The 57,671-nt window shown below is 57.9% G+C and carries 42 protein-coding genes, 5 tRNA genes and 1 pseudogene (1 of these 48 only partly in view); 13 read left to right on the forward strand and 35 right to left on the reverse strand.

Annotated elements, in window-relative coordinates:
• Nucleotides 1-116 precede the first annotated feature (116 nt).
• Nucleotides 117-1,511, forward strand: coding sequence for a DEAD/DEAH box helicase (locus BN4575_RS15160; RefSeq protein ID WP_042023806.1), 1,395 nt, complete (start codon nucleotides 117-119; stop codon nucleotides 1,509-1,511).
• Between the two features lie 284 nt (nucleotides 1,512-1,795).
• Here the strand turns inward: BN4575_RS15160 and kup are convergent, their stop codons facing one another.
• The 3 genes from kup to BN4575_RS15175 form a co-directional block, all read right to left on the reverse strand.
• Complete coding sequence (kup, locus tag BN4575_RS15165) at nucleotides 1,796-3,664, reverse strand: low affinity potassium transporter Kup (RefSeq protein WP_068978816.1); 1,869 nt, start codon at nucleotides 3,662-3,664, stop codon at nucleotides 1,796-1,798.
• A gap of 723 nt (nucleotides 3,665-4,387) precedes the next feature.
• The gene (locus tag BN4575_RS21835; RefSeq protein ID WP_141689821.1) at nucleotides 4,388-5,734 is read right to left on the reverse strand and encodes a hypothetical protein; all 1,347 of its coding nucleotides are present in this window, start codon (nucleotides 5,732-5,734) and stop codon (nucleotides 4,388-4,390) included.
• Nucleotides 5,731-6,930 carry a hypothetical protein gene (locus BN4575_RS15175; RefSeq protein WP_141689822.1) on the reverse strand — a complete coding sequence of 400 codons (1,200 nt, stop codon included), beginning with the start codon at nucleotides 6,928-6,930 and terminating at the stop codon, nucleotides 5,731-5,733. Before BN4575_RS15175 ends, BN4575_RS21835 begins: the two co-directional genes overlap by 4 nt.
• Nucleotides 6,931-7,579: 649 nt before the next feature.
• Here BN4575_RS15175 and BN4575_RS15180 point away from each other — a divergent pair.
• The 6 genes from BN4575_RS15180 (at nucleotide 7,580) to fdhD (ending at nucleotide 14,845) form a co-directional block, all read left to right on the forward strand.
• Nucleotides 7,580-8,194 (forward strand): 4Fe-4S binding protein, encoded by a 615-nt coding sequence (locus BN4575_RS15180; RefSeq protein ID WP_042023801.1) that lies wholly within the window; start codon nucleotides 7,580-7,582, stop codon nucleotides 8,192-8,194.
• A gap of 120 nt (nucleotides 8,195-8,314) precedes the next feature.
• On the forward strand, nucleotides 8,315-10,459 hold the full coding sequence (gene fdhF, locus BN4575_RS15190; protein WP_083221058.1) for a formate dehydrogenase subunit alpha: 2,145 nt from the start codon (nucleotides 8,315-8,317) through the stop codon (nucleotides 10,457-10,459).
• Between the two features lie 82 nt (nucleotides 10,460-10,541).
• On the forward strand, nucleotides 10,542-10,976 hold the full coding sequence (locus BN4575_RS15195) for a hypothetical protein (RefSeq protein ID WP_068978820.1): 435 nt from the start codon (nucleotides 10,542-10,544) through the stop codon (nucleotides 10,974-10,976).
• Nucleotides 10,973-11,395 (forward strand): hypothetical protein, encoded by a 423-nt coding sequence (locus BN4575_RS15200; RefSeq protein ID WP_068978821.1) that lies wholly within the window; start codon nucleotides 10,973-10,975, stop codon nucleotides 11,393-11,395. The genes BN4575_RS15195 and BN4575_RS15200 overlap by 4 nt, the downstream gene beginning before the upstream one ends.
• A 469-nt stretch (nucleotides 11,396-11,864) precedes the next feature.
• Entirely contained in the window at nucleotides 11,865-13,997 is a 2,133-nt protein-coding gene (locus BN4575_RS15205) for a sigma 54-interacting transcriptional regulator (RefSeq protein ID WP_068978822.1), read from the forward strand.
• Nucleotides 13,994-14,845 carry a formate dehydrogenase accessory sulfurtransferase FdhD gene (gene fdhD / locus BN4575_RS15210; protein ID WP_068978823.1) on the forward strand — a complete coding sequence of 284 codons (852 nt, stop codon included), beginning with the start codon at nucleotides 13,994-13,996 and terminating at the stop codon, nucleotides 14,843-14,845. Before BN4575_RS15205 ends, fdhD begins: the two co-directional genes overlap by 4 nt.
• Nucleotides 14,846-14,993: 148 nt before the next feature.
• On the opposite strand, the gene BN4575_RS15215 is transcribed toward fdhD, so the two are convergent.
• From BN4575_RS15215 to BN4575_RS15245, 7 genes are all read right to left on the reverse strand, one after another.
• Nucleotides 14,994-15,070: transfer RNA gene (locus tag BN4575_RS15215), tRNA-Val, on the reverse strand.
• Between the two features lie 53 nt (nucleotides 15,071-15,123).
• A tRNA-Val gene (locus BN4575_RS15220) sits at nucleotides 15,124-15,200 on the reverse strand.
• Nucleotides 15,201-15,234: 34 nt separating this feature from the next.
• Nucleotides 15,235-15,311 (reverse strand) — tRNA-Val (locus BN4575_RS15225).
• Nucleotides 15,312-15,329: 18 nt separating this feature from the next.
• Nucleotides 15,330-15,406 (reverse strand) — tRNA-Val (locus tag BN4575_RS15230).
• A gap of 13 nt (nucleotides 15,407-15,419) precedes the next feature.
• Nucleotides 15,420-15,496: transfer RNA gene (locus BN4575_RS15235), tRNA-Val, on the reverse strand.
• 173 nt (nucleotides 15,497-15,669) lie between these two features.
• Complete coding sequence (locus tag BN4575_RS15240; RefSeq protein ID WP_068978824.1) at nucleotides 15,670-17,049, reverse strand: MATE family efflux transporter; 1,380 nt, start codon at nucleotides 17,047-17,049, stop codon at nucleotides 15,670-15,672.
• A gap of 148 nt (nucleotides 17,050-17,197) precedes the next feature.
• Complete coding sequence (locus BN4575_RS15245; RefSeq protein WP_068978825.1) at nucleotides 17,198-17,404, reverse strand: YaeP family protein; 207 nt, start codon at nucleotides 17,402-17,404, stop codon at nucleotides 17,198-17,200.
• 132 nt (nucleotides 17,405-17,536) lie between these two features.
• On the opposite strand from BN4575_RS15245, the gene BN4575_RS15250 reads away from it, so the two are divergent.
• Nucleotides 17,537-18,154, forward strand: a complete 618-nt coding sequence (locus BN4575_RS15250; protein WP_068978826.1) for a riboflavin synthase — start codon at nucleotides 17,537-17,539, stop codon at nucleotides 18,152-18,154.
• A gap of 153 nt (nucleotides 18,155-18,307) precedes the next feature.
• On the opposite strand, the gene BN4575_RS15255 is transcribed toward BN4575_RS15250, so the two are convergent.
• From BN4575_RS15255 to BN4575_RS15270, 4 genes are all read right to left on the reverse strand, one after another.
• Nucleotides 18,308-18,511: a CPXCG motif-containing cysteine-rich protein gene (locus BN4575_RS15255; RefSeq protein ID WP_042023780.1), complete on the reverse strand. Its 204-nt coding sequence runs from the start codon at nucleotides 18,509-18,511 to the stop codon at nucleotides 18,308-18,310.
• Between the two features lie 272 nt (nucleotides 18,512-18,783).
• Nucleotides 18,784-19,443, reverse strand: a complete 660-nt coding sequence (gene hxpB / locus BN4575_RS15260) for a hexitol phosphatase HxpB (RefSeq protein WP_068978827.1) — start codon at nucleotides 19,441-19,443, stop codon at nucleotides 18,784-18,786.
• Nucleotides 19,444-19,569: 126 nt separating this feature from the next.
• Complete coding sequence (gene purT / locus BN4575_RS15265) at nucleotides 19,570-20,748, reverse strand: formate-dependent phosphoribosylglycinamide formyltransferase (protein WP_068978828.1); 1,179 nt, start codon at nucleotides 20,746-20,748, stop codon at nucleotides 19,570-19,572.
• 97 nt (nucleotides 20,749-20,845) lie between these two features.
• The gene (locus BN4575_RS15270; protein ID WP_042037346.1) at nucleotides 20,846-21,736 is read right to left on the reverse strand and encodes a DMT family transporter; all 891 of its coding nucleotides are present in this window, start codon (nucleotides 21,734-21,736) and stop codon (nucleotides 20,846-20,848) included.
• Nucleotides 21,737-21,962: 226 nt separating this feature from the next.
• Here BN4575_RS15270 and BN4575_RS15275 point away from each other — a divergent pair, with 226 nt between their 5' ends.
• Nucleotides 21,963-22,550, forward strand: a complete 588-nt coding sequence (locus BN4575_RS15275) for an FMN-dependent NADH-azoreductase (RefSeq protein ID WP_068978829.1) — start codon at nucleotides 21,963-21,965, stop codon at nucleotides 22,548-22,550.
• 182 nt (nucleotides 22,551-22,732) lie between these two features.
• Here BN4575_RS15275 and BN4575_RS15280 read toward each other — a convergent pair whose 3' ends face one another.
• The 4 genes from BN4575_RS15280 to BN4575_RS15295 form a co-directional block, all read right to left on the reverse strand.
• A complete protein-coding gene (locus tag BN4575_RS15280; protein ID WP_042023767.1) occupies nucleotides 22,733-22,912 on the reverse strand; it encodes a hypothetical protein in 180 nt (59 codons plus the stop codon).
• A gap of 166 nt (nucleotides 22,913-23,078) precedes the next feature.
• Nucleotides 23,079-23,267 (reverse strand): DUF4250 domain-containing protein, encoded by a 189-nt coding sequence (locus tag BN4575_RS15285; protein WP_068978830.1) that lies wholly within the window; start codon nucleotides 23,265-23,267, stop codon nucleotides 23,079-23,081.
• 2 nt (nucleotides 23,268-23,269) lie between these two features.
• Complete coding sequence (locus BN4575_RS15290) at nucleotides 23,270-23,734, reverse strand: MarR family winged helix-turn-helix transcriptional regulator (protein ID WP_042023762.1); 465 nt, start codon at nucleotides 23,732-23,734, stop codon at nucleotides 23,270-23,272.
• 170 nt (nucleotides 23,735-23,904) lie between these two features.
• A complete protein-coding gene (locus BN4575_RS15295; RefSeq protein ID WP_068978831.1) occupies nucleotides 23,905-25,119 on the reverse strand; it encodes a UPF0149 family protein in 1,215 nt (404 codons plus the stop codon).
• Between the two features lie 214 nt (nucleotides 25,120-25,333).
• Here BN4575_RS15295 and BN4575_RS15300 point away from each other — a divergent pair, with 214 nt between their 5' ends.
• Nucleotides 25,334-26,224: a CvfB family protein gene (locus BN4575_RS15300; protein ID WP_068978832.1), complete on the forward strand. Its 891-nt coding sequence runs from the start codon at nucleotides 25,334-25,336 to the stop codon at nucleotides 26,222-26,224.
• Between the two features lies 1 nt (nucleotide 26,225).
• The gene (locus BN4575_RS15305; RefSeq protein ID WP_068978833.1) at nucleotides 26,226-26,537 is read left to right on the forward strand and encodes a DUF1289 domain-containing protein; all 312 of its coding nucleotides are present in this window, start codon (nucleotides 26,226-26,228) and stop codon (nucleotides 26,535-26,537) included.
• A gap of 47 nt (nucleotides 26,538-26,584) precedes the next feature.
• Here BN4575_RS15305 and BN4575_RS15310 read toward each other — a convergent pair whose 3' ends face one another.
• From BN4575_RS15310 to minC, 6 genes are all read right to left on the reverse strand, one after another.
• The gene (locus tag BN4575_RS15310; RefSeq protein ID WP_042023751.1) at nucleotides 26,585-26,908 is read right to left on the reverse strand and encodes an HI1450 family dsDNA-mimic protein; all 324 of its coding nucleotides are present in this window, start codon (nucleotides 26,906-26,908) and stop codon (nucleotides 26,585-26,587) included.
• Nucleotides 26,909-27,174: 266 nt separating this feature from the next.
• On the reverse strand, nucleotides 27,175-27,966 hold the full coding sequence (gene mtgA / locus BN4575_RS15315; protein ID WP_068978834.1) for a monofunctional biosynthetic peptidoglycan transglycosylase: 792 nt from the start codon (nucleotides 27,964-27,966) through the stop codon (nucleotides 27,175-27,177).
• Nucleotides 27,951-28,277, reverse strand: a complete 327-nt coding sequence (locus BN4575_RS15320; protein WP_068978835.1) for an HI1450 family dsDNA-mimic protein — start codon at nucleotides 28,275-28,277, stop codon at nucleotides 27,951-27,953. The genes mtgA and BN4575_RS15320 overlap by 16 nt, the downstream gene beginning before the upstream one ends.
• A 196-nt stretch (nucleotides 28,278-28,473) precedes the next feature.
• Complete coding sequence (gene minE / locus BN4575_RS15325) at nucleotides 28,474-28,740, reverse strand: cell division topological specificity factor MinE (protein ID WP_042023747.1); 267 nt, start codon at nucleotides 28,738-28,740, stop codon at nucleotides 28,474-28,476.
• Nucleotides 28,741-28,742: 2 nt separating this feature from the next.
• The gene (minD, locus tag BN4575_RS15330) at nucleotides 28,743-29,555 is read right to left on the reverse strand and encodes a septum site-determining protein MinD (protein ID WP_042023745.1); all 813 of its coding nucleotides are present in this window, start codon (nucleotides 29,553-29,555) and stop codon (nucleotides 28,743-28,745) included.
• 18 nt (nucleotides 29,556-29,573) lie between these two features.
• A complete protein-coding gene (gene minC, locus BN4575_RS15335; protein WP_068978836.1) occupies nucleotides 29,574-30,287 on the reverse strand; it encodes a septum site-determining protein MinC in 714 nt (237 codons plus the stop codon).
• Between the two features lie 107 nt (nucleotides 30,288-30,394).
• Between minC and BN4575_RS15340 the strand changes: the two genes are divergently transcribed.
• Nucleotides 30,395-30,673, forward strand: coding sequence for a YcgL domain-containing protein (locus BN4575_RS15340; RefSeq protein WP_042023742.1), 279 nt, complete (start codon nucleotides 30,395-30,397; stop codon nucleotides 30,671-30,673).
• A gap of 475 nt (nucleotides 30,674-31,148) precedes the next feature.
• Here BN4575_RS15340 and nrfF read toward each other — a convergent pair whose 3' ends face one another.
• From nrfF to nrfA, 7 genes are all read right to left on the reverse strand, one after another.
• Nucleotides 31,149-32,354 carry a heme lyase NrfEFG subunit NrfF gene (nrfF, locus tag BN4575_RS15345; protein WP_068978837.1) on the reverse strand — a complete coding sequence of 402 codons (1,206 nt, stop codon included), beginning with the start codon at nucleotides 32,352-32,354 and terminating at the stop codon, nucleotides 31,149-31,151.
• On the reverse strand, nucleotides 32,351-32,965 hold the full coding sequence (locus tag BN4575_RS15350) for a DsbE family thiol:disulfide interchange protein (RefSeq protein WP_068978838.1): 615 nt from the start codon (nucleotides 32,963-32,965) through the stop codon (nucleotides 32,351-32,353). Before BN4575_RS15350 ends, nrfF begins: the two co-directional genes overlap by 4 nt.
• Nucleotides 32,962-34,923, reverse strand: a complete 1,962-nt coding sequence (gene nrfE / locus BN4575_RS15355) for a heme lyase NrfEFG subunit NrfE (RefSeq protein WP_068978839.1) — start codon at nucleotides 34,921-34,923, stop codon at nucleotides 32,962-32,964. The genes BN4575_RS15350 and nrfE overlap by 4 nt, the downstream gene beginning before the upstream one ends.
• A 161-nt stretch (nucleotides 34,924-35,084) precedes the next feature.
• Entirely contained in the window at nucleotides 35,085-36,038 is a 954-nt protein-coding gene (nrfD, locus tag BN4575_RS15360) for a cytochrome c nitrite reductase subunit NrfD (RefSeq protein ID WP_068978848.1), read from the reverse strand.
• Between the two features lie 90 nt (nucleotides 36,039-36,128).
• Nucleotides 36,129-36,821, reverse strand: coding sequence for a cytochrome c nitrite reductase Fe-S protein (gene nrfC / locus BN4575_RS15365; protein WP_068978840.1), 693 nt, complete (start codon nucleotides 36,819-36,821; stop codon nucleotides 36,129-36,131).
• Nucleotides 36,818-37,447, reverse strand: coding sequence for a cytochrome c nitrite reductase pentaheme subunit (nrfB, locus tag BN4575_RS15370; protein ID WP_068978841.1), 630 nt, complete (start codon nucleotides 37,445-37,447; stop codon nucleotides 36,818-36,820). Before nrfB ends, nrfC begins: the two co-directional genes overlap by 4 nt.
• A gap of 53 nt (nucleotides 37,448-37,500) precedes the next feature.
• Nucleotides 37,501-38,943, reverse strand: a complete 1,443-nt coding sequence (gene nrfA / locus BN4575_RS15375) for an ammonia-forming nitrite reductase cytochrome c552 subunit (protein WP_068978849.1) — start codon at nucleotides 38,941-38,943, stop codon at nucleotides 37,501-37,503.
• Nucleotides 38,944-39,644: 701 nt separating this feature from the next.
• Between nrfA and BN4575_RS21300 the strand changes: the two genes are divergently transcribed.
• Entirely contained in the window at nucleotides 39,645-54,995 is a 15,351-nt protein-coding gene (locus BN4575_RS21300; protein WP_083221059.1) for a retention module-containing protein, read from the forward strand.
• 180 nt (nucleotides 54,996-55,175) lie between these two features.
• Here the strand turns inward: BN4575_RS21300 and BN4575_RS21305 are convergent.
• The 4 genes and pseudogenes from BN4575_RS21305 to BN4575_RS15400 form a co-directional block, all read right to left on the reverse strand.
• Nucleotides 55,176-55,437, reverse strand: a pseudogene (locus tag BN4575_RS21305) (cryptochrome/photolyase family protein); the annotation flags it as partial.
• Nucleotides 55,438-55,685: 248 nt separating this feature from the next.
• Nucleotides 55,686-56,570: a cytidine deaminase gene (cdd, locus tag BN4575_RS15390; protein WP_068978842.1), complete on the reverse strand. Its 885-nt coding sequence runs from the start codon at nucleotides 56,568-56,570 to the stop codon at nucleotides 55,686-55,688.
• Between the two features lie 196 nt (nucleotides 56,571-56,766).
• A complete protein-coding gene (locus BN4575_RS15395) occupies nucleotides 56,767-57,453 on the reverse strand; it encodes an LrgB family protein (protein WP_042023703.1) in 687 nt (228 codons plus the stop codon).
• Nucleotides 57,450-57,671 carry the 3' portion of a CidA/LrgA family protein gene (locus BN4575_RS15400; protein ID WP_042023702.1) on the reverse strand. It continues 135 nt past the right edge of the window, so the window shows 222 of its 357 coding nt (coding positions 136-357); the start codon falls outside the window, past its right edge — the gene reads right to left on this strand; the stop codon is at nucleotides 57,450-57,452. The genes BN4575_RS15395 and BN4575_RS15400 overlap by 4 nt, the downstream gene beginning before the upstream one ends.

A 57,671-nucleotide genomic window follows, 5' to 3' on the forward strand; every position in this document is an offset into this window, starting at 1 on the left:
TGCTCCCCGGGGAAATCGTTGTTTTCTCAATAGGCCCAGACTTGTGAGATGGCATCGGCTCAGCAGAGGAGCCCCACCACAACGTTATCCGGCGCCACTATCCCTAGCAGGTATCTATGAGTTTTACTTCCCTCGGTCTGTCCGAACCCTTGTTGCGTGCTGTTGCCGAGCAAGGCTACGACACCCCGTCTCCCATTCAGTTGCAAGCGATCCCCGCCGTTCTGGCTGGTCGTGACCTGATGGCGGCGGCCCAAACCGGGACCGGCAAGACCGCAGGCTTTACCCTGCCGATGCTGCAACGTCTGATGGAGAGCAAGCGCCGGGTTTCGCCCAACCGCATTCGTGCGCTGGTGCTGACCCCGACTCGCGAGCTGGCTGCCCAGGTGGGCGAGAGCGTGCGTAACTACGGCAAACACTTGCCGATGCGCAGCCACGTTGTCTTTGGCGGCGTCAGCATCAACCCGCAGATGATGGCAACTCGCCGTGGTCTGGACGTGCTGGTGGCCTGCCCTGGCCGACTGATGGACCTCTACAACCAGAACGCCGTCAAGTTCGACGAAGTCGAGATCCTGGTACTGGACGAAGCGGACCGCATGCTCGACATGGGCTTTATCCGCGACATCCGCAAGATCCTGGCACTGATGCCGAAACAGCGTCAGAACCTGCTGTTCTCTGCGACCTTTGCCGAAGAGATCCGCGAGCTGGCCACTGGCCTGCTCAACAACCCGGCGGTGATCGAAGTTGCCCCGCGCAACAGCACTGCCGAGCGTATCGAGCAGCTGGTGCACCCGTGCGACAAGGCCAACAAGATCGGCCTGCTGAGCCATCTGGTCACCAGCAACGATTGGCAGCAGGTACTGGTGTTCACCCGTACCAAGCACATGGCCAACCGCGTTGCTGAGACCCTCGACAAGACCGGTGTCAGTGCTGCCGCCATCCACGGCAACAAGAGCCAGGGTGCCCGTACTCGCGCGCTGGCCGGTTTCAAAGATGGTAGCGTCAAGGTACTGGTGGCGACTGACATCGCCGCCCGTGGTCTGGATATCGACAAGTTGCCGCAAGTGGTCAACTTCGAGCTGCCGAACGTGGCAGAAGACTACGTTCACCGTATCGGTCGTACTGGCCGTGCCGGTGCTGCCGGTCACGCCATCTCCCTGGTCGCTGCCGATGAAGGCAAGCTGATCAAGGCGATCGAGCGTCTGACCAAGCAGAACATCCCGTGTGAGCAGGTAGCTGGTTTTGAAGCCTCCCGCGAGACCCTGGACAACATCGCCCGTGGTATCGGCGCGCCGCTGCGCAAAGAGCCTCGTGATCCCAGTGAAGAGCGTCGTGCGCCCCGTCCGCAAGGTCAGCGTCAAGGTGCCGGTCGTACCTCTTCCGGTGCTAACGCCGGTGGCGCGCGTACCGGTAACGGTGGCAAGCCCAAGCCGCAAGGTGGCCAGCGTCCGGCTGATGGTGCTGGTAAACCGGCCCAAGCCCGTCGCCCCCGTCGCTCCACTCACAACCAGTAAGCGGCTCGGGAGCCTGGCTCCACCGCTGTTCGGTTGATGTAAAAAGCCCTGCCAATCTGGCAGGGCTTTTTGTTTTTGTCGCACATCAGCTGTTGGTCAGTGGTATCCGCCCTGCATATGGCAGCAGCCTTGCTACACCTGCGGTACGGGCCCTGTTCTGCTCGCGGGAGCAGGGGGGGGATGAGGGGAGGGGGAAGCACCCCCGTGCTTAACCGCAAAGAGAGAGGGAGGCCAAAGCCTCCCTCTCTCTTTTGCTGGCGTTCTTTAGGCCAGCAAAAATGCCATCAGATATCCACCTGCGAGCCCAGCTCAATCACTCGATTCGGCGGGATCTGAAACTGATCCGGGGCGCGCAGGGCGTTGCGTTGCAGCAGCATAAAGAGCTTGCCACGCAGGTAGAGGTACCAGGGGCGCTCCTTCATGATCAGCGACTCGTGGGCCATAAAGAACGAGGTCTCCAGCATCCGGCAGCTCAGCCCCTCGGCGTTGCAGCGCAGGAAGATATCCTCCACGTTGGGGGTCTCGCACCAGCCGTAGCTCGCCACCACCCGCCAGAAGGTGGGGGAGAGCTGCTCGATGCAGACCCGCCGCACATTGTGGACGTAAGGCACCTCTTCCACCCGCAGGGTGAGCAGGATGATCCGCTCGTGCAGCACCTTGTTGTGCTTGAGGTTGTGGAGCAGCGCATGGGGGATCACATTGACCACCCGCGACATATAGACCGCAGTGCCCGCCACCCGGGTCGGCGGGGATTTTTCCAGCGAGGCGATCATCGGCTCCAGCGAGTTGCCGTGCTCGTTCAAGCGGCGAATAAGCTGAAAACGCTCGCTCTTCCAGCTGGTCATCAGGGTGAACATCACCGCGCCCAGGGTGAGCGGTAGCCAGCCACCGGACCAGATCTTCGCCACGTTGGCGGCAAACAGCGGCACATCGATGGCCAGCAGCGCGGCGAGCAGGGCAGCGACCAGATAGCCGTTCCAGCCCCAGCTGTTTTTGGCCACCGAGCAGAACAGGATCGAGGTGAGCACCATGGTGCCGGTCACCGCGATGCCATAAGCGGCCGCCAGATTGCTGGATTGCTCGAAGCTCATGATCACAATCACCACCGAGATATAGAGCAGCCAGTTGATCACCGGAATATAGATCTGGCCAGATTCCAGTTCGGAGGTGTGAACGATGCGAATGGGTGAGAGATAACCGAGCCGCACCGCCTGTCGGGTGAGGGAAAATACCCCGGAGATCACCGCCTGCGAAGCAATCACCGTCGCCATGGTCGCCAGCACCAGCAGCGGCAGCAGCGCCCATTTCGGCGCGAGCAGGAAGAAGGGGTTGGCAATGGCGGCGGGGTTATCCAGCAGCAGCGCCCCTTGCCCGAAGTAGTTGAGCACCAGTGAGGGCAGCACCACCATAAACCAGGCGAGCCGGATCGGTTTTTTGCCAAAGTGACCCATATCGGCGTAGAGCGCCTCCACCCCGGTGATGGCCAGCACCACGGCGCCGAGGGCAAAGAAGGAGGCGCCCTGATAGGTCATAAAGAAGCGCACCGCCCAGACCGGGTTGAGTGCCGCCAGCACCTCGGGGTTGTGAAGGATGCTGCGCAGCCCAAGCAGCGCCAGCGTGGCAAACCAGATCAGCATGATGGGGGCAAACAGCTTGCCCACCATGGCGGTGCCATGTTTTTGAATGGCAAACAGCAGGGTCAGCACCAAGACCGAGAGAGGCACGATATAAGGGTCGAGGGAGGGGGCGACCAGCCGCAGCCCCTCGATGGCCGACATCACCGACATCGCCGGGGTGATCACCACCTCCCCATAGAAGAAGCTGCCGCCAATCAGCCCGAGGATGATCAGCAAGGGGACCAGCTTCTCTGGCGTATTGCGGGTGGCCAGCGACATCAGGGTGAGAATGCCCCCTTCACCGGCGTTGTCGGCCCGCATCACAAAAGAGAGGTACTTGACCGACACCACCAGGATCAGCAGCCAGAAGATCAGCGAAAGAAAACCGAGAATGGAGGCGGGTTCAACGCCAAACCCGAATTGCCCTGACAGGCACTCGCGCAGGGTGTAGAGCGGGCTGGTGCCGATATCGCCATAGACCACGCCAATCGCCGCCAGCATTACGCCGGACATGGCTTGTTGTTTATCACAGTTCATGAGTTCATCTTGTCAGTTTGATGTTTACACGTTTGCCAACGCACAGGGGCCCGAGATATCAGCAAAACAGTGATATTTAATCGGGATAGAATTAATGGCTTGCGATGGGAAAGGGGACTAACCGAATGGTGATCTGCTTGTCATGGAACACAGTCTGTTCATCTGTTGTTAAGCTTATAATGACACACACTCTGCGGGACTATGCTCAGTTATAAATAATCAAAAGTTCAATTTGAGTAAGAGAATTAATTATCCGGCGATTGAAACAGACCATGGTAAAGTGGATAACCGTTTGCTTTATCTGCAGATCTTTTTTGGCCGCTATTTTTTATCGAAGTGGCTGAAAAACAGACGATAAAATGCTGACCAATAAATGGATAGTACTGTGGGTAAATAGGCCGACATTGGGTGGCAATAGAGTCTTTATTTGATATGTGAGAGGGAAGGGATGACGGGAACGTAAAGTGGCCGCCACAACAGCAGCCACTATCAAGTAAAGCGAGAGTGGATATATAGGTAGGGTGCAATGAACGAAGTGAATTGCACCATTGATAAACAACAACGATAGAGGTGCAATGCGCTACGCTTATTGCACCGCTACAACTAATTAATTACTGGCAAGATGGCGATGAGGTTGGATAGCTAAGCGTGAGAAGTTTAATGTAAAAGTGGCCATAAATTAAATGGCCACTCAAGCTAACTATGCTCATATATTAAAAGGAGTTATGCATTTTCTTCCCATAAATATATAGAATTTGAAGAGTACCATACTAGAGTGTTTTCTTTACATATCAGCAAAAATATCATTTCCTCCAGAAAAGATAGAAGATAATCTTCTAGTAAAAGTTTACATCCGTAGGGGTATTTTTCACTTGATATGTGCAGCTCTGTTTCCTTGTTGTGAACTATTGAACATCTAATAAAATACACTAATCTAGCGATAAAATCGTAATAGTTGCCTAGGTTAACCTTGTCAAGATCATTAATTGATAATGATTGCAAAAAACTATTGATGTTTGCAATGTCGTCGGCTTGTTTGGTTTGTACGAACTGCTGCCACCCATTAAAGGCAAAGTTTTTAAACTCCTGGCCATTGAAATTAAGAGAAAATGTTTTTTTGAATAAATTGCTTAAAGCCTTTTTTTCATCCATGTCTATAGATTTATAAAGCCTTTTAAAGTCTCTAATTGAAAACATTGCGCCTGTAGATGCTCTTTCTAAGCCGACAATAGGTTCTCTATACATAAAGTTTTCAATTATATGAAACATGGAAAGATATTTCGACAAAATATCTTTCCGATTATTATACTCACCTAATATACCTATTACATCTTGAAATTGTAAATATGATTGGCTAGGGCAAAAATTATTTATAGATGAATTTGATGGTTTTTTAGTATATTCCAGAGGCTGAACTGTAATTAATCCAGATGATGCCATATGCATTTTTAATAATGCGGAAACATTATTTTTTCTCACTCCTGCATCATGGTGTATTTTGGAATAAAATATTAATTGCTGATCGTTTGAGAAATCAATTTCTGTTGCAGCTTGCAACAATGCATACCAGCACTCAATGTTTGTTCTATATTGAACTAATCGAGTTATAGATTCGGTGGCGGTAGGTGTAAACCATATCACCACCTTCTCTAAATCGGTATTTTGAGTTATATATGCCGGTTCATTAAATGAAAAGTCAACATCACTATGATATAGTTCCAAGGCTACATCATCGTTTTGTATTTGAATTGCATTTTGTGAAATGACTTTTGAGATGCTGATAATGTAGACTATTTTAGATATAGAAAAGCCAGGAAAATCTTGAAATTCCGTTGAAAAACTATTCATTATGGCAAGTAAAGCATCATAGCCTTGATAAGGCTCTAAAGTTCTTTTATTCTGTAATAGCGTAACCTTTTCCGAACCAAGTGAGCGGATAAAATCATCAAGCATATTCTGCTTTGACTCGGATAATGTATCATAATAAGCTTCTAATATTCCATTGGGATCGTCACAAATATTTGATATAGAATCAATTAAAGGTTTAAATAAAGCATCTAATTTTCTCATTTGTTTTCTCCTGAGAAAATCTGACTCCAGTTGATATTTTGTTCCATCTCCGATGAGATCAGGTTTAAAACGCCTTGATATATATTTCTTTTGTTTATATTTCCTATATTAACCTTTGCAAGGTCAACACTGTTCCTGCTGACTTCATAGTCCGTTAACTGCATTTTTTCAAAGTTATCGGATAATCTTTCTACAATTTCGGCAAGCTCACTAGAGTCTTTCGCATAACTTCCAATGGCAGAAAATAGTGATACTAATGATACTTCTCTTCCAATCCACTGAATACCTATGTCACCAAATTCTCGTTCAGCAGCAAGGTCCATTTTGTATATAGATTGAATAAAACACTCTAGAAAAGAATAAGAAAAAAGTTCTGACATTTCATTGAGTCTTTTATCATCGTCTTGGAACTTTGATATGAAATCGGTGTTTGTTGATATTGGTTTGCCCTCAATGAATGAAATGAGAGAGGAAATCAAATGAGAAAAGTGATATGACCCTACAGTTCTATGCTTACTAAAAGTAGCACTAGACGATTCTTTCTCTCGTATAATAGAGATATTCCCACGCTTTACATGTTCAAATATTGGAAGCAGATTTTGAAAAAGAAGTTCCAATTGGTGTTTTATGTTTACAGGTTTGTGGCCAGCATTTAAAACCAACATCTTTTTTACTTCATCGTCTGGAGATAAGTTATTCCAGAGTTCAAACCACTGATAGTTTTGAGAAAAGCATTTATTTAATTCTTCTTCTCCAAATGAGTCATAGTATTTTTTTATAGCCATAAAAATATAGCCAGACGAACCGATAGCAGATAATTCATATTGAAATTTTCGTTTTAATTTGAAATCACTTATATCATGTTCAATATCGTGAAGTTTACTTAGAAAGAGATTCTTTGTGTCGAATATAACTTTCAATCTATGAGAACGTTGTAAACCATCCAGAATTTTAAAGTTTCCAATAACACCTGACTCAATAGCCTCATCAGTGATTAATGTTATAGATGGAATATGACCTTTTCTAAGAACCGTATGCACAAGTCTATCTAAATATGAATTATTTACAATAGCTCGTTGTATTTCATAGTTATCGTAATCTGAGGGTATGTTCTTAATGTACTCATCAAGTGAGGTGCTAATAAGGAAACAGTTGCACCGCTCCTCAGTTTTTTTATCTAAAATATTAAATTTCATATTTCCCCCGAGACTGTAATTTTAAAAAAATGCTGTTAATTTAAGCGTGAGGTGAAAACGTGTGCATTTCAGTGACATCATTAGATGAATATTTATACATGATTTATCAAGTTCAGTATCTCACATCTATGTATCAAACTTGGTTGCCAAGTGAGACATAATAACCGGACAGGTGAAAAACTGAAGAGGCAGGATCTGAAAACCTGCTCTGGCTCAATAAATCAATCAATAAGTGGCCCACTTTTGTTCGGTTTGGCTTGATGCTGATGGGATGTCTCTATCGTAAAACCAAACAATCAGCCACTCCGGCATCCATCTCTGATGGTGCCGTTTATCTACCCGATAATCCGTTGGGGCAGGGAGTTGTCAGCCGGTGTCGAGCTCGTCACTTTTGTCGTGTCGATCACAGTTCTGCGGGGGGCTCGTCATCGTCACCAGTCCGAAAATTTCACGTTCCCATTCTGATTACCCCTTTATTTTCAGTGTCTTGCGAATTTTATTTCGCTCACTCCCATTTTTGGTCTGATAAATGCTTTGTGGGTGAGCCGGCTGTATCGTCGCTGTGCGAGTGTGGGCCCCCCGGGGTTGGCACTTGGCCACGCCGGGCGATGCCAGTGCGGCAGTAACGAAACATTTAGGATCCCTCTCTATGAACAGCTTCGTGATTGCAGATCCCAGTCTTTGTATTGGGTGTCGTACCTGTGAGGTGGCCTGCGCCGTTTCACACCAGTCAACGTCCTGCACGGGTACCGTTGAGCGGGAGGGCGGCCTGCGTCTTGCCATCGAGGATGGACATCTGGTCTCCAAGGACAGCTATTTCCAGCCGCGCCTGAAGGTGATCGTCGGCAGCAAGGTGACCACGCCGGTGCTCTGCCGCCAGTGTGAAGACAAGCCGTGCGCCGTGGCCTGCCCCAACAATGCCATCGTGACCGAAGATGGCTGCATCAAGGTGTTGCAGGAGCGCTGCATCGGCTGCAAATCCTGCGTGGTGGCCTGTCCTTACGGTGCCATGGCGGTGGTGGTGAAAGAGGTGGCGCCCGCTGCCGGTGCGCTGTTCAAGCGCCCGCAGACCAAGGCGCAAGCCTTGAAGTGCGATCTCTGCCGTCACCGTGAAGCGGGCCCGGCCTGTGTCGAGGTGTGCCCGACCCAGGCGCTGCGTCTGGTGACCCCGGAGTCCCTCGGTGAGTTGAATCGCCAGAAGCAGCTGGCCAGTGCCGAGGCGATGGCGGTCTGCCAGCGCCAGCCGGTGTTGGCACAGGGTTGAGGCATCAGAGTGGCGTGCGCATTTGGCCCTTGCTGGCTGGGCGCCGTCTCTCAGCCGTTTCTTGTTAAAGGCCTTTTAGCGTTAACCGCCTTTTACCGTTAACAAACAAGAGTGTGAGTCATGAAAAAAGTCATTACCGTCTGCCCCTATTGCGGCACCGGTTGCAAGATCAACCTGCTGGTTGAAAACGACAAGGTGGTGGGGGCCGAAGGCGCCAACGGCCGGACCAACGAGGGGCAGCTCTGCCTCAAGGGTTATTACGGTTGGGATTTCTTGAACGACACCAACCTGCTGACCCCCCGTCTCAAGAGCCCGATGATCCGCCGCGAGCGTGGTGGCAAGCTCGAATCCGTCTCCTGGGATGAGGCGATCGACTTTGCCAGCAGCCGTCTGGCGGCCATCAAGGCGACCTACGGTGCCGACGCTATCATGACCACCGGCTCGGCCCGTGGCCCTGGCAACGAAGCCAACTATGTGATGCAGAAATTTGCCCGCGCAGTGCTGGGGACGAACAACGTCGACCACTGCGCGAGGGTGTGACACGCACCCTCAGTCTCCGGTCTGGAGACAACTGTAGGCAACGGCGCCATGAGCAACGCCATTCCCGAAATTCAAGAGACCAAGTGCCTGCTGGTGTTTGGTTACAACGCTGCTGACTCTCACCCCATCGTGGCCCGCCATATCCTCAAGGCGAAGGCAAACGGGGCCAAGGTGATTGTGTGTGATCCCCGCATGGTGGAGACCGCCCGCATCGCCGATCAGTGGCTGCCGCTCAAAAACGGTTCCAACATGGCGCTGGTTAACGCTTTCGCCAACGTGTTGATCAGTGAAGGGCTCTATAACAAGGAGTTCGTCGCCAACTACACCGAAGGGTTTGACACCTTCAAGACCACGGTCGCCAAGTACACCCCGGAATATGTCGAGGGGATCACTGGCCTCAAAGCCGCCGATATCCGCGCCGCCATTCGCACCTACGCCGCGTCGCCTGCTTCCATGATCCTGTGGGGCATGGGGGTGACTCAATACGGTCAGGCAGTGGATGTGGTCAAGGGGCTGGCTGGTCTGGCGCTGCTGACTGGCAACTTCGGTCGCCGTGGCACCGGCTGCGGTCCGGTGCGCGGGCAGAATAACGTGCAGGGCACCTGCGACATGGGGATGCTGCCGCACCAGTTCCCGGGTTATCAGTCGGTGAGCGACCCCGAGATCAGCGCCAAGTTTGCCAAGGCGTGGGGCGTGCCGTCGCTTTCCCAGAAGCCCGGCTATCGTCTGACCGAGCTTGGCCACAAGGTGGAGGAGGGCAAGTGCAAGGCCTTCTACATCTTTGGTGAAGATCCGGCGCAGACCGAGGCCGATCTGGCCCAGTTCCGCCGCACCTTGGGCGGCATGGATCTGGTGATCGTGCAGGATATCTTCATGACCCAGACCGCCGAGATGGCGGATGTCATTTTGCCCGCCACCAGTTGGGGCGAGCACGAGGGGGTTTACAGCTCGGCAGATCGCGGCTTCCAACGCTTCTACAAGGCGGTGACACCGCCCGAGAACGTCAAGCCAGACTGGGTAATCTTCTCGCTGATGGCCACCGCCATGGGGTATCCCATGGAGTATCGCGATACCCAACAGATCTGGGACGAGATGCGCGCCCTCTGCCCGCTCTATACCGGGGTCAGCTACGACAAGATAGCGGATCTCAAGAGCGTGCAGTGGCCTTGTCCGACCGAGGATCACCCGGGCACCAGCACCCTGTTCGAGGGGAATGTGTTCACTACCCCGAGCGGCAAGGGTCAGCTGATTGCCGCCGAGTGGCGGGCGCCGCTGGAGCAACCCTGTGCCGAGTATCCGCTGGTGCTCTCCACCGTGCGGGAGGTTGGGCACTACTCCTGCCGCTCTATGACCGGTAACTGTTCGGCGCTGCAGACCCTGGCCGATGAGCCGGGCTATGTGCAGATCCACCCGAGCGATGCGCAAAAGCTTGGGGTGAAGGATCAGGCGCTGGTGTGGATCTCGTCGCGGCGCGGCAAGGTGATCACCCGGGCCAACTACAACGATCGGGTCAACGCCGGTGTGGTCTATATGACCTATCAGTGGTGGATCGGGGCCTGTAACGAGCTGACCATCGAGCACCTTGATCCGGTCTCCTACACCCCTGAGTACAAGTACTGTGCGGTGAAGATTGAGCGTATTGAAGGTCAGGCTGAGGCGGAAGTGTACGTCCAGACTGAATACAGTGCGCTCAAGGCGAAATTGCGCAGCGCCGCCAAAGGGTAATCATCGTTAAATAAAGTGGATCCAGGCTCTGTTTACAGGGCCGGGATCCCCTCATCCTTTTTTCAGCTGGCAGGTGTCCACCATGAGCCGTGAATTAACTATCTCGTTCGGGATTTTTTATGTTTCAGCCTATTTGCTGGCAATGTTATTAGGGATGGGGTGTTACCTCTGGTACGACGAATTGATATTTCTGCTGGGCTTTGGTTTCTTCGGCTGTTTTATCGCCGCGCGCATCGCCATGGGCGCTGTGCTGGCGGCCCTGAGCGTGCAGTTGGCCTGGCTCGTTGCCTTCCTCTCCACCACGCTGGTGAATACCCTGCTGCTGGGCCTTTGTGCCCTGGTGGTCTATCTGACCAATCAGGCGGTGTCGGCAGATATATCACAACATATCAGTTGGTTATTGGTGGCGTTTCAGCTGCTATCCGCTGGCTTTATTTTCGGTGGACTCAAGTTCCATCCGGGCAATATTGGAAAATCAATTTTCGAACAAATCGGTAGTAAGGAGTCAAATATATGAAACGTATTGAAGAGCAAGCGCAACTGCTGGATCTGGAGTATCAGGGCATCGCCCTGCTGTTTGACCAGTTTTGCCAGCGGGCGGGAACACTCGCCAAGCAATACAAGTTCTTTAACTGGCCCGATTATGAGGACTCCCCACCACTGTGTCGGGCTTTCACCCTGTTGGGGGAGATGCGCGAGCTCAGACTCTCTTGTCAGTCAGGTGAGCGGGGAGAACTCAACGGTATCATCCAGATTGTCGATGAAACCGGGCAGGTGCAGGCCAGCCAGGCTTATCGGGCCGATGGCCGTTTGCTGCAGGCAACGGGCCGATTTCTCGATAATCCGCCCGAGCTGCTACTCAAATTGATGCTTGACGCCGTCTGGCAGCACAACCCTGTCGCAGGGCAACAACTCATCGCCAATGAGTGCCACTGACAACATTAACTCGATGATGCCGATATGCACCTTGTTGCAGGGATGACACGGGATCTCGTTAGTCAGAGGAACTGTCATCGGGTTCGGGAGACTCAAGACCCGCATTCGGACGAAGGATGGCGTATTCATGGCGGAATATCAGATGGTTGGCTTGGTGCGGGCTCGCGACAACCCGTGACAAAAGGTGGCTGAAAATGACAGCCCACTGGCGATAACGGATCCGCGCTGAGTGGATCGGCGAATAAACGTGTGGAAGGCATCGACCCGCAGCCATAAGCCCACTTATTTGCCCCCATGGTTGTATTGAAAATAGGGCTACCTTATGATTCAACGCTCAATACAATGCTATTCCAATGAGTATTGATTTTTATGATTAAACGTTAATGGACTACGTGTTTTATTGCGACATCTGACGGAGCGCCCCGTCCTTGCTGATGTTTTTCCTGCCTAGCTGTAACGTGAGACCAGAATGCTAAATGTGAGTGCCATTCCTCTGGACGACATCTCTCCCATCTGGGACGACGGTTTCCTCCTGCTCTCCAAATCTCTCTTGTCGGCCGTGACGCTCGATGATTTTATCAACAAACTCAATAAGATAGATGCCAGCTTCGGCGGTGTGACCCGGGTCAATCTGATCCTCAATATGGGCACGAGCGAGGAGGCCACTTTCTGTTTTATGGGGGCGATCGGCCCAAAGCACCTGGTCTTCCCCAAAGCAGAGCTCCATGTTTTCCCTCGTCCTACCCGGGAAACCCAGGAGCAAGCCATCGTGCTTGCTGCCGCCCGTTTTGAGAACCGCTGCCCCGCCCTCGATGCAGAAGGGATTTATGCCGGGCTGCGCTCCTACTGCCAGCTCCCCATTACCACTGCCCGCAGCCATCTTGGTGGGGTCGAGTTTATCAACACCCGGCTCGACAACTTCACCATGGAGACGCTGGCAAAACTGACCCAGCTGGCGGCCATCGTGGCCATTGCGCTGGAAAACGTGCTCGACAAGGAGCGCACCCTGGAGCAGGCCAACTCCCTGCGCCTTGAACGGGACAGCTGCAAAATTCTGGTGGATGTCACCAATGCGGTGATCAAACTGGTGCGCATCGCCGAGCTGCCCAAGAGTCTCTTTACCATCCTGCAGCACCACTTCGCCATCAGCAGCTTATGTCTGGCCGAGTACAACGCTACTTCCGACAGTTTCAAAAGCTATCTGGCTAACAGCGAGCACAGTGAGCAGCCGGGTATCATCGATCACTCCTGTTTCGAGCAGAAGTGCCTGCAAGGGGCGCTCGGCCACAGCGAGCCGTTTTTCGTCTATCGCGATCACGGTCACGGCTGCAGCAATCGCTGCCGCTTTACCTCCCAGATCCTGCCGCCGGAAGCTGAGAGCTCCTGCATCTTGCCGCTGCGCTATCGGGGCAACCTGCTGGGGGTGTTGATCCTCTCCCACCCGAACGCCGATTTTTTTGCCGATATCGATATCTCTCTGCTGGAGCAGGTGGCGGCGCGCACGGCGATTGCCATGAACAACGTGCAGGCGCAGCAGGAGATCTCCAACACCAACGGTGCCAAAGAGAAGACCATTCGCATCAACGAGCCGCAGATGCAGGGAGAGTTCCCCCACATCATCTACCAGAGCGCGGTGATGGAGAGTGTGCTGGAGAAGCTGCGGCTGGTGGCCGAGAGCGACAGTACCGTGTTGATCCTTGGCGAGACCGGCACTGGCAAGGAGCTGATCGCTCAGGCCATTCATCAACTGAGCGACCGCCGCGACCACGAGATGGTGAAGGTTAACTGCGCCGCCATTCCCACCGGTCTTATCGAGAGCGATCTGTTTGGCCACGAGAAGGGGGCCTTTACCGGCGCCCTGACCCAGCGCATCGGTCGCTTCGAGCGGGCCCACAAGGGCACCCTGTTCCTCGACGAAGTGGGGGATATGCCGCTGGATCTGCAGCCCAAACTGCTGCGGGTATTGCAGGAGCACGAGCTGGAGCGGGTGGGTAACAGCAACCCCATCGCGGTGGATGTGCGGCTGGTAGCCGCTACCAATTGCGATCTGCTCTCCATGGTCAAGAACAAGCGCTTTCGAAGCGACCTTTACTACCGGCTCAACGTCTTTCCCATCGAGCTGCCGCCCCTGCGCGAGCGGCGCGAAGACATTCCGTTACTGGTCAATTTCTTTATCAAGAAGATCGCCAAGCGGATGCGCCGCACCATCACCTCGATCCCCGCCGATGCCATGAAGATGCTGGTGTCGCTGCCCTGGTACGGCAATATCCGCGAGCTGGAGAACGTCATCGAACGCGCCGTGGTGATGACCCGTGGCCATGTGCTCAACCTCTCGCCGGACGAGCTGATGCCCCTCAAGGGCTACCACAAGATTGAGACCCTGGTCTATGACGAGCCCACCTCGTCGCTGTTTGCCAACGAGGCCCCCCATGATGAGCGCGAGGCGATCATCGCCGCCCTGCGCGACAGCAACGGCATCGTGGCCGGTGAGCGGGGGGCTGCCACTCGCCTTGGCATGAAGCGCACCACATTGCTCTCCAAGATGAAGCGGCTCGGCATCTCGGCCCGGGATCCCGAGATCATCGATGGGGTCACACCATGAGTAGCGGATCAGATGCCGCCCTGCCGGAGTTGAAACCTGAGCAGAGCGAGCTGGCCCGCTGCGCCATCCATCGTGAGGTGGTGCACTACCGCGCCGATATGGTAACCAGCGACAGCGAGATGGAGCTGCCCTCCGAGACGCCGGTGGCGCTGGTCTACAACGGCATCGTCCACAGCGTGATGATGTGTTCAGCCTCCGATCTGGAGGATTTCGCCATCGGGTTTTCCTTATCCGAGGGGATCATCGACAGCCTGCTCGATATCCACGACATCGAGCAGATCGACGGCTGTCAGGGGATTGAGCTGCATATCACTTTGGCCAACCGCTGCGTCCACCGCCTCAAAGAGAAGCGGCGCACCATGGCGGGCCGCACCGGCTGCGGCATCTGCGGCAGCGAGAGTCTGGAGCAGGTGATCCGCAGCCAGCCAAGGCTACCCGACAGCCAGCGTCTGGCGGTGGGCCATATCGACAAGGTGCTGACCGCGCTGCGCCCACTCCAGCTGCTGGGCCAGCGCACCGGCGCCACCCATGCGGCGGTGCATCTTGATGGAGAGGGCAATATTCTCGCCATCCGTGAGGATGTAGGGCGCCATATTGCGTTGGACAAGCTGGTGGGCCATCTGCAGCGCAGCGGTCGGCGGGATGGCGCCATTCTGGTGACCAGCCGCGCCAGCTTCGAGATGGTGCAAAAGTGCGCCAGCGCCGGGGTAGAGATCTTGCTCGCTATCTCGGCGGCCACTGAACTGGCGGTCGAGCGGGCCGAGCAGACCGGGCTGACGCTGGTGGGCTTTTGCCGCCCCGGGCGGGCCGAGATCTACAGCGGCTGCCAGCGTATTGTGCTGGCGTGACTGTCGGGGGCGCATGGTAAGGGCGCAGCGGGCCCGATATGCCCGCCGCGCAGTGTGCGTCAGTTGGCCATCCGGTCATGACCACCCGGTGCGAGTCAGGAAAAGAGAATGCAAAAAGCCCGCTCAATTGAGCGGGCTTTTTAGAATTTGGTGCGTCCTAGTGGATTCGAACCACCGACCCCCACCATGTCAAGGTGATGCTCTAACCAACTGAGCTAAGGACGCAGGGTGCGCAATGCGACTTTTACTGCTTTGCCTTTTACCGCTTTGCAGGGGAGTGGTGGGTTTAATTGGATTCGAACCAACGACCCCTACCATGTCAAGGTAGTGCTCTAACCAACTGAGCTATAAACCCACATCTGGAATATCTGCAAAACGTTCAAACTGAATGGTGCGTCCTAGTGGATTCGAACCACCGACCCCCACCATGTCAAGGTGATGCTCTAACCAACTGAGCTAAGGACGCATAAACAGTGTTCTGTGATGGTGCGTCCTAGTGGATTCGAACCACCGACCCCCACCATGTCAAGGTGGTGCTCTAACCAACTGAGCTAAGGACGCATCACAGATAAAGTGGTGGGTTTAATTGGATTCGAACCAACGACCCCTACCATGTCAAGGTAGTGCTCTAACCAACTGAGCTATAAACCCACTCGATGAACCGAGCAAATGCCCGTTTCATATCACCAGCATTGCTGGTGTGGTCGGCATACTACCCATGCCCCCCAAGGCTGTCAACAGGCCATATGCACAAAGGAGACTGTTTGCCCAGTTCTTGCGCAGCCTGTTGATTTTGCAGGCGTGTTGTCGCTTGCCAAGCCCTGTTACTGGGCCCGTGACAGGGTTGTGCAGGCCTCCGGAGTGGCGAAGCGGCCATAGATATGGCGCAATCTCGCCCCCAGCATCAGGGCGGCACTGGTGAGGCCGACGATAAAGCCGATCCAGAAACCTTGTGGTCCCATTCGTGGTACCAGCCAGTCGGTCAGTCCCAGGATCATGCCGGTGGGCAGCCCCAGACCCCAGTAGGCGACGATGGTGACGTAGAAGACCGCCTGGGTATCCTTGTAACCGCGCAGTGCGGCAGCCGCAACCACCTGCACCGAGTCGGAGAGCTGGTAGATGGCTGCGAAGAACAGCAAGGTGGCCGCCAGGGTGATCACTTGTTGGTCATCGGTATAGATGCTGGCGATCTGCTCCCGTAGCAGCACGGTCACCGCCGCGGTGAGTGCCGCGACACTCACCCCCAGCAGCAGACCGGTGCGGGCCGCCACCCGGGCGTGATGGGGTTGACCTTCACCTATGCTGTGGCCGACCCGGATGGTGACCCCCACCCCGATAGAGAGCGGCAGCATAAACACCAGACTGGAAAAGTTCAGGGCAATCTGGTGGCTGGCCACGATTTCAGCGCCGAACGGTGCCAGCATCAGCGCCACCACGGCAAACAGGGTCACCTCGCAGAAGATCGCCATGGCGATGGGGAACCCCAAGCGAAACAGCCGCCAGATCCGGCTGCCATTGGGGCGAACCAGCTGGGAGAAGAGACGGATCTTGCTGAAGTGAGGGGAGAGTTTCACATAGAGGATCATCGCCAGCAGCATGGCCCACAGCACGAGGGCCGTCGCCACACCACAACCCACCCCGCCCAGTTTCGGCATGCCGAAGTGGCCGTGAATGAAGATGTAGTTGGCAGGAATATTGACCGCCAACCCGACAAAGCCGATCACCATGGTGGGCATGGTGTGGGAGAGCCCCTCGCTAAAGTTGCGCAGCACCTGGAACATCGCAAAGGCGGGCAGGCCCCACAGGATAGCGTGCAGATAACCCGTCGTTTTGGCCGCCATCACTGGGTCCACATTCATATGTGCCAACGCCAGCGGGCTGTAGTAGAGGGCGATCATCGCCAGCGGCGTCACCATCAAGGCGAGCCAGAAGCCCTGATGCACCGCCGGGCGGATCTCGTCTCGCTTACGGGCGCCATTGAGCTGGGAGACGATAGGCGTCAGCGCCATGATGATCCCCTGCACCAGCAAAATGATCGGTAACCAGAAGCTGGACGCCACGGAGACCGCTGCCAGATCCACTGCGCTGACCTGACCTGCCATCACGGTGTCGACGAAGTTCATGGCGACCTGAGCCACTTGAGCGACCAGAATGGGGCTGGCTAAACGAACGAGCTGCTTCGCCTCGGACCAATAACGTTGCACTGACACCTCCGAGTGGATCAGATTAGAGTAAAAAAAGAGCGGAAATCGGGAAGATCCTTTGCACGTTCGGACGAAGGTGCAAAGGGGGGGAGGCATTCTAGCCTGAAATTCATCCAGGACGAAATAGTTGCCGCCCCCGAGGGCAGGATCAGGCGTCTTCGTGATCGCTGATCAGCAGGTTGGCGGCGGCATAGGCGGCTTGTTCACGCAGATCTGCGGGCACCCGCTCGTCGGTGGCAACCGCATTGAGGGCGCGGATGGTGGCGGCAATGGCATTAGGAACATAGCCCTGCTCACCGGAACCAATCTGGTTATAGGCGATGCGGATCGCTTCGCAACATTGATATACCTGCATTTCTTTTTCCTTGTTAACCCTGATTTGAACGGCGTCACTATAGCGATCGGGCGCAAGCTTGTCAGCCTGTACCCTTGTCTCACCCTCTGCCCGAGGTTAACCTGCCCTTTTTGCTGTAGCAGGAGACGAGAGATGTTCACTGGCATAGTGCAGGGGACCGCCGAACTGGTGGCCATCGAGGAGCAATCCAACTTCCGTACCCATGTGATCCGCATGCCTAACCCGGCGTGGGGGGAAGGGTTGGCCCTGGGTGCCTCGGTTGCCCACAACGGCTGCTGCTTGACCGTCACCCGGGTCGAGGGGGATCTGGTCAGCTTCGATCTGATGCAGGAGACCCTGCGCCTCACCAACCTTGGCTTGTTGCAGGTGTGGGACAAGGTCAATGTGGAGCGGGCTGCCCGCTTTGGCGACGAGATCGGCGGGCACGCCATGTCCGGCCATATCATCGGCATGGCAGAGGTCACTTGTGTGATCGACACCCCCAACAACCGTCAGGTGTGGTATCGCCTTGCCCCCGCGCTGATGAAATATGTGCTGACCAAGGGATACATCGGTATTGATGGTATTAGTCTGACTATCGGCGAGGTGCGCGAGGGGGAGTTTTGCGTTCACCTGATCCCCGAGACCCTGGCCCGCACCAACCTCGGTTTGGTCAAGGCTGGCTGGCAGACCAATATCGAGATCGATCCCCGGACCCAGGCCATTGTCGATACGGTAGAACGGGTGTTGGCGGCCCGTGCAGACGCATAACGCTCACTGCGATTGCGGTTATCACGCAAACAACAAGGACCTGCACCATGCAGGCCCTTGTTGATTTTTAGGCTTGTTCCATTGCCCCTAACAGCCGCTCGGCGGGTTATGACTCACAACTAAAACAGTTGCTCGGCTGGTTATGACTCGCAACTAAAACAGTTGCTCGTCGTCGGCATCCACAAACAGTTGCAGGCAGTCGCGGACTTCGTCGCGGTGAAGCCGCAGGTGGATCGGATTACAACAGGCCATGCAATCCTCATAGAACTCTTGATCACCCTGGCTGGCATCCAGCTCGACACGGGTATGGTGGCCGCAGTGGGGGCAGACGATGCGCTTACTGGTGTACTCGATCATGATAACCTCCTCGGGCCCTGGGGCCGCTTATCTACCCTGATTCTAGTCGGGCTGAAGAGAGTTAACCGAGAGCAAACGCACGTTTATGACAGAGATCAAACCAGAGCGATGGCAAGGCCCAACCGGTTGGGCGGGTCGTTCGCGATAGGGGCCATCTGGTTGCGGAACTCGGGTGACAAGAGGGGGATTGCCAGCGGTTGTTTGGCAATAACAGGGGGCTGGATGCCCCCTGCGAGTAGGAGAAAGCGTACGCAACGGGGCGTCGGGAGGCGTTACTTGACCCAGCTGGCCAGTATTTCAGCATTGAGCTCGGCTAGCGAGCTGAGCTGGTAGTTGGCGATGGCAAGGCGTGGGTCGCCGACTAAAGCAGGATCCGGCACGATCAGTGCTGTCATGGAGGCCGCCTTGGCCGCCAGCAGACCGGTAAAGCTGTCTTCAATGGCCAGACATTGCACTGGTTCTACCCCCAGTTTCTCGGCCGCATGGATATAGACATCCGGATGCGGCTTGCCGAAACGCTCGATTTCCGCGGAGTGAACCGCCATAAAGCGATCGCGGATGCCGAGTTTGCCGAGCACCGCTTCTACCATGGCAAACGGGGAAGAGGTCGCCAGACCCACTTTCAGCCCGCGCGCCTCGATAAGATCGAGTGCCTCCAGCACGCCAGCCTTGGCTTGACCTTCACTCAGAATGAGGGCATTGACTCGATCCAGAATGCGCTGCACCACCTCTTCCTGAGTCGGGCCGCTCCACGGGCGCTGCCGATACCAGTGGGCGACCAGCTGATCGATGCGCACGCCTATGGTCGATTCACAGTCCTCGACCGTGTGGGGGTGACCCAGCTCTGAGAAGACGGCGATCTGGGCCTGTTGCCAACAGGGTTCCGAGTCGATCAGAACACCATCCATATCGAAGATCACGGCAGCTAACATCTTGTACTCCTGACAAATTTGAAGAGGGGATTATAAGCCTGACGGGCAAATGCAAAAGGGGCATTGCCATGCCCCTTGCGCCCGATCACATCGGCAAACGTTTGTTTTGCTGTGGCAAAAAAGCCCTTAGAAAACAACCTCTACCTTGGCGGCCACCGTTTTGGCGTGTGCCACCGCATCCGGACAATCCTGTGCGCGAGCCAGCGCCACGCCGAGACGACGGCGACCGGCGATCTCCGGTTTGCCAAACAGCCGCAGCTGGGCACCCGGTACCAGCGCCAATGCCTCGCCAATCCCCTGATAGCGGATATTCTGGCTGTGCCCTTCGCGCAGTACCACGGCGGAGGCGCTCGGCCCATACTGGGTGATGGTGCCGACCGGCAGCCCCAGAATGGCGCGCACGTGCAGGGCGAACTCGGAGAGATCCTGGGAGATCAGGGTCACCATGCCGGTATCGTGGGGACGCGGCGAGACTTCGCTGAACCACACTTCATCGCCTTTTATAAAGAGCTCGACTCCGAACAGGCCGTAACCACCGAGGGCCTCGACCACCTTGGCCGCTACCTCTTTGGAGCGGGCCAGCGCCAGCTCGCTCATCACCTGTGGCTGCCAGGATTCGCGGTAGTCGCCATCTTCCTGACGGTGGCCGATCGGCTCGCAGAAGTGAATGCCATCGACGGCGCGTACCGTGAGCAGGGTGATTTCGTACTCGAAGGGAACGAAGCCCTCGACGATCACCTTGCCACGGCCGGCGCGGCCACCCTCCTGGGCGTAGGTCCAGCTCTCATCCAGCTTGACGAGATCGCGCAGTACGCTCTGTCCCTTGCCGGACGAACTCATCACCGGTTTCACCACGCAGGGCAGGCCGATAGCCTCGACGGCGGCGACAAACTCCTCCTTGCTTTGGGCAAAGCGGTAGGGTGAGGTGGGCAGACCCAGGGTCTCGGCGGCGAGGCGGCGGATCCCTTCCCGGTTCATGGTGAGCTGGGTAGCGCGGGCGTTAGGCACTACCTTGACCCCTTCTTGCTCAAGGGCAGCCAGGGTATCGGTGGCAATCGCTTCAATCTCGGGGATGATGAGGTCGGGTTTAACCTCGGCAACCAGGGCACGCAGGGCGTTGCCATCGAGCATGTCCAGCACGTGGGCGGCATGGGCCACCTGCATGGCGGGGGCATTGGGGTAGCGGTCGGCGGCGATCACTTCGATGCCGAACCGTTGCAACTCGATGGCGACCTCCTTGCCAAGTTCGCCGGAGCCCAGCAGCAGGGCACGGGTGGCGCCGGGGCGGGTTGCGGTTCCAAACATACGATCTCTCCTGATGTCGATGGTCACTGTTGATGGCCGCTATTGCACAGGTGATTGCGGGAATAGCGGGCAAAAAAAGAGGCACGCATGGCGTACCTCAGGAAACGGGTTTGTGAGCGCGCTGCTCCAGATGGGTCAGCAAGGTAATGGCGCCGATGATGATGGCGGCGCCCAGCCACAGACGGCCAGGGGGCGCCCAGCCAAATACCAGCCAGCCCGCTAGCACGTTCATTGGCAGCTTGGCAAAATCGAAAGGCTGCACGAAGGAGGCCTCCGCCACGCTGTAGGCGCGAGCGATGGACATGTGCGCGAGTGCCGACAGAATGCCCGCTGCCGCCAGCAGCAGCCATTGTGGCTCGGTGGGCCACTGCCACTCTGGCAGCGCCAGCATGGCGTTGAACGGGGTACTGAAGATAAGCAGGTAGACCACGATAGTGTGGGATGATTCGTTGGCCGCCTGATAGCGTACCAGCAGGGAGTAGCCCGCCCAGAACAGCGCCGCCGCCACCGGCAGCAGGGAGGCCCAGCTGAAATCGTCAGCCCAGGGGGCGAGGATCAGCATGGCGCCGGCAAAGCCCGCCAGAGTGGCCAGAATACGGGCCCGGCTCACCTGCTCCTTGAGCAGCAGGGCGGAGCCCAGGGTGGCAAACAGCGGCGAGGTCATCAGCAGGGCGATCCCCTGCCAGATGGGAACGGGCACCGCCAGTGCCCACAGCCAGAGCTGGATGCCGATCACCGCCAGCAACACCCGCAGCAGGTGCAACCGGAACTGATTGGTCATCAGGGATTGGCGCAGGCCATGACGAACCAGCCAAGGCAACAGGCAGATCAGGGCGATCAGGTATTGATGGAAGGCGACCTGAGTAGAGGCAAGGCCGAGTGTGAAGCTGACATACTGGCTCAGGCTGTTGACGGCGGCGAAGCAGAGTCCTGCCACCATCATCCAGACTGCACCGGCCAGAGGAGAGTGCCTGCGTGAGGGTATCATGGGATCCGGGTCGCTGGAAAAAAGTGCGGCGGATCATAACGGCAATCGTTTGTTCTGCCAAGGGTTGAAGCGCGGTCGCGGGGCTGGCTGGCGAGGAAGTGGCCTTACATCAAAAATTTTGAATAAGTTGAGCATCTATTTTCGCTATCAGCAAATAAGCACAATGTTTAGAGTGACCTCCATCGACAGCCAAGCTGTTCAACCGACAATCAAATGGAGTTTCACCATGGCCAATATCCTCGTACTCAAATCCAGCATCCTGGGTCAATATTCCCAATCCAACGTCCTGATCGACGGCTTCCTTGCCCAGCATCAGAGCGATACCGTGACCGTGCGGGATCTGGCCGCCCTCAACCTGCCGGTGCTGGATGGCGAGCTGGCCTCCGGTCTGCGCGGTGGTGACAACCTCAATGCGCGCCAGCTGGCGGTGATCGCCCAGTCCGACGAGCTGATCGCCGAACTCAAAGCGAGCGACCTGGTGGTGATTGCGGCCCCCATGTACAACTTCAATATCCCGACCCAGCTGAAAAACTGGATCGATCTGGTGGCTCGCGCTGGCGTTACTTTTCGCTATACCGAAACCGGTCCGGTCGGTCTGGTAGAGAACACCCGCGCCCTGGTGATAAGCCCCCGCGGCGGCATGCACGTCGGCAGCGCCACCGATCTGGTGACACCTTACATGCGTACCGTGCTCGGTTTCATCGGCATCAAAGAGGTGGATTTCATCTACGCCGAGGGGATGGGGATGGGTCCGGATGCCCAGAGCAAGGGGATGGAAGCGGCCAAGGCGCAGCTGGAAACCCTGGCTATCTAAGGGTTCTCTATCGAGCCAAGGGCTTTCTCTTCAAGGGGTTGCCCCGCCAGATACCACAACGCAGCCTTCAGGCTGCGTTTGTTTTTTGGCTCGACGTTATTGCGGCAGACGTTACTGCTATAGACGTTACCGCTATAGAGAGTATCGCGGTAAGCGGGCCATACAGCAGCGTTGGCGAGTCACTACTCCATCATAAAGCGCCGACAACCGCGCACCAGCAACAGCGCCACCGCGACCAGCAGGCCAAGCAAGAGGGTGGTCAGCCACTGTTCGGTACTTTGCGGCAACTGGGGGGTGAAGAGACTGATCATCAACAGGGCGCAGAGCGTGATCAACAGGCTCTGGCGGGTCATCAATATCATGGGGTCATCCTTGCGTTGTTCACCTGAAATCAATCTAGCGCCCTCTTGTGACAGAGTGATGTATCCGTACATCACCTCTTGTTCGGGGCTTGTCAGACCATATCAGTTTTTTACCGCAGAGCCAGCGCCATGGTTGGCGCTGTGATCCCGATCCCGCAACCTGCCCTTATCTGAACTGTTTCTGCGCTGGTTGGTAGTGAAAATCGCCACTGGCGAGCCGTGCTTCCAGCGCAGCCTGATCGATCTCCTGCGCCTTGCAGAGATCATCCAGATCGTCATAGCGATCACGCAGCTGCATATTGACCAGGCTCAGCAGCATGTTGACGTCCATGGTGGCGAATTTTTTCAAATCCATGATTACTTCTCCCGATCCAGCGATTGAAGCTGCTCGATGGCAGCGCTGACGCTGTGCAGATGCTGGCGGATCGCCTCGCGGGATTCGCTTGGCAGATAGTCGGTCAGGGTATGTTGCCAGCTACCGGCTTCGCTTTTGAGCTGCAGGAAGAGGGCGAGGCCGGCGTTGGTGAGGGAGACCAGACTGATGCGTTTGTCCTGCGCGCTGCTCTCGGTGAAGATGATCCCTTTTTCGACCAGCCGGCGGATCTCGCGGGAGATCCGCACCTTGTCCATGCCGCTCGCCTCGACCAGCTCTTTCTGGCTGATGGGGTAGTTGGGGCCAAGCACCATCATCAGGCGCCACTGCGGTACGGTCAGCTGGTAACGCTGTTCATAAAACTGTTCGAAGGTATCCCGTAGCATCTCGGCGGCATGAACCAACTGATAGGGCGGGTAGTGAGCGAGTAACGCTATGATTTTTGACATATTACACCCTGCTGTGACGGCTGCATCAGATGCAGTTTCTTTTGATACTTTGACATTGATGATACGAAACTCAAGCTGATTTGTCTGACCCGGTTGCGATGAAATGTGCGGTGGCGCACGCCCTCAAGGAAAAACCGGGTCTGACCGGCGGGTTTTTAAGCCATCACTGTTCAGCCTTTGCGCAACCAAATCAGGGCACTCTGGGTGAGCCAGGCCTCGCGGGTGTGCAAGGCATAAAGCGCGGCCTCGTCGCGGCTGCCCGCTTGCCAGCTTTCGGGATCCTGTTTGGGTAGCTTGCGTTGGCCCAGCAGGCAGGCTGGAATGTGTGGATTAGCCTCGATGGCTGCCAGCAGATGGGGCTTGGCGGCCTCGGCTCCTTCGGTGGCAAAGACCATCAGCGCCTTGTTGTAGAGCAGCCAGCTGGAGGCTTCATCGAAGCGTACCAGCAGGGCGGCCAGTGCCAGCCAATCCCCTTGTAATGCGTAAAGGGAGGATAGGTTGTAGCGACAGCCCAGCTCATCGGCCACACAAAGGGCCAGCAGATCCAGATACTCCGCTTTGGCTTCACCCAGCTTGCCAAGGCGCAGCAGGCAGTCGGCGCGTCCGGCGCGGGCGGCCAACAGAGGGCGCAGCTCGGGGGCACTCCAGCCGTGGCCAGCATTCTGCTGCCAGAAGGCCTGGTCAAACAGCGGGGTGGCATCGGCGATGATCTTCTCGAACCAGCCAAGGCGGGCCTGATGATCGCGGCAACGGTCGGCCAGTTCGAACCATTGCTGCCACTGCTGGGCCTGCTCGCTGCTCATCGCCACACTGGTGCTGGGGGCTGGCTGATATTGGTCGATATTAAGTAACTGATTAAGCGTGGTTTTCATATTTTGACGCTGGCGTTTGCAAAACTCGACAAAGGGGAGCTCGCTGGCGGCAGCGCTATAGAGCATCTGGGCCATGGGTTTATCACGAAACAGACAGAGCTCGGCGGCCAGGCTGAATCGGTATTGGGTAGTCAGGTCGTTCAAATCCTTCGGCTTGGGCCAGGTGGCAAACCCCTGGCTGAAACCGTAGCACCACTGACCGAGGGGATGGCTTTGCTCAAACACCTGCTCCGGGTTGTCGCTGGGCAGGCGGCATTGGCTCGGCAGGGCCAGCTGGGCGTCATCAGCCTGAGCTTCCAGTTCGGCAATCAGGTGGCGCAGCGCCTCGGCACTTTTTTCATCCAGCTCGGCATCCTGTTCCAGCAGGCCCATCAGCGGATGTTGCCAGTCAGGGCTATGTGGCCCCACCAGACGGGCACAAAGAAAACCGTGCAGGGCCGGGTAGGTCATGTCCTGATCGCTATGGCTCTGGATCCATTGATTAAGCTGGCGGGTGCGAGTGGATGGGGTCATCGACAGTTCCTCTGAATTTGAACAGCCGCGAAGTCTACCTAAAAATGGGGTTATTTACAGTAAATGGGCACCTGGTTGGCGATTTAGTCACCACAAATGGCTGGCGTCGCGACGAAAAGGAGTGGATGCAGTGGCTGGGGGACTAGGCCAGATCACCGCTCTTGAGGTAACATGCGCGCCCATAGGGGCCATGTTCAATTGGTCCATCCGGGTAATGAAAAAAGAGAGCTCCATGATGCAGATTGGCAAGATGAACACCCTCACCGTCGTTGAACTTGAAGACCGTGGTGCCTGGCTGGCAGCCGGTGAGTACGGTGAACTGCTGCTGCCTAAACGCCAATTGCCAGAAGGGATCAAAGCAGAGGATACCGTACAGGTATTTCTCTATCTGGATGCCGATTGTGAACCTGTGATCACCACTGACAAGCCGTTTGCCATGGTGGACGAATTTGCTGGCCTGAAGGTGGTCAATGCCAACAAGATCGGCGCTTTCCTCGACTGGGGCATGAAAAAGGATCTGTTCGTGCCAAGCCGCGAGCAGAACAAACCGATGCAGGTGGGGCATGTCTATCTGGTGCGTCTGCAGCTTGATAACGAAGGGCGCATGGTGGGCACCAGCCGTATCGAGCGCTTTTTGACCCCTGCGGATCACTCGTTCAAGGTCGGTGACGAAGTGAGCGCGCTGCCGGGCGAGCATTCGCCTCTGGGCATCAAGGTGATCGTCAACGGTCAATATCCCGGCATGCTGTTCAAGAATGAAGTGTTTGGCCGGGTGATGACAGGTCGGCCGCAAACCGCTTGGGTCAAGCAGGTGCGCGAAGATGGCAAGCTGGATCTGACACTGCAAAAGCCGGGTCTGGCGCGGTTGGATGATGCTGGCGAGCGTATTCTGATCCGGATGAAAAAGCAGGGCGGCAGTCTGGCGGTGGGTGACAAGAGCGAGCCAGAACTCATCTACAAGCTGCTTGGCATCAGCAAGGGCACCTTCAAGAAGGCGATCGGCGGCCTCTACAAGCAGGGCAAGATTGTCATCGAAGATAACGCCATTACCCTCACCGACGCAGGTGCAGCGCAAGCAGGCGAACAGGCTCAGGACAGCGAATAAGATGCCAAGCCCCTGTGTTGGCCTCTGCAAGGCGAAGGATGGGCTTTGCCTTGGTTGTGGCCGCACCCTGACCGAGATCGGCCACTGGTCGGCAATGGATAGCAAGGCCCAGTTGGCAGTGATGGCAGAGCTGGATGGGTCAAAAAGCACCCATGTGTGCCCTGGCTGTGGCGAACCGGCGTTTTGCGCCGTCTCTGCCGGTCAGAGTATCGAACAGTGCTGGTGCAGTCATTTGTCAGCCCTGCCGATCAACGATGCCAGCACCTGCTGGTGCCGCCACTGTCTGGCCAAGGCTATTGCCTCTCAGACCTGAGCGGGAGAGGGCAATCTGAAACGAGAAAGGCGCCCGGGGCGCCTTTCTTATGGTTGCTGCTGGCGATGCCAGCGCACATGCACCTCATCTTCGGTTTGCAGCCGGGGCAGCAGGAAGGTGGCGAAGATCACCTCAAACTCATCCTGATGATCCAGCAAACCAACCCACACTTCGACCCAGCGCTCCATATCGACCGGCTCACCGAGATCTGCTGACCAGTCGGCATTGGGCAGGGTCGCTTCCACGGCGCCACGCTGCTCAAACTCCAGGGTGATATCGACTATTTGCTCAGGGGCCAGCATATCGGCGGCCTGCTCCAGAAACAGATCATAGGCCCATTCGACCAGCTGATCCGGGGTACGTTGTTCCATGAAATCACTCCAGATACATCGGGGTGCGCTACTGTAGCAATTATTGGCGATGGCAGCCAGACCAGTGCGTCAGCCTGTCAAAGTCGCTGTGGTCGGCGTATGGTTACTACTCGGTTCAGCGAAGGGGGCGAGGGGATGAAACAGCGGGTGCGGCGGCAGCAGATCAAACGGCGCAGGGAGACCTGGTGGTGGCACTATCTGCCACTCCACAGAGGGATGGTGGGAGGGCATTTGGGCCCACCAGGACGATCCGATGAGTCTGACGATTAATCGGCCTGATGCACCCGATTGAGGGTGATCTGGCCCAGTTGCCCCATCTGGCGACGGATCCAGACCGAGCGCTTCTGCACATAGGGTGAAGGGGGCTTGATCCGATAGCGCCACGGATTGGGTAGTACCGCCGCCAGCAGCGATGATTCGTAACGGGTCAACCGGCTGGCCGGTTTGCCAAAATAGGTGCGGGCGGCGGCTTCGGCGCCATAGATGCCGGGGCCGAACTCCACGATATTGAGATAGACCTCCAGAATACGGGCCTTGTCCCAGCCCAGCTCCATCAACAGGGTAAACCAGGCCTCCAGCCCCTTGCGCAGGAAGCTGCGATCACTCCACATAAAGAGATTTTTTGCCGTTTGCTGGCTGAGGGTGCTGGCACCGCGTACCCGTTCGCTGCGCTGGTTATGTTTGAATGCGGCGCTGATGGCATTCATATCAAAGCCGTTATGGTCGGCAAAACGCTGATCTTCTGCGGCGATCACCGCCAGCTGCAGCTCTTTGGATATGGACGCCAGATCGACCCACTCATGGCGAACCTGGGTGATTTTGGCGGGCGGAAACATTGCCCGCTCGATGCGCCAGCTCCACATCGGTGGATCGATAAAGCGCAGCAAGGCGACCGAACCGACCGAGCAGAGCAGCCCGGTCAGCGCGATTTTTCCTGCCCACCTCAGCACCCGACGGCCAAGCGATGCAGATGCACGCACGGGGGCCACGGCGTCAGGGTCTGACCCCCACTGATAGTGGCTTGGATCATCAGGATCCGGAATTATTGGGGTAGCCATTCGATGTGGCAGAACTTTTCATCAACACGGCGGGAGAGCAGCATGCGGGCAAACAGGTGCTCGTACTCTTGTTCTTCATTGCCAAGGCCGATCCAGATCTCGGCATAGTCGGTGTCGCTCACCGCAAAACCCACGTCCGCTTCCCAGTCATCTGCCGGGTCGGTTTCAGCCAGCAGGCCGTGATCGTTGAACCCCTGATTAAAACGGGCGATCTCCTGCTCAGGCAGATTATCGGAGGCCAGCTCCATAAAAAGTTCGAGAGCGGTATCGAGCAGCTCTTCGACGCTGTGCATTTCGTCATTCAAAGACATAAGCGGTCGGTTCCAAAAAAGAGAAGAAGGTGCCTGCACTGACCCATGCCAGTGAGGGGCGGCGCTATTCTAGCGATCACTGGCCACCTTGGCGAGACGAGGTGAATCTCTGTGGCAGTTTGAGCAAATAAAAAACCGGATCCTGGTTAAGGATCCGGTCTTTATTGGGGAACTGGGTTACGCATAGGGCGTCAGCTTATCCCTTTTTGTCATCAGCGAAGGTGATGTTGAGCTCCAGCACTGACAGCTCATCACTCTTCTGATCCAGTTGGACGGTGATCTTCTCCGGATCAATGTTGACGTATTTACGAATGACATCAAGGATGTCCTGCTTGAGCTGGGGCAGGTAATCCGGCCCCCCTCTGGATGAACGCTCGTGAGCAACAATGATCTGCAACCGCTCTTTGGCCATCTGTGCGGTATTCGGTTTCTTGCTGGAACGAAAATAATCCAATAATGACATGATTAACTCCCGAACAGTCGGCTAAAGAAGCCCTTCTTTTCTTCTTCCAGAAAACGAAATTCCTTGGCATCACCCAGCAAACGGGAAACCGCATCTTCGTATGCTTTGCCTGCGTCAGATTCCTTGTCCAGGATGACAGGTTCGCCAGAGTTGGAGGCCCGCAGTACAGCCTGGGACTCGGGGATCACCCCAAGTAACGGGATCGCCAGGATCTCCTGCACATCCTGCACGCTCAGCATATCACCACGGTTAACGCGGGTCGGGCAGTAGCGGGTCAGCAGCAGGTGCTCCTTGATGGGATCCTCGCCACGTTCGGCGCGACGGGACTTGGAGGCCAGGATGCCAAGGATACGGTCCGAGTCACGCACGGAAGAGACTTCCGGGTTGGTGGTAACGATTGCCTCATCGGCAAAATAGAGCGCCATCAGCGCGCCCGCCTCGATCCCAGCCGGGGAGTCGCAGACGATGTAATCGAACTTCATCTCCGCCAGTTGATCCAGGATCTTCTCGACCCCCTCACGGGTGAGGGCATCTTTGTCCCGGGTCTGGGAGGCGGGCAGGATAAACAGATTTTCCGAGCGTTTGTCCTTGATCAGCGCCTGATTGAGGTTTGCTTCCCCGTTGATGACATTGACAAAGTCATACACCACGCGCCGTTCGCAGCCCATGATGAGATCCAGATTTCTCAGGCCTATGTCAAAATCAATGACCACAGTCTTGTGACCGCGCTGGGCTAAACCGGTGCTCAGGGCCGCACTGGTTGTGGTCTTGCCAACGCCACCTTTACCCGATGTAACGACTATGATTCGCGCCATTCTCGCTTCCTTGTAACTCTATTTGATACGGTCTATTCGGAGTTGTTCGTTGTCCAGCCGGACGTGTACCGGTTGCTGGATCAGGCCTGCTGGCAGTGCATCGCTCAACTGGAACGTGCCTGCGATGGAAAGCAGCTCGGCCTGTAATTGCTGGCAATAGATCCGGGCCTGGGCGTTGCCCCGGGCACCGGCAATGGCTCTGCCACGCAGGGTGCCATAAATATGAATGCTGTCATCGGCGAGCACTTCCGCGCCCGGACTGACGGAGCCGAGCACCACCAGCGAGCTGCCAGCAGCATAAATCTGCTGGCCGGAACGCACCGGCCCCACATGCACCTTGGTCGGGATGACGGGGGCAGGCTCTGGCTCGGGTATTACCACGGGGGCAGCCGGTGCCAGTGTCGGTTCGGATTCGCTGCTGCGACTTTTTCCCGAGGCCATGACTGCCAGCCCAACCGCCTTGGCGGCGGTCTTCATCTCTTCACTGCGCGCCCCTGTGATACCGACCAGCACAAACTCCTCAGACTCCACCAGCTCCTTGAGCTGTTCAAAATCAGGGATCTGTTCCAGCCGGGAAACATTGATCACCAGTGGCGCACAATTAAAAAAGTAGGGTGCCTGAGCCACTTTTTCGGCCAACAACTGACGGATCCGCTCAGGCTCGCCATCGCTGATATGCAACACAGAAATAGTGAAGGTGGTCCCTTTCAATTCGTTATCGCGATCAACCATGAATCTTCCCCGAGGCAGAGATGCTAATCCGTTATTGTTATTCAATTCCTGATGTTATAGTTTGCCCCCATCAGAGGCAATAAACTCGTCGGATTATATCAACTTCCATGTTATGTGCAGTCTATAAAAGTCGCAAAAAAGCCGAGACCTACCTTTTTGTTGAAAGAAGAGAGGATTTCTCCCGCGTTCCAGAACCATTATTGACCGCATTCGGGCGTCCCGAGCTGGTCTTGATGAGCAAGTTGGACCCGAGTAAACCCTTGGGTATGGCCGATGTCAGCAAGGTGATGACCGCACTGACCACTCAGGGGTTCTACCTGCAGGTGCCACCCCCTCCCGAGAATTTGCTGGAACAGCATAAATCCCATTTGAAAAAGTCATTCTGATAAATTATCTCCACTGCGCAGAGAACAGTGCCGTGGGTTTAATTTTTTAAGGTATGCCAGGCGCTCTTTCAGCAATATTGGGGGGCCTGATAATCAATGTCTGCCAGCCCAGATGAACAATGTTTCCCACTTTGCCGATCCTGTGGCTGTTTTTTAAAATCAGCCTCAATTTATCCTGCTCCGATAACCACATCCCTTTGTCTCTCTACCCTCTGAGTGAGAGTGCGGGATGAGAGTGCGTAAATGAAATGGATTGTTAGCGGTCAGGCGTCGCTGGTTGTTTTGGCATCACCTCCTTTAATCCACATATTGCGGTTTCGCTTCTCGCCTTTTTATGCCGCAACTCTTTTATGTCGCAACTTTGCCGGGAGCTGGGTAATTGCGAGATGCCAACTTGGAAGCACTCGGTTTAACTGACAACGCTCGGCGGGTCAACTGAGCGGGCATTTTCAAGGAAGTTTGATCCCATCGCCCGTTATCCCCCCATCATTTTCGCCGTCTGGATCGCCTCGATCAGCGCGGCCCGGTTGATGCGGGGTCGCTCGCCATCGAGCAGTTGCTGCCACAGCGCAATGGCCTGGCTGTAGCGGCCATGCAGAAAGTGATCGGAGGCGAGCAGCATCAGGGCGCTCACTTCCCCCGTGTCCTGCTTGAGGGCACTCTCCAGCAGGCGTGTTGCTTCGGGAGTAAGTCGCTGGCCCGCCTGATAGTAGCGCACGGTGGCTTGCGCGGCCTGTGTTGCCGCGCTGGCCCCCCCTTCCAGCAGGGCTAGACGTTGATAGGCGAACAGGGCGTTGTCGTACTCGTTCCGATAGAGATAGAGCTGACCGAGCGCCGCCCAGCTGTCGAGATCGGCGGGGCTGCGCTGCAAGGTTTGATGCAGACTCCCCAGCTCCTTGTCCTGCAGATCCCGCGTGCTCAACCCGGCCAGCGGGTCGGGACGGGATGCATGAGCCTGCCATGCCTGATAGCGGCCGGTGCTCAGATACACAGCGGCAACGGCCGCGAATGCCATGATGCCAAGCAGCAACAAGGCCCGCCCGTGCCGATGATGGCGGCCGCGATTGTCATGCTGGTTGGCCAGTTGCGCGCGCAGGGCCAGCTCAGCCGCCGGGATGGCGTTGGCCAGGCGGGCGGCGCTCAGCTCCCTATAGAGCGGCTCTGCGGGGGAGAGGCTGGCCTGCTCCCCGTGCATGATCAGCTGATTCAATTCGCTGCGCGGATCGGCGGCGGGTTGATGGCGCGGCTCAACGATGGCCTTAACGACAGGGATGGTCTGCGCTTTCGTGTGTGTCAGGCGGCGAAACAGGGTCAACAGCGCCAGCCCCAACAGCAGCAGGGGGCCGCCCCACAGCAGCGCCGTGCTGCTCTTGAAGGGGGGAGCGTAGCGGACGAAATCGCCGAAGCGCTCCGTCATACGGGCAATCACCTGCTCGTCGCTCTGCCCCTCATCTACCCAGCGATAGACTTCGAGCCGCAGATCCCGGGCGATGGGGGAGTTGGACTCCACCAGATTCTGGTTCTGACACTGTGGGCAGCGCAGGGCGCGAGCCAGATCTTGCGCCCGGTTTTGCAACTCGGGGTGGCGAAACTGATAGGTATCGACCCCGCTGGCAAATGCAGTTGCACTCAGCAGCATGCCGAGGGCCAGCAGGGCGCAGGCAAGAGAACGACACATCATGGCAGTGTCTCCCGAGCTGATGTTGCAATAGACGTCGCAATAGATGGTGCAATAGCTGGTGCAGTCGTGGCGGCCTTTATCTGCGTGTCTGCTCGAGCCTTGTCCAGCAGCGGTGCAAACTGGCGTAGCCAGATCTCTTTGGTGAGCGCGCCGGTATGGCGGGCGAGCAGGGCACCATCGGCATCAAACAGATAGGTTTCCGGCGTGCCGTAGACGCCGAGCTCAAGGGCCAGTTTGCCGTCAGGGTCGGCCAGTACGGCGCGATAGGGGTTGCCCGCCTGGATAAGCCAGGCGCGGGCGGTATCCCCCTTGTCCCGGTAGTTGAGACCGTAGAGGGGCACTGTGCCCGCCAGCTCGCTGAGCAACGGATGCTCGGCGCGGCAGTTGACGCACCAGCTGGCCCAGACGTTAAGCACAAAGGGCTCACCTTTGAGGCTGGCGGTCTGGATCCGACGCCCATCCAGCAGATTGTCGCTCTGCCACGCAGGCAGGGTACGTCCGAGCGTTGCCTCATCCTGGCTGTAGGGATTGTTGCCAAGGCCGAGCCAGAGCAGGATGCCGAGGCTCAGGGTCAGCAGCAGTGGAAGAAAGAGGCGCAGGCGGGATCTCATAACGCCTCCTGTTCGAGCCGGGGATGGGAGGCGCTAACCGCAACGGGGCGGGAGGCAAGCAAGGGGCGACGGGCGAGCAGTCGCAGGGTGCCGCCCGCTATCATCAGCAGGCCACCGAGCCAGATCCAGCGCACCAGCGGCTTGTAGTGCAGCCGCATGGCATAGGCATCTGGCCCCATCTTCTCACCCAGCACCACGTAGAGATCGCCAAACAGTCCCCACGCGATGCCGGGTTCGTTCATGTTCATGGTGCGCACGCTGTAGTTGCGCCGCTCGGGGGCGAGCCTGGCGACCTCTTTACCTTCTTTGTGCACGCTCAGGGTGATCCGTTCGGCGGTATAGTTGGGGCCGATCACCGGCTCGCTCCCCTCATAGCGAAACTCGAAGGCGCCGAGCCGATAGGGCTGGCCTGCGGCGAGGACGGCGCCCCCCTCCTGACTGTGGTGACTCACCTGCGCGATGCCTAGGGCACACACCGCAACCCCGAGATGGGCCAGCAGGCTACCGAACCGATTGAGGGTGAGCTCGCGTAGCGACGTCGGTTGCAAGAGCGGGAGCAGCAGGCTGGCCATCAGCCAGAGGCTCAGCACGTTGGCCGCAAGCCCCAGCCAGCCTCCCCGCAGCGGCTCGGGATAGGCGAGGCTCAGCAAGGTGCTCCCCAGCAGGCCGAACAGGCATGGGAGCAGCACCTTGATGCGGCGCTGGGCTGCCAGATGCTGCCAGCGCAGGCGCGGCAGCTGGGTCATCAGCCCCATCAGGCAGAGGGCCAGCGGCACGAAGATGGTATTGAAATAGGGGGCCCCCACCGAGAGCGAGCCCAGATGGAGTGACTGGAACACCATGGGGTAGAAGGTGCCGAGCAACACGCTGGCGCAGGCCACGCAAAGCAGCAGGATGGCGGTGCCGAGCAGCCCCTCTTTCGACCAGAAACCGAAGCGGGCATAGGGGGCGCGAATGTCCGCCCGCAGGGCAAACAGGGTGAGGGCGCAGGTCAATAACAAGCCGAGCAGCAACAAGAGGGTGAGGCCACGGCTGGGGTCCACCGCAAAGGCGTGCACCGAAGTGAGCACCCCGGAGCGCACCACGAAGGTACCGAGCAGGCTCAGCGAAAAGGTAAAGATGGAGAGCAGCAGCACGGCGTGACCGTAAGCGCCGCGCTTCTCGCACACCACCAGGGCGTGCAGCAGGGCTGTGCCGAGCAGCCAAGGCAAGAGGGAGGCATTTTCCACCGGATCCCAGAACCACCAGCCACCCCAGCCGAGCTCGTAATAGGCCCACCAGGAGCCCAGCACGATGCCGGCGGTGAGAAACACCCAGGAGCCGAGCGCCCAGGGGCGACTCCAGTGGGCCACGGCGCCATCCAGTCTACCCGAATGGAGCGCAGCCATGGCGAAGGCGAAGTTGACCGCAAAGCCGACGTAGCCGAGATAGAGCAGGGGCGGGTGGATGATCAGGCCGATATCCTGCAGCATGGGGTTGAGATCGCGCCCCTCCAGTGGCCCCGGGAATTGGCGGTCAAACGGGCTGGAGAAGATCAGGGTATAGAGACCGAACAGCCCGACGATCAGCCCCATGATGGCCAATACCCGGGTGCGGATGAGCGGATCGACCCGCTGGGAGCAAAGAGCCACCAGGGCTCCCCACAGCCCCAGCGCAAAGACGAAGAACAGCATGGAGCCCTCGTGGCCGCCCCACACGGCCGCCAGCTTGAAGCCAAGCGGCAGGGCGCTGTTGGCGTGCTGGGCCACATAGCTGACGGTGAAATCATCCTGGGCAAAGCAGCTGGCGAGCAGCAGCAGGGCTGCGCCCAGCAGGATGGCATTGCTCAGCGCCAGCGGCGTGGCGCAGCGCAGCAGAGTCGGGGAGACGAGGCGCAATCCCAGCCAGGGCAAGGTGCCCTGCAGCAGCGAGAGTACCGCTGCTAGTAGCAGTGAGAGATAGCCAAGCTCTGCCAGCACAAAACCTCCAGTCAATCATTCGTCTATGTTATGCCGCAGTGTCTGCACCGTACCGGCGCTGGGGGATAACATCCACACTCCTGCAACAACGAATCGCAAAAACTCATCGCCACAAATAAGCGCCAGTCACCCGGAGGCGGCTGGCGCTGGTGATCATACCTTTAAACTACTGTCATCTGGCCGGCATAAAGCACGAAGTAGCGCAGCAGCAGGATCCCCACCAGGGTCAGGCTGCAGACCAGCACCAGATAGCCGTTTTTGGCCCGCAGCGGTGCGGGAGCCAACAGAGCCAGTAGCTGGGGCAGCAGCATGCCGATCCCCACCACGCCGACCCAGAACACCTGAGCCCAGAAGCCGCTGCCGATGGCCGCCCACATCGCCACCTCTTTCTGGCCGCCACCAAAGTAGAGGCCGGTAAAGAAGCAGACCAGCAGCAGCACCTCCACCGCCAGCAGCGGCCGCTCGAAGCGATGCACGAAGCTCACCCCCTGGCTGTGGTGGTTTTCTTTGAACAGGGTGACCGCCAGCAAGATGGTAGAGGCGATACCTGAGCTGATGCCCGAGACCAGAAACAGCACCGGCAACACCGGGTTGTTCAACAGTGGATAGGTCTTGAGCGCCGAGAGCAGAAAGCCGGTGTAGGCCCCCAGCAGCACGGCGAGCAGCAGCAACAGCGGTGCCAGCAGCCGCTCGATGTGGGCGAGCCAGCCAATCAGCCCATCCACAAAAGCGAACTTCTCTTTCAGCAGGTGACTACGTAATGTCTCGATCTCGGCCCGAAACACTACCGCCAGCCAGGCGAACAGCACCGCCATATAGAGCTGAAACAGCATGACCCCCATCGACATCACGGAGTCGAACTGGTAGTGGAACATCAGCTTCCAGAAGGTCCAGGGGCGGGCCAGATGGAAGATAAGGATGAGCAGCCCCAATATCACGCTCGTCGGCGCCAGAATGGCGGTCGCCTTGATGATGCCGCTCTCGCTGCCGGCCCCCTTGCGGCGCAGTAGCACCGAGAGGGTGGTGGCCCCGGCGGAGATGCCGAGCAGAAAGAGATAGATAGCGATGGGCCAGTCCCAGACAAGGGAAGGGAAGTGAAATGCGTCATGCCACATGGTCATTCCCTCCCTCTGTTTCGGCCGGGGGAGATGGTGATGGGGCAAATCCCCACACGAGGGAGGGGAAGTGAAACGCCTCTTGCATCGTCATGACTTTATCTCCCCTTTGGGCACGCGGTACATCTTGGGCGAGGTGCCGAGCGCCTGCTTGTAGCGATAGATGGTCTCCTTCACCAGCCGTTTGGCGATGGGGCTGTTGGGGTCATCCAGATTGCCGAACACCAGCGCCTTGGTGGGGCAGGAGGCCACGCAGGCCGGCTCCTTGCCCGCCGCCAGGTTGGTCTTGCGGCAAAAATCGCACTTGTCCGCCACCCGGGTGACCGGGTTGATGAAGCGCACCTGATAGGGGCAGGCGGCGAGGCAATACATGCAGCCGACGCAGAGATCTGCGTCCACATCGACGATGCCATCCTCCTTGCGGATATGGGAGGCACCGGTCGGGCAGACGTGCACACAGGGAGCGTTGTCGCAGTGCTGGCAGGACTTGCGAAAGAAGCGGTACTCGGCATCGGGGAATTCACCGATAGGGCCGGAGCGGATGATCTCGAGCCGCGAGACCCCTTCCGGCACCTGGTTCACCTCCCGGCAGGCATCCATGCAGGCGGTGCAGCCGATGCAGGCCGTCTCATCGTGGATCATGCCATAGCGTATCCCGTCGATGGTCTGGCTGTGGGCGAGGGGGGTGGCAAGGGAGCGGGTGTTGGCACGAGCAGTCCCCGTCATCATGATAAGGGCCCCCGCGCCCATGCCCGCCATAAAGTCACGGCGAGAGCAGCTCATGAGGCCTCCTTGCCGGTAGCCGGTTTGGACTGCTCCTGCCGGGCCTTGCTGGCCTCATGCTGCTTGCTGTGGCAGTCGACGCAGAGCTTGATGCGGGATTTTTCCGGGATCCCCACCATGGGCTCTTTGGCCGGATGCAGCTGGTGGCAGCTGGTGCAGGTGAGCTTGGTGGCGTGCACGTCGTGGGCCCAGAGCGCCTCGCGAAGCACTTTGGGCTCGTGGCAGCTCATGCAAACCCCGTTCTGCTCGCTGATGGGGTAGAGCTTGATGCTCTCTTTATCCTTCAGGCTGTGGCTGAAGCGCATCACATCCTTGACCCCTTCCCTGTGCTGGGGGGAGGGCTGGCCGTGGCAGTTGGTGCAGGTGACCGGTTTAAGGTTGTTGGGATTGGTCGCCTGACCATGCCTGCCGTGCATCCCCTCGCTCTGCTCCTTGTGACAGTCGGTGCAGGCCTTGTCGGGATTGCGTAAAAACGCCACCTTGTGTGTGGCTGAGACAGGTGTGGCTGAGACAGCTGTGGTCGGAACAGGGGCGGCAGCCGGTTCGGCGGCCTGACCCTGCAGGCTGGTCAGCAGCATGGCTGCCATCAGCATCAGTCGTAAGAAATCCATCGTTAAATCACCCATAGGAAGCCTCCATCCGCTGCGAGCCCGACTTGGGGCCGGGCCCGCAGGCGCCATTACTGTGCCAGCCGTCCGGCCGCTTTGGCCTCGGCATCCCAGGCTGGAACTGTGGTCTTGAGGAACTGGGCCTTGTCGCTGTTGAACTGCTTCATGTCCATACCAAGGGCGGCTTGCGCTTTCTCCTTGGTGGAGATGTCGGGGATGGCGATTTCGTGGCTGATCCCCTTGCTGGCCAACAGGCGCGCCAGTTTGGTGCGGGCGTCAGCGGCTTTATCCAGCGCGCCACCAAGTACCTTGAGGGCCACTTCGGGGGCATGCATCTGCACCCCGTGGGAGGCGATGGCGTAGTCCCAGCGCCACTGGGCGTGACGGATGTCCTGCAGAATATCCTTCATCTCTGCCTCGGTGGCGCCGGCATCCCAGGCCGCCTTGGCTTCAAAGTGGGCGTGTACCAGCTGCTTCTCGACCTTCAGCTTGGTCTCGATCACCGCCTCTTTGCGCTGCTTGACGATCCCTTGCAGCATCTCCTTGCTCTGGGTGTGGCAGTTGCGGCAGGTCTGATCGAAGCGATCGAAGGGGTTGCCCACCTTGTGATCGGTGTAGACCTTGCCCTGTTCGTTCTGCACTTTGGGCATGTGACAGTCGACACAGGCGACGTTGTTCTGGCCGTGAATGCCGGCGCGCCAGGTTTCGTACTCGGGGTGCTGGGCTTTGAGCATGGGGGTCCTGGAAAGGGCATGAGTCCAGTCGGCGAAACCGATCTCGTCGTAATACTCTTCCATCTGCTCAACCGTGGTGCCCTTGTCCCAGGGGAATTTCACCGCCTTGGTGGGGCCGCTGAAGTAGTACTCCACGTGGCACTGACCGCACACCTGGGACTGCTGATCGAAGCGTCCCTGTTCCTTGAACGGTTTGCCGATGGCGGTCATGGCCCGATCGGCATAGGGACGGGAGAGGTGCAGGGCCGGTTTGCCCTCCTTGAACTCCTTCGAGGCGGTGTCGTGGCAGTCGGCGCAGCCGATGGTGTTGACAATCTCCGGCCCACCTTTTGCCCACATCCCCTTGAAGTAGCCATCCTCGCCTTTTTCGTCGATAACGCGGGCCACATCTGGGCCTTTGCAGCTCCAGCAGGCCATCGGCAGCGGGCCATCTTCGGCAGTCTTGGGGGCGCCGGTGCGCAGGGTTTCGCGCACGTCGGTCAGGGCATAGAAGTGACCGCGCGGCTTGTTGTAATCCTTGGAAAAGGGGTAACCCCCCCACAGCACCACCATGTTGGGATCTTCCGCCAGCGCATCGGTGCGCTCCTTGCTTTCGCTGGTGGCCTGCCAGCTGGTGAACTGATCGGCGTGATCCTTGGCGAACAGTTCGCTGCGTGCCTCTATCTTGCCCTTGGATGTTGCCTCATCAGCCAGTGCCCAGCCGCTGGCGCCAAGCCAGCTGGTCAGCAGCAGGGCGGCGAGCCCCAGTTTGGTATGCCTGTGTTGTGAACCCACGTGTATCACTCCCAGATAAATGTTTTTTTGTCCGGTCTGACCCGATCCATCTTGTCGTGTGGACTTTATCCCCGTGGGGGAGGGCAGACATGCCGTTGGTGGTGAAACTGACCTTGCAGTACCTGATTACTCACGCTGAATTTATCAAACAGGTAAATTCAATGTTGTTTTATCAGAAGCAGAGTTGCGTCAGATCAATTGTTGAGACGGGAAAAAAGCTGAAATGAGATCTGGATTGAAATTTATGAGAACTCAAGGCGTTGCATGGCGTGAGTTGGCAGATGAGGGATGGCTCTCTACCCAGGCGATTTACACATCCATGTTGGCGAGGGGGGCCATAGGCTGACCCCAGCCAGGTGGTGGGGTACCCAACAAGTGAGCCCATCAGCTCAGGGGTTTGCAGCTATTTAGTAATCATTAAAGTATCACTTACGCGCATCAACGAGGGAATTTTTCGCCAAACGACAGAATTGGTCATAACAACAACGCCGGGGCCAGCGTTGCAGCGAGAATGTTTGGCTCTGTATGAAGCTATTCTTTTCTTGGCGCCCTTGCTGGATGCACAAAACAGCAGGTAATGGCCCTTTTAGCGCGATCTCTATCGAAAATTGTGAAAAGACCAACGTTGTCAGATGAGGTATGGTTCTTGAACAGATGAGCATTCTTTAGATGCTGATGTTAATGGTTTGGTTGTTGCTGGAGGTTGTATGGCAGAGTTGCAAATTGAAAAGTCCACGGTGATCTCCCAACTCGAGGGCTCCGTGTTTGTCATCAGTGCAGATGGATCTGTCATACGAGCAACGGTGGGGATGGCATTGCAGCCGGGGGATCGCCTGCAAGCTGCCCAAGGGGGCCATTTTCAACTAGCCGAGCCGGGCAGTGATCTCGCAGGCGAACAAGATATGGCCGCCAAACCTGAGCCCGCCACACCTGCTGCTGATGGGCAACCGGCCGATCCGGAACTGGCCTCGTTGCAGGAGGCGATCCGTCAGGGTATTGACCCGACAGAATTGTTCCAGGAGACCGCCGCCGGCAACGCAGCTGCAGCCGCGGGCAATATCGGTGGTGTGGCCGGTTCCAGCTCGGGTGGTTTTGTGGTGGTCGATCGTACCAACGATGCCACCCTGGCCGAGGCCGGGTTCGATACCGATTATGCCGTGCAACCTGTGGGCGATGAGCTGCTGTTTTCCGAAGAGCGCGATTTCTTTGCCGCCATCACCATCACCGAGCCCCAAACCAGCGACAACATCATCAACGCCGATGAAGCGGCGGGTGTCATTATTCGTGGTGTAGTGGAGGACGTGGAGGTGGGCCAGCCGGTCACCGTCACCCTTATCGATCAGGCGGGCAATTCACTGACGGTGACGACCGTGGTGCTGCCCGGCCTGGTGTGGGAAGCCAATTTTGGCGATGTGACCGGCAAGCTGGTGGATGGCCCGCTGCAGATTGTGGCCAATACCCAGGATCAGGCGGGCAATAATGCCAGCGACACCGGACAGACCCTGCTCGATACCATCACCACCATTACCCTCGATCTCGCCGATGAGAGCGACAGCGGCGCCAGCCAGACCGATGATCTGACCCGCGACAATACCCCGCTGCTGCAGGGCAAAGGGGAGCCCGGCGCCACCGTGACCCTGAGCCTTGGTGGTAGCGTGCTCACCGTCCTGACGGTGGATGCCGCCGGTAACTGGCAATACCAGTTGCCGCAAACCCTGGCCGATGGCCAGTACCAGTTGCAGGTCAATTCAGTGGATATTGCCGGCAACCGCGCCAGCGATACCCTTGTTATCAATGTCGATACCCAGGCCTTCATCGATATCGATGATCTCGATTCCGCAGCCCTGTTTGGCAACAGCAGCGCCACCCTGAGCGGCTCCACCAGCAATGTGGAAGCGGGGCAGCGCGTCACTATTACTCTGGTCGACAGCAATGGCCAGCCGCTGCTGACTACCTCGGCACTGGTGGGGGCGGATGGCCGCTGGCAGGTGAGCGGCCTGGATCTCTCCGGCATCAATCAATCCTTTGAAGTGCGTGCCAGCGTCACCGATCTGGCGGGCAACAGTGCCAGCGATGGCGTGCCGCTGATCGGTCAGAGCGAGACCCTGACGCTCTCCGAAGCAGGGTTGGCCGATGGCCCGATCACCGCGACCGGCAGCCTCAATACCGGTGCAGGTCAGGATGGCAATCTGCAAGTACAGTTCGCCGCTGATCAGAGTGCGCTGGAAGGGCTGGGGCTCGTCAGCCATGGTGCGCCCCTTGGCTACACCATCAACGGTCAGACCCTGACCGCTACCGCCGGTGGGGCGACTGTCTTCACCCTGACCCTCAACAATGACGGCAGCTACCGCATCGTCTGGAGTCAAAGCGTGGATCACGGTCAAGACGCGTTGCGCCTGCCGTTCAACCTCGAATATCGCGATAGCGACGGCGATCTGGTGAAGGCGCCGCTGGTGATCAATCTGGTGGACAGCAATCCGCCCAGCTTCGAGATCCCGGCAATTCCCCTGACCGAAGATGCCTTTACCAACGGCGCCGCCGTGGTGGGCGAGAGCAGCTTTGTGGTCAAACACACCGCCGATCCCCTGCTGGTGGATTCGCTGGTGTTCAGCAATCAAAGCGGCACCCTGGCTACCCTCAACGGCTCGGGTCTTGCCAGCGATGGTCATCCGCTGACGTTTGAATTTGCCGATGATCGCACTCTGCTGGGTTACTACCTGGATGGCAGCGGTCAACGGGTGGAGGTGCTGCGCGCCGAGCTGACGGCGGAGCAGCAGGGCAGCGATCTGGCTGGTCGGGTGGTGGTCACGCTTACCGGCCCGCTGGATCACAAGGGCAGTGACAGCCTCTCCCTCGGCTTGCAGGTGAGCGCCAAAGAGATCGATGGCGACAGCACCAGCGCCAACCTGATGCTGACCGTCAATGATGGCAGTGATCCCGCATTGGGCATCGACAAGGGCGTCGCCCTGCAAGAGGGTGGCAACCAGAGTATTGATGGTCAGCTGCCGGTGACGGTGGGCAGCGATCGTCTGGTCTCCCTCAACTTTGAGGCTAACCAACCGGCGCTGGATGGGCTCACCAGCCAGGGCAAGGCGACGACTTACGAGGTGCAAGACAACCAGCTGATCGTCAAGGATTGGCTGGGCAAGGCAATCCTCACCGTTACCATCGGACTGGATGGCAAATACAATGTCTCCCTGACCGGGGTGTTTGACGAGCCGGAAGCGACCAACAGCCTCAATCTTGGCCTGAAGGTACAGGGTTCAGATTTTGACGGCGACAAGAGCAACCTCGGTACCCTCAATATCACCATTACTGACGGTGCCTTGCCGCAGGTTAATCCTGTCTCCCTCACCTTGACCGAAGATAGCAACTGGCAGCAGGGCCAGACCCTTAACGGTGATCTGACTATCACTGCTGGCAGCGATCCGCTGGCCAGCATCACTTTCGATGCCAATCAGCCGGGGCTGCAAGGATTCACCTCGGGCAAGCAGGCCGTGACCATCATGGTGGCCGATCATCTTATCGAGGGGCGCACCCCTGATGACACGCTGGTGTTTAAGCTGACCCTCGGCAACGATGGCAAATACAGCTTCACCCTCCATCAGCCGCTGGATCAGGGCAGTGCCGACAGCCTGCTCAAGGCAGGCTTTACCCTGTTCGACAGCGATGGCGATAAGGTTGCCTCCACCATTACCGTAGCGGTAGGTGATGGCGCCAATCCGACCATCTCTGCCGTGACCGGCACCACCATCACCGAGATGGCGCAAGGTGAGGCGGCCGCGGTCAGCACCATGAGTTTCTCGGTGGCGCACGGCAGCGATGCCCTCGACCCCAACTCCCTTGGCTTTGATATCGCCGTTATTCAGAGCACCCTGACCGGCTTGACCAGTCATGGCAATCCGGTCACTTTCGCCGTTGACCCCGCAACCGGCCAGCTGGTTGGAACCGCCGGTGGGCAGGTGGTGTTGCGTGCCGAGCTGACTCTGCTCGACAACAACGGCAACTGGAGCGTCACCGCCAAAGTCACCCTGACGGGCGAGCTGGATCACAAGGGCAGCGAATCCCTCAACCTGCCGCTGGCTGTCACCCTTGCCGACAAGGATGGCGACCGCATCGGTACCACGCTGCCGCTCACCATTGCGGACGGCAAGGCACCGAGCTTTATCCCGGGCACCGGGGTGACCCTGGATGAGGGGGACCTCACTGGCAGCAACAGCTTGAGCCAAACCGGTCACTTCGATGTGCAAGCCGGGTCGGATCGGGTGGTTGAAGTAGCCTTTGCCGATGCCAGACAGCAACCGGTCCTCACCGCCCTCGGCCAGAGCGTCAAATACGAGTTGGTTGATGGGGATCCCGCCATCCCCAGCAGTCAGCTGCTCAAGGGCTATGTCGAGGTCAATGGCCTGCGGGTCGAGGTGTTCGAGGTCAAGCTGGTTGGTAACCTCGCTCAGGCCGGCAAGAACGGGTTTGACTATCAGGTGACCCTCTATCAGGGGCTTCATCAGGGCGGCAACGCCGTAACCGAGCTGCCCATCAAGGTGATCGTCAACGACTACGACAAGGCGGGTGGTAACAACGACAGCACCAGCGGCACCCTCAATATCAAGATTGGGGAAGGGGAGAAACCGACCCTCACTCTGACCGGAGTGAACCTCAATGAAGGGCGCTTCGATGGCGCCAATTCGGCCACCGATGATCAGCAAGCCAGCGGCAAGATCACCATCAAGGCTGACTCGGATCCGGTGACTGATGTGCGATTGACGCTATCCGGTCAGGTCATGGATGTCAGCGGCAAGCCCATCACCCATAACGGCGAAACCCTGACCTGGAAAGCGGTTGGCACCGATGGCCATACCTTCCAGGCAGTGACCAGTGGTGGTCTGGTGGTGATGACGGTCTCCATCCCCACTGTCCCTAGCACCATCGCCGCTCACACCAGCGCAGAGATCGGTTATCAGGTGACGGTGCATACCAACCTGGATCACGGGGCGGACAACACGCTGGCGCTGACCCTGCCAGTCGAAGTCACCGACAGCGACGGCAGCAAAAATCAGGGGGCAGCCACTATCACGGTAAGTGACAGTGCAGATCCTCTGCTTGGTCTGGATAAAGGCGTCGCCCTGCAAGAGGGGGGCAACCAGAGCATCGATGGTCAGCTGCCGGTGGCGGTGGGCAGCGATCGTCTGGTCTCCCTCAACTTTGAGGCCAGCCAACCGGCGCTGGCGGGGCTCACCAGCCAGGGCAAGGCGACAACTTACGAGGTTCAAGACAACCGGCTGATCGTCAAGGATTGGCAGGGAAAGACGATCCTCACCGTCACCATCGGGCTGGATGGCAAATACAGCGTCTCCCTGACCGGCGTGTTTGACGAGCCGGTGGCTACCAACAGCCTCAACCTTGATTTGAAGGTACAAGGCAGCGATTTTGACGGGGACAAGAGCAACCTTGGTACCCTCAATATCACCATTACTGACGGTGCCTTGCCGCAGGTTAATCCTGTCTCCCTCACCTTGACCGAAGATAGCAACTGGCAGCAGGGCCAGACCCTTAACGGTGATCTGACTATCACTGCTGGCAGCGATCCGCTGGCCAGCATCACTTTCGATGCCAATCAGCCGGGGCTGCAAGGATTCACCTCGGGCAAGCAGGCCGTGACCATCATGGTGGCCGATCATCTTATCGAGGGGCGCACCCCTGATGGCACGCTGGTGTTTAAGCTGACCCTCGGCAACGATGGCAAATACAGCTTCACCCTCCATCAGCCGCTGGATCAGGGCAGTGCCGACAGCCTGCTCAAGGCGGGCTTTACCCTGCTCGACAGCGATGGCGACAAGGTCTCCTCAACCATTACCGTGGCGGTAGGTGATGGTGCCAATCCGACCATCTCCGCCGTGAGCGGCACCACGATCACCGAGATGGCGCAAGGGGAGGCGGCCGCGGTCAGCACCATGAGTTTCTCGGTGGCTCACGGCAGCGATGCCCTCGACCCCAACTCCCTTGGCTTTGATATCGCCTCCATTCAGGGCACCCTGACCGGCTTGACCAGTCATGGCAATCCGGTCACCTTCTCCCTCGATGCCAACGGCCAGTTGGTCGGGACCGCCGGTGGGCAGGTGGTGCTGCGCGCCGAGCTGAGTCTGGTCGACAACAACGGCAACTGGAGTGTCACCGCCAAGGTCACCTTGAGCGGCGAGCTGGATCACAAGGGCAGTGAATCCCTCAACCTGCCGCTGGCCGTCACCCTTGCCGACAAGGATGGCGACCGCGTGAGTACCACGCTGCCGCTCACCATCGCCGATGGCACGGCTCCGAGCTTTATTGCTGGCACTGGGGTGACCCTGGATGAGGGAAACCTCACCGGCAGCAACAGCCTGAGTCAAACAGGCCACTTTGACGTGCAAGCCGGGTCGGATCGGGTTGTCGAGGTGGCATTTGCCGATGCCAGCGAACAACCTGCGCTGACCGCATTGGGTAAACCGGTGCAGTACGAGCTGGCTGATGGCAATAGCGCCATCCCCGGTAGCCAGCTGATCAAGGGCTATGTGATGGTGGATGGCCAGCGGGTCGAGGTGTTTGAGGTCAAGCTGGTTGGCAGCCTCGATCAGGCGGGCAAGAACGGATTTGACTATCAGGTCACCCTCTATCAAGGGCTTCATCAGGGCGGCAATGCCGTGACCGAGCTGCCCATCAAGGTGCTCGTCAACGACTACGACAAGGCGGGCGGTAACAACGATAGCACCAGCGGCACCCTCAATATCCAGATTGGGGAAGGGGAGAAACCGACCCTCACCCTGACCGATGTAACCCTCAATGAAGGGCGCTTCGATGGCGCCAACTCGGCAGTGGATGACCAGCAGACGAGCGGCAAAATCACCATCAAGGCTGACTCGGATCCGGTGACCGATGTGCGACTGACCCTCTCCGGTCAGGTTATGGATGCCAGCGGCAAACCCATTACCCACAATGGCGAAGCCTTGACCTGGAAAGCGGTTGGCAGCGATGGCCATACCTTCCAGGCTGTGACCAGCGGTGGTCTGGTAGTGATGACGGTGTCCATCCCCACTGTGCCCGCCAGCATCGCCGCTCACACCAGCGCAGTGATCGACTATCAGGTGACGGTGCATACCAACTTGGATCACGGAGCCGACAACAAGCTGACGCTGACCCTGCCGGTCGAAGTCACCGACAGCGATGGCAGCAAGAATCAGGGTTCCGCCACTATCACGGTAAGTGACAGCGCAGATCCTGTGCTCGGTTTGGATAAAGGCGTTGCGCTGCAAGAGGGGGGCAACCAGAGCATCGATGGCCAGCTGCCGGTGACGGTGGGCAGCGATCGTCTGGTCTCCCTCAATTTTGATGCCAACCAACCGGCGCTGGCGGGGCTCACCAGCCAGGGCAAGGCGACAACCTATGAGGTGCAAGATAACCAGCTGATCGTCAAGGATTGGCAGGGCAAGGCTATCCTCACCGTTACCATCGGGCTGGATGGCAAATACAGCGTTTCCCTGACCGGCGTGTTTGACGAGCCGGAGGCGACCAACAGCCTTAACCTTGGCCTGAAGGTACAGGGCAGCGATTTTGACGGGGACAAGAGCAACCTCGGTATCCTCAATATCACCATTACTGATGGTGCCTTGCCGCAGGTTAATCCTGTCTCGCTCACCCTGACCGAAGATAGCAACTGGCAGCAGGGCCAGACCCTTAGCGGCGATCTGGCTATCACCGCGGGCAGCGATCCGCTGGCCAGCATCACCTTCGATGTCAGTCAGCCGGATCTGCAAGGGTTCACCTCGGGCAAGCAGGCCGTGACCATCACGGTGGCCGATCACCTGATCGAGGGGCGCACCCCCGATGGCACGCTGGTGTTTGAGCTGACCCTCGGCAACGATGGCAAATACAGCTTCACCCTCCATCAGCCACTGGATCAGAGCAGTGCCGACAGCCTGCTCAAGGCGGGCTTTACTCTGCTCGACAGCGATGGTGACAAGGTCTCCTCCACCATTACCGTGGCGGTGGGTGATGGCGCCAATCCGACCATCTCCGCCGTGACTGGCACCATGATCACCGAGATGGCACAAGGGGAGACGGCTGCGGTCAGCACCATGAGTTTCTCGGTATCTCACGGTAGCGATGCCCTCGACCCCAATTCCCTTGGTTTTGATATCGCAAAAATCCAGAGCACCCTGACCGGTTTGACCAGCCATGGCAACCCGGTCACTTTCTCCCTCGATGCCAACGGCCAGTTGGTCGGGACCGCCGGTGGACAGGTGGTACTGCGTGCCGAGCTGAGTCTGGTCGACAACAACGGCAACTGGAGCGTCACCGCCAAGGTCACCCTGAGCGGCGAGCTGGATCACAAGGGGAATGAATCCCTCAACCTGCCGCTGGCCGTCACCCTGGCCGACAAGGATGGCGATCGCATCGGTACCACGCTGCCGCTCACCATCGTGGATGGCAAGGCACCTAGCTTTATCCCGGGCGCTGGTGTGACCCTGGATGAGGGGAACCTCACCGGCAGCAACAGCCTGAGCCAGAGCGGTCACTTTGATGTGCAAGCTGGGTCGGATCGAGTGACCGAAGTGGCGTTTGCCGATGCCAACGAACAGCCTGCGCTGACCGCATTGGGTAAACCGGTGCAGTTCGAGCTGGTTGATGGGGATTCGGCTATCCCCGGCAGTCAGCTGCTCAAGGGCTATGTCGAGGTCAATGGCCTGCGGGTCGAGGTGTTCGAGGTCAAGCTGGTTGGCAGCCTCGATCAGGCGGGCAAGAACGGGTTTGACTATCAGGTGACCCTCTATCAGGGGCTTCATCAGGGCGGCAACGCAGTGACCGAGCTGCCCATCAAGGTGATCGTCAATGACTACGACAAGGCAGGTGGCAACAACGACAGCACCAGCGGCACCCTCAATATCCAGATTGGGGAAGGGGAGAAACCGACCCTCACCCTGACTGGCGTGACCTTAAGCGAAGGGCGCTTCGATGGCGCCAACTCGGCCACCGACGACCAACAGACGAGCGGCAAGATCACCATCAAGGCTGACTCGGATCCGGTGACTGATGTGCGATTGACCCTCTCCGGTCAGGTCATGGATGTCAGCGGCAAGCCCATTACTCACAATGGCGAGAGCTTGAGCTGGAAAGCGGTTGGCACCGATGGCCACACCTTCCAGGCAGTGACCAGTGGTGGTCTGGTGGTGATGACGGTCTCCATCCCCACTGTCCCCGCCAGCATCGCCGCCCACACCAGCGCCGAAATTGGTTATCAGGTGACGTTGCACACCAACCTGGATCACGGCACTGACAACAAGCTGACGCTGACCCTGCCGGTCAAGGTCACTGATAGTGATGGCAGCGTGACCACCGGCAGTACCACTGCGGTGATCAATGATGCGGCCAATCCAGTGATCACCAACATCGAGGGGGGGGCAGTCAAGGAGTCGGATCTCAATGGTGGCAGTGGCCAGCATGGGGGCACCAGCCCCTCAGGCACGGGAGAAGTTGCAATCGGCCAGGTGACGATTGCAGCCGGGAGTGACCGGGTGGTCTCTCTGCAACTGGATGTGGCCCGTTTCAACGCCCTCAACACCCTAACCTCGGGGGGCAAGGTCGTCACCATTGGCGCCGATAGCCAGCCGGGTGTCTACCTTGGCAAGGACAGTGCAGGCAAGCTCATCTTCAAGCTGACTCTGGATGTCTCCGGTCGTTATACCTTCAAGTTGATCGGCAATCTGGATCACAGCGCCCAAGGCAAGGATCTGCTGGACATTAAGTTGCCGCTACAGGCATTGGACCGTGACGGAGACCTCAGTGCCGAAGTGATTGGCCATGTGAGCGTGCAGGATGATGTGCCCCTTGCGGTTGATGCGAGACAGGCTCTGAATGAAGGTGCGAACGTGACCGGCGATCTGCTGGCCACTGCCAGCGAGGGAGCGGACGATGCGGCAGTGAAATCGGTGACCATCAATGGCACCGAGCACCCCATCGCCGCCAAGGGCGACACCACCATTGCGGTCACAGACAGCACTGGGCAGACCATAGGCACCCTGGTGATCAATGCTGAGGGTAATTACAGCTTTACTGCCAAACCCGGTATCGATCACAGCAATACTACGCTGGTACAGCAGATAGAGTTTCATCTGGTGGACGGGGACCGAGATACTGATGATGGGGTCCTGACCCTGACTATCGGGGATGAGGCAGGCCAACTTACCGTGATCGCGGCCACCGGCCAAGAGGATGCGGGGGCGACCAATCCCGGCCAGGGGATCCCCATCACCATGAGCCTGGATGTGGGGGATTTCGATCGGGGCGAGCATGTGGAGCAGTTGCTTATCCAGGCGCCTGCCAATGCCCAGGGCACCTTCTATTTCAACGGTGTCGCACTGACCACCATCACCCAGGGTGGCAAGACCTGGTATCAGGTGCCGCCAGAGGCCATGGTGGCGGTGGCCAATACCAACGACAAGTTCCAGCTGACCGGCGTCACCTTCGTACCAAATCACGACTACTCGAGCTACAACAACGGGGGCAGCGCGCTGCGCTTCCCGGTGCAATTACAGGTGGGCGTCACCGAGGGGGACAAGCCACCGGTGTTGACCGGCAATCTGGACATTACGGTAGAGGGCATTGCCGACAAGCCGCTCTGGGATGGGGCGAGCACGAATCAGCACTATAACACCAATGAGGACAGCACTGGCATCGCGCTCAACGTGAAGGCTGCGCTCACCGACACCGATGGCTCCGAAACCCTGAGCTACCAGATTAAGTGGGAGTCGGGCAAGGGCGCGCTCATGCTCAACGGGGTTGAACTCAAGCCAAACGCCAGCGGACTCTACACCGTCTCTGCCAGTGACATTAACAAGGTGACCGTGGTTCCGGGCAAGGATTTCAGTGGTGACATCAAGCTGTCGGTGACCCCGATCAGCACGGAGCAGAACCCGATCGCTCTGGGTCAGGGTACGGCGCAGGGAGACAAGATTGAGCTGGTGATCAACGTCAATCCGGTGGCGGATGACGCCAAGCTGACAGTGCGCGAGATCCAGGGCAAGGAAGATACCCTGCTCGATCTGGGCAACAAGATCTCTCTGGCCCATCTGGGTGACAAACTCGATGGCTCCGAGCAGATGTTTGTCCGCATCAGTGGCTTGCCTGCCGGTGCAACCTTGTTGTTGGGGGGCGTCGCCGTGGCGTGGAACGCGGCGGGTTACTATGAGGTTCCCTACAATCGCATTGGCGAACTCAAGCTGCAGCCGCCGAAAAACAGCAACGTCGATTTTGACCTCACCATCAAAGGGGTGGTGAAAGACACCGCCACCTTGACCGATGCCAATGGTCAACCCCATACCGTGGTCAGCGAGAAAGAGGCAGGTCGTCAGACACTTCATGTGGATCTGGTGGGGGTGGTCGATAGACCGGACTTTATCCTCAATGGTACCCACTGGACCCATGATGGCATTGGTCAAGGCTACAGCATCACCGTGGCCGAAGATGGCAAAGCGCCGCTCAACTTCAAGCTGGTTTCCGGTGAACTGGCGGCGACCCCGTTAGATACCTCGGAAAGCCTTAACCTAGTGCTGAGTGGTCTGCCGGAAGGGGCCAAGGTATTCGATGCCAGCGGTAAGGCGCTGACGCTTACCTTTGCCGGACTCGATGCCCATGGCAAGCCGACCTATCAGGTTAATGTCTCGGATCTTGGTAATCTGGTGATCCAGCCGCCCCATAACAGCACGGCGGATTTGAACCTGATCGCCAAGGTGGTGGTGACCGAGAACGATGGTGATCACAAGAGCTTTGAGGTGCCCCTGCATATCAAGGTTGAGCCGGAGATCGATGCCACCAACTACAGCAATACCAGCCATGGCCTTGAAGATCAGTTTGTGGTGCTGGACTGGCATCCGGTGCTGAGCGATGGCGCCGAGAAGGTGACACACCTCACTCTCTCAGGCATCGAGCCCGGTTACGAGATCTGGATCCGGGTGGGTGGGGTCGAGACCCAGCTCATCGTGAACGGCGGTGGGGTGGACTTGAGTGACACAGATCTGAAGAGCCTGTTAAACGGCGGCCAGCTGTTGGTGAAAGCACCGGAAGATAGCGACAGGGATACCACCATCCAGAGTCATGTCACCGTGACCCAGCAGGATGTGGATTCCAATGTGGTGGTTAACAAGGTGATTGATGGTCAGCTGCATGTGGATATCCAGGCTGTGGTAGAGCCGGATGGCGAATTGCAGATAGACAACCCAATCTTGATTGGTTTCCTCGATCAACCAGTGGATCTGGTGGGTGCATTCAGTTTTGACGACCGCGATCCCAGCAGCAGTGAACGGATCGACTATCTGGTGATCAGCGATTTGCCTCCTGGATTTGTCGTCAATGGCGGTATCAGCGATGGTAAGGGCAACTGGACTGTTCCGGCTGGCAATCTGGGCAATTACAGCTTGCATGCGCCAGATGGCTTTACCGGCCGGGTTAATTTCAAGGTAAGTGCTCGGATTCTGGACTATAGCGATGACGGAGATATCAGTGCCCCCGTGATTCGCGAAATGCCCGTGTCGGCAATCTTCATCTTTGCCAACGCGACCGATGAAAAGGCAGCCCAGATCATATTCCAACCTGCTGCCGTAGTCGGGGTTGAGGATCATGTTGTCGATCTCGGGGCTCAGCTCAAATCGCAGATTGTGATTGCGAGCAAGGATAGTAATCACGATGAAGTGAGCATTGTCATCACAGGGCTCCCACCGGGAGTCACTTTGCAGGGGCTTAATTATGACTTCGTCAATGGCGAATACCTGATCAAACTGCCGACCAGCCTGAGTGGTCTGGAGAATTTGACGCTGGGGTTACCCACTGATTACGCCGGTACACTCAATCTGAACGTGCGAGTCGTTAATACCGATACCACCAGCGGTGATACCAAGCTGGTCGAGAAGCAAGTCACTCTCTCCATCACTCCGGAAGTAGATATCAACGGTGGCCAGGATGGTCAGCCCGAGCTGACGCTGCAGGTCAAGGATGTGAACGGTCAGCCCAGCAACCTGGAAGACACCGAGATCCACCTCGATCTCTCGGTCAAACTGGCTGATATCAGCCCTAGCGTGGCTGCTGGTGGCCTCGAGACGGTGAAGGCGGTGACCATTACCGTCGATCCCAAGTTTGGCTATTTCCTGGTCGGCAATCAGCCACTGACCACCCTGGTGGTCAGTGGTGTGGCGGCGCTTAAAGATCTGGTGTTTGTGCCCAAAGAGCACTTTAGCGGCAAGGTGCCGCTCGATATCCAGGTCGATATTCTCGATACCGCCACCACCGGCACGGCGCAAGCCAGCTGGAACGGGCATGCAGAGTTTGAGATAAAATCGGTCAACGATCCGGCCAAGCTCACGGTGCACAGTGTCACGGGGAGCGAGGATGGTACGGTCAACCTTGCCGGATTTGGTGCAACCCTTATCGACAACGATGGCTCGGAGCAGATCGTCGCGCTGCAGATCAAGGGAGTACCGGATGGCTTCACCCTGTCGGCTCCGGCGGTCAACAATGGCGGCGGCGTATGGCAGATCCCGGTGGGGACCGACTTCTCCAAGCTGGCCCTGATCCCGCCAGCGGACTTCAGCGGCACAGTCGATCTAACCTTCAGTGCTTTCACTCTTGATAAAGGTCTGACGGTGCCATGGGAGGAGCCTGGCAGTTTCAAGGTGACGATTAACCCGGTGGGGGATGCCATCATAGCCGATATTCAGGGTCAGGCGAGCGGTACCGAAGGGGATGTGATCACCCTGGATCTGGGGCTGGAGACCCGGGATACCCAGCCAACCGGCGGCAATGCGGGTAATGTGCATGAGAACAAGCCGGAGCAGGTGCGAGTCACCATCGAAGGGGTCCCTGATGGCGCCCAGATCCGCTTGCCAAACGGCGTAGTGGGGACGGTTGTTGATCTGGGTGGCGGTCGCTGGCAGGTCACCACCGAGGGTGGCAAGCTTGGCGCGGTCGAGTTGGTGACCAATGATGCCAACGGTACACTGGATCTCAAGATCACGGCTCAGAGCCTCGATAACGGCGCCCTTGGCCCCGTGGTCAATGGCACCATCCATGTGGATGTGAGCCTAGTCAACGATGCGCCCATTAACGTATTGCCAACGACCCCTCAGGTCGCGCAGGAAGATCAACCTTTCATCATCCACGGCTTGCAGGTGAAAGATGTTGATGCGGGCAGCAGCCCCATCAAGATCACCCTGTCGGTGGAGCATGGCACCCTGACGCTGCCGGCTGGCAGCGGCGTGACTGTGGTCGGCAACGGTACCGGTTCTCTGGTGCTGACCGGCACGCTGGCCGATCTCAATGCCTTGCTCTCTGGTGGGGTGACCTATCAGGGCAACAGTGATTTCCACGGCAGTGACGCCCTGACCATGGTCACCAACGATCAGGGGAATACCGGTAGTGGCGGGGCGCTCAGCGATACCGATGTGCTGCCCATCGAGGTGCAGCCGGTCAACGATGCGCCGATCAATCAGCTGCCAACTGCGCCGCTGGTGGCGCAGGAAGATCAGCCGTACACCATCCACGGCCTGCAGCTGAAGGATGTGGATGCGGGTAGTAGCGCCATCGAGGTTCGCCTCTCGGTGGCGCACGGCACCCTCAATCTGGTGGCGGGCAGCGGGGTGACGGTGACCGGCAACGGTAGCGGGATGCTGGTGCTCAGCGGGCCGCTGGATGCCATCAATGCGCTGCTGTCCGGTGGGGTGACTTATCAGGGTGAGCAGGACTTCAATGGTCAGGATCAGCTCACCATGGTGACCAATGATCTTGGCAATAGCGGCAGTGGTGGCGCGCTGAGCGATACCGACGTGGTAGCCATCGAAGTGCAGCCGGTCAACGATGCCCCGGTCAATCAGCTGCCTAGCAGCATGACGGTGAAGGAAGATGGCTCCCTGTCGCTCTCCGGCGTCAGCGTGAAGGATGTGGATGCAGGCAGTGCGCCTGTCTCCATGGTGCTGCGGGTCGAGCATGGTGTACTGACCCTGCTGGGGGCGACTGGCGCTGTGGTTGTGCAGGGGGCGGGGACCAGCGAGATCTCCCTGGTGGGGTCGCTGACCGATCTCAACCAGTTGCTGGCAAGCAACCTTCACTATGAACCGGCCAAAGATTTCTGGGGGCAGGACACGCTCACAGTCACTACCTCTGATCAAGGCAACAGCGGCGCAGGCGGGGCGAAGAGTGATACCGATCAGGTGGCCATCACGGTCACGGCCGAGCCAGATATGCCGAGTCTGACCGTGGATCAGCAGGCGTTCCATGCCTTGCAGGGGGCCGTTATCCCCCTTGGCATCAACGCCAGCGTGGTCAATCCGGCAACCGGCGAGCTCTCCATCCGCATCAGTGGTCTGGATGGGGCGCAAGTGCAGGACGAGCATGGCCAGAGCGTCGGTCATGCCGATGGCAATGGCGATTGGCTGATCCCGGCCGATCACTCGGCTCCGCTCTTCTTCAGCGGTTTTGGTGACGGTGACCATGTGCTGGGGATCAGTGCCGAGTCGAGTGTTGGTGGTTCAACCTTTAGCACGCCCCTTGAGACCATCCCGGTGCACGGCCAGAGTGGTCATGAGCTGGTCGGTTCGGATCAGGGGGATTGGTTGTTTGGCTCCGCCGGTGATGATCGTCTGCTGGGGGGGCATGGCAACGACATCCTCACCGGCGGGGCTGGCAGCGATCTCTTCGTCTGGCAGCACGGGGACGAGAGGCGTCAGGGGCAGCCCGCGATCGATACCATCACCGACTTCCACCCGGAGCAGGGGGACAAGATCGATCTGGCCGACATGCTGCAGGGTGTCACAGGCAATGGTGTCGATGATCTGCTCAAGCATCTCTCAGCCTCGGTGACCATGGGGAGCAATGGCCTGAGTGATGTGAATCTGTCGGTTTCGCCCGCGGGTGATGGCCAGATAACCCAGCAGATCACCCTGAAGGATGTGGACCTGACCAGCTGGCATCTGGCCACTACCTCGTCCCACGATGTGCTGCAGAGCATGCTGGATAACCACAGTCTGATCACTCAGCACCCCTGATAGTGTGGTGGCCTTTTTGAGGCCGACTTATGTGGTGTGTTTCATGGGGCGCTTCGGTGCCCCATGCACATACTGTCTGATCGCAATTCCCTTCCGTGATTTGATGGCTGATTGCCACAGCGCTGCAAACAGGTCGTCGCTGTGTTATCCATAGCGTCAATGAGGGGGATATGAATGCGCCTAAAGCTGCTCAAGGTGGATCAAATGGTGTGCTGCGCTGGCCAATATGGCTTGTTGTTGTGGCTCGGGTTGCCCATCCCAATTGGCATAGGGCAGGGCGAGGCTGGGATTGCTGCCAAGTTTATCCCGATTGCACCAGAGAAAGTGCCACTAGAGACTCTTGAAGGGGCAGCTCCACCCACTCGATGGCATCCACATAGATGCCGAGATACCACTGATCCATCTCATCAGGATTGATCCCCGCCAGCAGGGCAAGTGACGTGGCGTGCGCTTGGGTAAGATAACGAACAGGGGGCGCGGGCGGATCAACGTCACTGCCGGTTTACTGCTTATGTGTATGTTTTATGAGCACTTGCTCTGCTCCCGGTCTGATCCATCACGGGCTTAATGCAGGTCTCGGCAGTAAGTCCCATCGCAACGCCAAATAGTAAGGCCCAGTGAAAACCGCCCAGTAAAAAAGCCCCCGCATCAAGGTGCGGGGGCTTTTTGTTTATCGAGGCGGAGCAGGGGTTAGACCGCCTGATACTCCAGCTCGACGGAGCCCAGCGCCTTGAGGGTGGACTGGGCGGAGTCACGCTGGCTGATCTGGCCGTTTTTGCTCTCCAGCAGCACGGCGCGGTTGATGGTGGCGAGATCTTCACCGCCCAATACCGCGTGGGCACAGGCCATCTGCATCGGCGGCAGGCTGGGGTTGAAGGCGGCGTTCTCGGCGTAACGGCCAGTGAACATACGACCATCGGCAAACTGCAGCGCCACAGCGGCATAGCCCTGGCTGTAAGGGGCATAGCTTTGACGGGCGGCAGTCAGCGCGGCTTGCCACAGCGGGTCTTCGCTTTGAAGCGATAGCTCTGCGTGATCCTGCGGGCTCATCAGCGCATCTGTGATGTCGAGATCCGCCGGGCCGAACGAGTGGGGCAGGAAGGATTGCAGGGTGCTCAAGTCATCGGGCAGAGAAACTTTGAGGATCTTGGCGGTGCTCAGCTCATTCATAAACTGACGGCAGTGGCCACAGGGGGTGTAGTTGACGGTGATCTCGCTGATCCCGGTCTCGCCGCCCAGCCAGGCGTTGGAGATGGCAGACTGCTCGGCATGGACCGAGTGGAACAGCCCTTGCCCCGCAAACTCCATGTTGGCGCCGAAGTACCAGCTGCCGCTCAGGCCGCAGGCGATGGCACCGACATAAAATTTGGAGATGGGCGCCACCGAGCAGGCGGCAGCCAGCGGCAACAGGGCGAGGCGCAGAGCGCGCTCATCGAGGCCTGTGGCGGCTTTCAGGGTGGCGACTTGCTCCGGGGTGAAGCGGGCGTTGAATTCGGCACTATCCAGCATGGGCTGCACGGCTGCTTTGAGCGGAGCAGAGAGGGTATCGAATGGCTTGGCAAAACGGGGATGCATAGTGTGTCCTCAAAGGCCAATTGGGCGGCCATTGTAGGGAGCAAGCTCAGGTAAATGTGTGAGCAGGCTCACGCCCTGACGGGCAAACGGAGGCTGATGGTAATGGAAACGTTTGTCTTGTGCAAATTGTGCGGCAGGTCGCACCCCGAGAGGCCTGCAGGCCCCTCGGGGTGGTCAATAGGTGGTCAATGGGTAGTCAGATCAGCCAGTGATAGATGGCAAACAGCAGGGGGGCAACGGCAGCGGTGAGGATCCCGCATACCACCATGGCCAGCGATGCAAAAGCTCCCTGGGTGATCCCCTTCTCGGCGGAGGTGGCGGTGCCGATGGCATGGGCACAGGCCCCCATGGCAAGACCTTGCGCTTCCGGGTCGGTCACTTTCAGCAGTTTGAGCAGTGGGTAGCCGATCAGCGCGCCGACAATCCCCACCACCACGACTACGGCCGCCGCGATGGCGGGAATACCGCCGATGGACTGGCTGACACTCATGGCGAGCGGGGTAGTAATGGATTTGGTGGCGAGTGATGCCAGCAGTGCCGGATCTGCGCCCATAAAATGACCGATCAGCAGGGTTGTGCACACCGAGATCAAGACGGAGGCGAGGGTACAGATTAGGATGGGCTTGAGCTTGGCCTGAATTTGGCGTGCCTGCTGATAGAGCGGCAGCGCCAGCGCCACCACGGCGGGCTCCAGCAGCATGGTAATGGGGCTGCTGCCGCGCTCGTACTGCTCAAGAGGCAGATCGAACCAGAGCAGCAGGCCGATGATCACCGCGGTCGGCACCAGCACCGGATTGATGATGGGCCAGGGCAGGCGGCGATAGAGGGCGCGGGTGGTGAAATAGAGCGCGAGCGTCAGGGGGATAGCGCACCAGAAGATCATTTGTTCATCCTCTGGTAGAGCCGACCGACGGTAGCGAGGATCAGCACAATCCCGAGCACGATACAGAGCATGATCAGGCCGAAGGATTGGCGCAGGGGCTCAAGCCAGGCCACCAGCCCGACCGCTACCGGCACGAACAGCACGCCCATGTGGCGCAGCAGCAAGCCTGCTCCCTGCTCGACCCAGTGCAGCTTGATCAGTTGCAGGGAGAGCAGCAC

The sequence above is a fragment of the Aeromonas sp. EERV15 genome (assembly GCF_900079845.1).
Taxonomy (GTDB): domain Bacteria; phylum Pseudomonadota; class Gammaproteobacteria; order Enterobacterales; family Aeromonadaceae; genus Aeromonas; species Aeromonas sobria.

Coding starts and splice junctions, on each gene's coding strand:
- nrfB (WP_068978841.1), bottom strand. CDS start 37,447: ATGGGTGATTTAACGATGGATTTCTTACGACTGATGCTGATGGCAGCC.
- BN4575_RS15195 (WP_068978820.1), top strand. CDS start 10,542: ATGAGCCGTGAATTAACTATCTCGTTCGGGATTTTTTATGTTTCAGCC.
- minD (WP_042023745.1), bottom strand. CDS start 29,555: ATGGCGCGAATCATAGTCGTTACATCGGGTAAAGGTGGCGTTGGCAAG.
- BN4575_RS15285 (WP_068978830.1), bottom strand. CDS start 23,267: ATGGATTTGAAAAAATTCGCCACCATGGACGTCAACATGCTGCTGAGC.
- BN4575_RS15305 (WP_068978833.1), top strand. CDS start 26,226: ATGCCAAGCCCCTGTGTTGGCCTCTGCAAGGCGAAGGATGGGCTTTGC.
- nrfD (WP_068978848.1), bottom strand. CDS start 36,038: ATGTGGCATGACGCATTTCACTTCCCTTCCCTTGTCTGGGACTGGCCC.
- BN4575_RS15245 (WP_068978825.1), bottom strand. CDS start 17,404: ATGCAGGTATATCAATGTTGCGAAGCGATCCGCATCGCCTATAACCAG.
- BN4575_RS21300 (WP_083221059.1), top strand. CDS start 39,645: ATGGCAGAGTTGCAAATTGAAAAGTCCACGGTGATCTCCCAACTCGAG.
- kup (WP_068978816.1), bottom strand. CDS start 3,664: ATGAACTGTGATAAACAACAAGCCATGTCCGGCGTAATGCTGGCGGCG.
- BN4575_RS15340 (WP_042023742.1), top strand. CDS start 30,395: ATGTTATGTGCAGTCTATAAAAGTCGCAAAAAAGCCGAGACCTACCTT.
- purT (WP_068978828.1), bottom strand. CDS start 20,748: ATGTTTGGAACCGCAACCCGCCCCGGCGCCACCCGTGCCCTGCTGCTG.
- BN4575_RS15205 (WP_068978822.1), top strand. CDS start 11,865: ATGCTAAATGTGAGTGCCATTCCTCTGGACGACATCTCTCCCATCTGG.
- BN4575_RS15180 (WP_042023801.1), top strand. CDS start 7,580: ATGAACAGCTTCGTGATTGCAGATCCCAGTCTTTGTATTGGGTGTCGT.
- minC (WP_068978836.1), bottom strand. CDS start 30,287: ATGGTTGATCGCGATAACGAATTGAAAGGGACCACCTTCACTATTTCT.
- BN4575_RS15350 (WP_068978838.1), bottom strand. CDS start 32,965: ATGAGATCCCGCCTGCGCCTCTTTCTTCCACTGCTGCTGACCCTGAGC.
- BN4575_RS15200 (WP_068978821.1), top strand. CDS start 10,973: ATGAAACGTATTGAAGAGCAAGCGCAACTGCTGGATCTGGAGTATCAG.
- BN4575_RS15270 (WP_042037346.1), bottom strand. CDS start 21,736: ATGATACCCTCACGCAGGCACTCTCCTCTGGCCGGTGCAGTCTGGATG.
- BN4575_RS15320 (WP_068978835.1), bottom strand. CDS start 28,277: ATGTCTTTGAATGACGAAATGCACAGCGTCGAAGAGCTGCTCGATACC.
- mtgA (WP_068978834.1), bottom strand. CDS start 27,966: ATGGCTACCCCAATAATTCCGGATCCTGATGATCCAAGCCACTATCAG.
- BN4575_RS15395 (WP_042023703.1), bottom strand. CDS start 57,453: ATGATCTTCTGGTGCGCTATCCCCCTGACGCTCGCGCTCTATTTCACC.
- cdd (WP_068978842.1), bottom strand. CDS start 56,570: ATGCATCCCCGTTTTGCCAAGCCATTCGATACCCTCTCTGCTCCGCTC.
- BN4575_RS15255 (WP_042023780.1), bottom strand. CDS start 18,511: ATGATCGAGTACACCAGTAAGCGCATCGTCTGCCCCCACTGCGGCCAC.
- BN4575_RS15160 (WP_042023806.1), top strand. CDS start 117: ATGAGTTTTACTTCCCTCGGTCTGTCCGAACCCTTGTTGCGTGCTGTT.
- minE (WP_042023747.1), bottom strand. CDS start 28,740: ATGTCATTATTGGATTATTTTCGTTCCAGCAAGAAACCGAATACCGCA.
- BN4575_RS15275 (WP_068978829.1), top strand. CDS start 21,963: ATGGCCAATATCCTCGTACTCAAATCCAGCATCCTGGGTCAATATTCC.
- BN4575_RS15295 (WP_068978831.1), bottom strand. CDS start 25,119: ATGACCCCATCCACTCGCACCCGCCAGCTTAATCAATGGATCCAGAGC.
- fdhD (WP_068978823.1), top strand. CDS start 13,994: ATGAGTAGCGGATCAGATGCCGCCCTGCCGGAGTTGAAACCTGAGCAG.
- hxpB (WP_068978827.1), bottom strand. CDS start 19,443: ATGTTAGCTGCCGTGATCTTCGATATGGATGGTGTTCTGATCGACTCG.
- BN4575_RS15310 (WP_042023751.1), bottom strand. CDS start 26,908: ATGGAACAACGTACCCCGGATCAGCTGGTCGAATGGGCCTATGATCTG.
- nrfF (WP_068978837.1), bottom strand. CDS start 32,354: ATGATGTGTCGTTCTCTTGCCTGCGCCCTGCTGGCCCTCGGCATGCTG.
- BN4575_RS15290 (WP_042023762.1), bottom strand. CDS start 23,734: ATGTCAAAAATCATAGCGTTACTCGCTCACTACCCGCCCTATCAGTTG.
- BN4575_RS15250 (WP_068978826.1), top strand. CDS start 17,537: ATGTTCACTGGCATAGTGCAGGGGACCGCCGAACTGGTGGCCATCGAG.
- BN4575_RS15175 (WP_141689822.1), bottom strand. CDS start 6,930: ATGAAATTTAATATTTTAGATAAAAAAACTGAGGAGCGGTGCAACTGT.
- BN4575_RS15300 (WP_068978832.1), top strand. CDS start 25,334: ATGAAAAAAGAGAGCTCCATGATGCAGATTGGCAAGATGAACACCCTC.
- nrfC (WP_068978840.1), bottom strand. CDS start 36,821: ATGAGCTGCTCTCGCCGTGACTTTATGGCGGGCATGGGCGCGGGGGCC.
- BN4575_RS15280 (WP_042023767.1), bottom strand. CDS start 22,912: ATGATATTGATGACCCGCCAGAGCCTGTTGATCACGCTCTGCGCCCTG.
- BN4575_RS21835 (WP_141689821.1), bottom strand. CDS start 5,734: ATGAGAAAATTAGATGCTTTATTTAAACCTTTAATTGATTCTATATCA.